Origin of the sequence: Curtobacterium luteum (genome assembly GCF_014646995.1) — a bacterium.
Classification (GTDB): Bacteria; Actinomycetota; Actinomycetes; order Actinomycetales; family Microbacteriaceae; genus Curtobacterium; species Curtobacterium luteum.
This window is the reverse complement of record NZ_BMOI01000003.1, coordinates 191173-245107: the sequence shown is the minus strand read 5'-3', so window position 1 is coordinate 245107 and position 53935 is coordinate 191173. Positions and strand designations below refer to the sequence as shown.

Annotated in this window: 57 protein-coding genes (1 of these 57 cut by a window edge); 37 read left to right on the top strand and 20 right to left on the bottom strand. The window is 70.2% G+C overall.

Features of this window, described 5'->3' with window-relative positions; translation table 11 throughout:
• The first annotated feature begins 164 nt into the window (after positions 1 to 164).
• The 7 genes from IEY20_RS05910 to IEY20_RS05880 all read left to right on the top strand — a co-directional run bounded on the left by IEY20_RS05910 (position 165) and on the right by IEY20_RS05880 (position 7625).
• Positions 165 to 368, top strand: coding sequence for a hypothetical protein (locus tag IEY20_RS05910; RefSeq protein ID WP_175328409.1), 204 nt, complete (start codon positions 165 to 167; stop codon positions 366 to 368).
• 231 nt (positions 369 to 599) lie between these two features.
• Positions 600 to 866, top strand: coding sequence for a hypothetical protein (locus tag IEY20_RS05905; protein WP_175328408.1), 267 nt, complete (start codon positions 600 to 602; stop codon positions 864 to 866).
• A 291-nt stretch (positions 867 to 1157) separates the two neighbouring features.
• Positions 1158 to 2822, top strand: coding sequence for an Eco57I restriction-modification methylase domain-containing protein (locus IEY20_RS05900; protein WP_229727896.1), 1665 nt, complete (start codon positions 1158 to 1160; stop codon positions 2820 to 2822).
• Complete coding sequence (locus tag IEY20_RS17040) at positions 2809 to 3540, top strand: hypothetical protein (RefSeq protein ID WP_229727894.1); 732 nt, start codon at positions 2809 to 2811, stop codon at positions 3538 to 3540. The genes IEY20_RS05900 and IEY20_RS17040 overlap by 14 nt, the downstream gene beginning before the upstream one ends.
• Before the next feature lie 211 nt (positions 3541 to 3751).
• Entirely contained in the window at positions 3752 to 4105 is a 354-nt protein-coding gene (locus IEY20_RS05890; RefSeq protein ID WP_175328407.1) for a hypothetical protein, read from the top strand.
• 303 nt (positions 4106 to 4408) lie between these two features.
• The gene (locus IEY20_RS05885) at positions 4409 to 6916 is read left to right on the top strand and encodes a tetratricopeptide repeat protein (protein ID WP_188888957.1); all 2508 of its coding nucleotides are present in this window, start codon (positions 4409 to 4411) and stop codon (positions 6914 to 6916) included.
• A gap of 448 nt (positions 6917 to 7364) precedes the next feature.
• Entirely contained in the window at positions 7365 to 7625 is a 261-nt protein-coding gene (locus IEY20_RS05880; protein WP_175328405.1) for a hypothetical protein, read from the top strand.
• A gap of 34 nt (positions 7626 to 7659) precedes the next feature.
• Here the strand turns inward: IEY20_RS05880 and IEY20_RS05875 are convergent, their stop codons facing one another.
• Entirely contained in the window at positions 7660 to 8160 is a 501-nt protein-coding gene (locus IEY20_RS05875; protein WP_229727893.1) for a DUF4396 domain-containing protein, read from the bottom strand.
• A gap of 204 nt (positions 8161 to 8364) precedes the next feature.
• Here IEY20_RS05875 and IEY20_RS05870 point away from each other — a divergent pair, with 204 nt between their 5' ends.
• From IEY20_RS05870 to IEY20_RS05855, 4 genes are all read left to right on the top strand, one after another.
• Positions 8365 to 8820, top strand: a complete 456-nt coding sequence (locus IEY20_RS05870; RefSeq protein ID WP_188888955.1) for a hypothetical protein — start codon at positions 8365 to 8367, stop codon at positions 8818 to 8820.
• A gap of 109 nt (positions 8821 to 8929) precedes the next feature.
• Positions 8930 to 9526: a DUF305 domain-containing protein gene (locus IEY20_RS05865; protein ID WP_175328403.1), complete on the top strand. Its 597-nt coding sequence runs from the start codon at positions 8930 to 8932 to the stop codon at positions 9524 to 9526.
• Between the two features lie 378 nt (positions 9527 to 9904).
• Positions 9905 to 10618, top strand: coding sequence for a M23 family metallopeptidase (locus IEY20_RS05860; RefSeq protein WP_175328402.1), 714 nt, complete (start codon positions 9905 to 9907; stop codon positions 10616 to 10618).
• Positions 10619 to 10700: 82 nt separating this feature from the next.
• The gene (locus tag IEY20_RS05855; protein WP_204620677.1) at positions 10701 to 11882 is read left to right on the top strand and encodes an IS30 family transposase; all 1182 of its coding nucleotides are present in this window, start codon (positions 10701 to 10703) and stop codon (positions 11880 to 11882) included.
• A gap of 1031 nt (positions 11883 to 12913) precedes the next feature.
• Here the strand turns inward: IEY20_RS05855 and IEY20_RS05850 are convergent.
• Both IEY20_RS05850 and IEY20_RS05845 read right to left on the bottom strand, forming a co-directional pair.
• On the bottom strand, positions 12914 to 13747 hold the full coding sequence (locus tag IEY20_RS05850) for a DeoR/GlpR family DNA-binding transcription regulator (protein WP_083882048.1): 834 nt from the start codon (positions 13745 to 13747) through the stop codon (positions 12914 to 12916).
• Entirely contained in the window at positions 13656 to 14759 is a 1104-nt protein-coding gene (locus IEY20_RS05845; RefSeq protein WP_187289809.1) for a ribokinase, read from the bottom strand. Before IEY20_RS05845 ends, IEY20_RS05850 begins: the two co-directional genes overlap by 92 nt.
• Between IEY20_RS05845 and IEY20_RS05840 the strand changes: the two genes are divergently transcribed.
• The 7 genes from IEY20_RS05840 to IEY20_RS05810 all read left to right on the top strand — a co-directional run bounded on the left by IEY20_RS05840 (position 14758) and on the right by IEY20_RS05810 (position 21228).
• Positions 14758 to 15717 carry a sugar phosphate isomerase/epimerase family protein gene (locus tag IEY20_RS05840; RefSeq protein ID WP_022903851.1) on the top strand — a complete coding sequence of 320 codons (960 nt, stop codon included), beginning with the start codon at positions 14758 to 14760 and terminating at the stop codon, positions 15715 to 15717. The genes IEY20_RS05845 and IEY20_RS05840 overlap by 2 nt on opposite strands.
• Positions 15718 to 15797: 80 nt before the next feature.
• The gene (locus tag IEY20_RS05835) at positions 15798 to 17063 is read left to right on the top strand and encodes an MFS transporter (RefSeq protein WP_204620595.1); all 1266 of its coding nucleotides are present in this window, start codon (positions 15798 to 15800) and stop codon (positions 17061 to 17063) included.
• Between the two features lie 62 nt (positions 17064 to 17125).
• A complete protein-coding gene (locus IEY20_RS05830; protein ID WP_175328399.1) occupies positions 17126 to 18166 on the top strand; it encodes an ABC transporter substrate-binding protein in 1041 nt (346 codons plus the stop codon).
• Positions 18163 to 19161, top strand: a complete 999-nt coding sequence (locus tag IEY20_RS05825; RefSeq protein WP_175328398.1) for an ATP-binding cassette domain-containing protein — start codon at positions 18163 to 18165, stop codon at positions 19159 to 19161. Before IEY20_RS05830 ends, IEY20_RS05825 begins: the two co-directional genes overlap by 4 nt.
• Positions 19158 to 19718: an ATP-binding cassette domain-containing protein gene (locus IEY20_RS05820; protein ID WP_175328397.1), complete on the top strand. Its 561-nt coding sequence runs from the start codon at positions 19158 to 19160 to the stop codon at positions 19716 to 19718. Before IEY20_RS05825 ends, IEY20_RS05820 begins: the two co-directional genes overlap by 4 nt.
• A 10-nt stretch (positions 19719 to 19728) precedes the next feature.
• Positions 19729 to 20778: an ABC transporter permease gene (locus IEY20_RS05815; protein WP_022903845.1), complete on the top strand. Its 1050-nt coding sequence runs from the start codon at positions 19729 to 19731 to the stop codon at positions 20776 to 20778.
• Positions 20779 to 20781: 3 nt separating this feature from the next.
• Positions 20782 to 21228, top strand: a complete 447-nt coding sequence (locus IEY20_RS05810; protein ID WP_022903844.1) for an RbsD/FucU family protein — start codon at positions 20782 to 20784, stop codon at positions 21226 to 21228.
• 276 nt (positions 21229 to 21504) lie between these two features.
• Here IEY20_RS05810 and IEY20_RS05805 read toward each other — a convergent pair whose 3' ends face one another.
• Positions 21505 to 22161, bottom strand: coding sequence for a helix-turn-helix domain-containing protein (locus IEY20_RS05805; RefSeq protein WP_175328396.1), 657 nt, complete (start codon positions 22159 to 22161; stop codon positions 21505 to 21507).
• Between the two features lie 144 nt (positions 22162 to 22305).
• Between IEY20_RS05805 and IEY20_RS05800 the strand changes: the two genes are divergently transcribed.
• From IEY20_RS05800 to IEY20_RS05770, 7 genes are all read left to right on the top strand, one after another.
• Complete coding sequence (locus tag IEY20_RS05800) at positions 22306 to 23724, top strand: uracil-xanthine permease family protein (protein WP_175328395.1); 1419 nt, start codon at positions 22306 to 22308, stop codon at positions 23722 to 23724.
• The gene (locus IEY20_RS05795; protein ID WP_022903840.1) at positions 23721 to 24437 is read left to right on the top strand and encodes a cysteine hydrolase family protein; all 717 of its coding nucleotides are present in this window, start codon (positions 23721 to 23723) and stop codon (positions 24435 to 24437) included. Before IEY20_RS05800 ends, IEY20_RS05795 begins: the two co-directional genes overlap by 4 nt.
• The gene (locus tag IEY20_RS05790; RefSeq protein WP_308424189.1) at positions 24392 to 25729 is read left to right on the top strand and encodes an MFS transporter; all 1338 of its coding nucleotides are present in this window, start codon (positions 24392 to 24394) and stop codon (positions 25727 to 25729) included. Before IEY20_RS05795 ends, IEY20_RS05790 begins: the two co-directional genes overlap by 46 nt.
• A 70-nt stretch (positions 25730 to 25799) precedes the next feature.
• Positions 25800 to 26168: a hypothetical protein gene (locus IEY20_RS05785; protein ID WP_175328393.1), complete on the top strand. Its 369-nt coding sequence runs from the start codon at positions 25800 to 25802 to the stop codon at positions 26166 to 26168.
• Positions 26169 to 26402: 234 nt separating this feature from the next.
• Positions 26403 to 26591, top strand: a complete 189-nt coding sequence (locus tag IEY20_RS05780; protein WP_175328392.1) for a hypothetical protein — start codon at positions 26403 to 26405, stop codon at positions 26589 to 26591.
• 85 nt (positions 26592 to 26676) lie between these two features.
• Positions 26677 to 27984 carry a PQQ-dependent sugar dehydrogenase gene (locus tag IEY20_RS05775; RefSeq protein WP_175328391.1) on the top strand — a complete coding sequence of 436 codons (1308 nt, stop codon included), beginning with the start codon at positions 26677 to 26679 and terminating at the stop codon, positions 27982 to 27984.
• A 395-nt stretch (positions 27985 to 28379) separates the two neighbouring features.
• On the top strand, positions 28380 to 28985 hold the full coding sequence (locus IEY20_RS05770; protein WP_175328390.1) for a GNAT family N-acetyltransferase: 606 nt from the start codon (positions 28380 to 28382) through the stop codon (positions 28983 to 28985).
• 13 nt (positions 28986 to 28998) lie between these two features.
• On the opposite strand, the gene IEY20_RS05765 is transcribed toward IEY20_RS05770, so the two are convergent.
• Positions 28999 to 29361, bottom strand: coding sequence for a hypothetical protein (locus tag IEY20_RS05765; RefSeq protein ID WP_175328389.1), 363 nt, complete (start codon positions 29359 to 29361; stop codon positions 28999 to 29001).
• Between the two features lie 189 nt (positions 29362 to 29550).
• On the opposite strand from IEY20_RS05765, the gene IEY20_RS05760 reads away from it, so the two are divergent.
• Entirely contained in the window at positions 29551 to 29976 is a 426-nt protein-coding gene (locus IEY20_RS05760; protein ID WP_175328388.1) for a hypothetical protein, read from the top strand.
• A 40-nt stretch (positions 29977 to 30016) separates the two neighbouring features.
• Here the strand turns inward: IEY20_RS05760 and IEY20_RS05755 are convergent, their stop codons facing one another.
• Positions 30017 to 30688 (bottom strand): hypothetical protein, encoded by a 672-nt coding sequence (locus tag IEY20_RS05755; RefSeq protein WP_175328387.1) that lies wholly within the window; start codon positions 30686 to 30688, stop codon positions 30017 to 30019.
• A gap of 149 nt (positions 30689 to 30837) precedes the next feature.
• Between IEY20_RS05755 and IEY20_RS05750 the strand changes: the two genes are divergently transcribed.
• The 7 genes from IEY20_RS05750 (at position 30838) to IEY20_RS05720 (ending at position 37003) form a co-directional block, all read left to right on the top strand.
• A complete protein-coding gene (locus IEY20_RS05750; protein WP_175328386.1) occupies positions 30838 to 31782 on the top strand; it encodes a type II CAAX endopeptidase family protein in 945 nt (314 codons plus the stop codon).
• Complete coding sequence (locus IEY20_RS05745; protein ID WP_175328385.1) at positions 31769 to 33058, top strand: sensor histidine kinase; 1290 nt, start codon at positions 31769 to 31771, stop codon at positions 33056 to 33058. Before IEY20_RS05750 ends, IEY20_RS05745 begins: the two co-directional genes overlap by 14 nt.
• Positions 33055 to 33741: a response regulator gene (locus tag IEY20_RS05740; RefSeq protein WP_175328384.1), complete on the top strand. Its 687-nt coding sequence runs from the start codon at positions 33055 to 33057 to the stop codon at positions 33739 to 33741. The genes IEY20_RS05745 and IEY20_RS05740 overlap by 4 nt, the downstream gene beginning before the upstream one ends.
• Positions 33742 to 33796: 55 nt before the next feature.
• Positions 33797 to 34825, top strand: a complete 1029-nt coding sequence (locus tag IEY20_RS05735) for a matrixin family metalloprotease (RefSeq protein WP_175328383.1) — start codon at positions 33797 to 33799, stop codon at positions 34823 to 34825.
• A gap of 71 nt (positions 34826 to 34896) precedes the next feature.
• Entirely contained in the window at positions 34897 to 35745 is an 849-nt protein-coding gene (locus IEY20_RS05730; protein WP_175328382.1) for a glycosyltransferase family 2 protein, read from the top strand.
• Between the two features lie 97 nt (positions 35746 to 35842).
• A complete protein-coding gene (locus IEY20_RS05725) occupies positions 35843 to 36538 on the top strand; it encodes a helix-turn-helix transcriptional regulator (protein WP_022903824.1) in 696 nt (231 codons plus the stop codon).
• A 66-nt stretch (positions 36539 to 36604) separates the two neighbouring features.
• Entirely contained in the window at positions 36605 to 37003 is a 399-nt protein-coding gene (locus tag IEY20_RS05720) for a VOC family protein (protein WP_022903823.1), read from the top strand.
• Between the two features lie 58 nt (positions 37004 to 37061).
• On the opposite strand, the gene IEY20_RS05715 is transcribed toward IEY20_RS05720, so the two are convergent.
• Together IEY20_RS05715 and IEY20_RS05710 are read right to left on the bottom strand one after the other, a co-directional pair.
• Complete coding sequence (locus tag IEY20_RS05715; protein ID WP_022903822.1) at positions 37062 to 37712, bottom strand: NAD(P)H-binding protein; 651 nt, start codon at positions 37710 to 37712, stop codon at positions 37062 to 37064.
• A 34-nt stretch (positions 37713 to 37746) separates the two neighbouring features.
• Entirely contained in the window at positions 37747 to 38205 is a 459-nt protein-coding gene (locus tag IEY20_RS05710) for an SRPBCC family protein (RefSeq protein ID WP_175328381.1), read from the bottom strand.
• Between the two features lie 107 nt (positions 38206 to 38312).
• Here IEY20_RS05710 and IEY20_RS05705 point away from each other — a divergent pair, with 107 nt between their 5' ends.
• Positions 38313 to 38801: a DUF4126 family protein gene (locus tag IEY20_RS05705; protein WP_022903820.1), complete on the top strand. Its 489-nt coding sequence runs from the start codon at positions 38313 to 38315 to the stop codon at positions 38799 to 38801.
• A 142-nt stretch (positions 38802 to 38943) separates the two neighbouring features.
• Here IEY20_RS05705 and IEY20_RS05700 read toward each other — a convergent pair whose 3' ends face one another.
• Positions 38944 to 40392: an MDR family MFS transporter gene (locus IEY20_RS05700; protein WP_175328380.1), complete on the bottom strand. Its 1449-nt coding sequence runs from the start codon at positions 40390 to 40392 to the stop codon at positions 38944 to 38946.
• Positions 40393 to 40459: 67 nt separating this feature from the next.
• Here IEY20_RS05700 and IEY20_RS05695 point away from each other — a divergent pair, with 67 nt between their 5' ends.
• The gene (locus tag IEY20_RS05695) at positions 40460 to 41431 is read left to right on the top strand and encodes an NAD-dependent epimerase/dehydratase family protein (RefSeq protein ID WP_175328379.1); all 972 of its coding nucleotides are present in this window, start codon (positions 40460 to 40462) and stop codon (positions 41429 to 41431) included.
• A 119-nt stretch (positions 41432 to 41550) separates the two neighbouring features.
• Here the strand turns inward: IEY20_RS05695 and IEY20_RS05690 are convergent, their stop codons facing one another.
• Positions 41551 to 42678 (bottom strand): PQQ-dependent sugar dehydrogenase, encoded by a 1128-nt coding sequence (locus IEY20_RS05690; RefSeq protein WP_175328378.1) that lies wholly within the window; start codon positions 42676 to 42678, stop codon positions 41551 to 41553.
• A gap of 251 nt (positions 42679 to 42929) precedes the next feature.
• Here IEY20_RS05690 and IEY20_RS05685 point away from each other — a divergent pair, with 251 nt between their 5' ends.
• Entirely contained in the window at positions 42930 to 43595 is a 666-nt protein-coding gene (locus IEY20_RS05685; protein ID WP_175328377.1) for an SDR family NAD(P)-dependent oxidoreductase, read from the top strand.
• Between the two features lie 31 nt (positions 43596 to 43626).
• On the opposite strand, the gene IEY20_RS05680 is transcribed toward IEY20_RS05685, so the two are convergent.
• The 6 genes from IEY20_RS05680 to IEY20_RS05655 form a co-directional block, all read right to left on the bottom strand.
• A complete protein-coding gene (locus IEY20_RS05680; RefSeq protein WP_175328376.1) occupies positions 43627 to 43863 on the bottom strand; it encodes a hypothetical protein in 237 nt (78 codons plus the stop codon).
• Positions 43860 to 44450 carry an ArsR/SmtB family transcription factor gene (locus IEY20_RS05675; RefSeq protein ID WP_175328375.1) on the bottom strand — a complete coding sequence of 197 codons (591 nt, stop codon included), beginning with the start codon at positions 44448 to 44450 and terminating at the stop codon, positions 43860 to 43862. Before IEY20_RS05675 ends, IEY20_RS05680 begins: the two co-directional genes overlap by 4 nt.
• A gap of 73 nt (positions 44451 to 44523) precedes the next feature.
• Positions 44524 to 45258, bottom strand: coding sequence for an SGNH/GDSL hydrolase family protein (locus IEY20_RS05670; RefSeq protein WP_175328374.1), 735 nt, complete (start codon positions 45256 to 45258; stop codon positions 44524 to 44526).
• 142 nt (positions 45259 to 45400) lie between these two features.
• Complete coding sequence (locus IEY20_RS05665) at positions 45401 to 48187, bottom strand: ABC transporter permease (protein ID WP_175328373.1); 2787 nt, start codon at positions 48185 to 48187, stop codon at positions 45401 to 45403.
• Positions 48184 to 48915, bottom strand: a complete 732-nt coding sequence (locus IEY20_RS05660) for an ABC transporter ATP-binding protein (RefSeq protein WP_175328372.1) — start codon at positions 48913 to 48915, stop codon at positions 48184 to 48186. Before IEY20_RS05660 ends, IEY20_RS05665 begins: the two co-directional genes overlap by 4 nt.
• Positions 48912 to 49484, bottom strand: a complete 573-nt coding sequence (locus tag IEY20_RS05655) for a PadR family transcriptional regulator (RefSeq protein WP_022903812.1) — start codon at positions 49482 to 49484, stop codon at positions 48912 to 48914. Before IEY20_RS05655 ends, IEY20_RS05660 begins: the two co-directional genes overlap by 4 nt.
• A gap of 143 nt (positions 49485 to 49627) precedes the next feature.
• On the opposite strand from IEY20_RS05655, the gene IEY20_RS05650 reads away from it, so the two are divergent.
• Positions 49628 to 50551: an endonuclease/exonuclease/phosphatase family protein gene (locus IEY20_RS05650; RefSeq protein WP_175328371.1), complete on the top strand. Its 924-nt coding sequence runs from the start codon at positions 49628 to 49630 to the stop codon at positions 50549 to 50551.
• Between the two features lie 87 nt (positions 50552 to 50638).
• On the opposite strand, the gene IEY20_RS05645 is transcribed toward IEY20_RS05650, so the two are convergent.
• The 4 genes from IEY20_RS05645 to IEY20_RS05630 form a co-directional block, all read right to left on the bottom strand.
• A complete protein-coding gene (locus IEY20_RS05645; RefSeq protein ID WP_175328370.1) occupies positions 50639 to 51517 on the bottom strand; it encodes an aldo/keto reductase in 879 nt (292 codons plus the stop codon).
• A gap of 61 nt (positions 51518 to 51578) precedes the next feature.
• Positions 51579 to 52169, bottom strand: coding sequence for a YdeI/OmpD-associated family protein (locus IEY20_RS05640; protein WP_175328369.1), 591 nt, complete (start codon positions 52167 to 52169; stop codon positions 51579 to 51581).
• A gap of 63 nt (positions 52170 to 52232) precedes the next feature.
• Positions 52233 to 53834 (bottom strand): FAD-binding oxidoreductase, encoded by a 1602-nt coding sequence (locus tag IEY20_RS05635; RefSeq protein WP_175328368.1) that lies wholly within the window; start codon positions 53832 to 53834, stop codon positions 52233 to 52235.
• A gap of 42 nt (positions 53835 to 53876) precedes the next feature.
• A protein-coding gene (locus IEY20_RS05630) for an acyl-CoA thioesterase (protein WP_175328367.1) crosses the window boundary here: on the bottom strand, positions 53877 to 53935 show its 3' portion. It continues 484 nt past the right edge of the window; 59 of the gene's 543 nt are visible here — the last part of the coding sequence; its start codon lies off the right edge, out of view — the gene reads right to left on this strand; the stop codon is at positions 53877 to 53879.

The window sequence follows — 53935 nt, the reverse complement described above, 5'->3', positions numbered from 1 at the left end:
AGTACGAAGCAATCATCAACCCACAGGTCGCACTCGCGGCCTAAATCAACGAGTCAACCGAACCTGCAGCAGTCCCGATCTCGCAAGACGGTCCGTTCAACGAGCACCTCATCCGCGACCATGGGGCGCAGTACCTTGCACTCGGCGCCGGCAGCGTTGCAGCGTTGTTCTGGCGATCCCAGCCGCTGTACCGCGTCCTCGGCATCGCGTGGGGCAGCTTTGGGCTGCTCCACTTCGCCTACCACGCGACCCACCTCGGGCACATGAGTGCGCGAGATGGCATAGCCCAATTGATTGTTCTGACCGTCGCGGCGCTTCTCGGAATCGCGATCGCCATTCCGGCACGCTCGAAAGTATCGGCAGGCTGAGGTTGCGGCAGCGGCGCGGCGGTCACTTCCCATCAGGCGACGGGATACGGATGGGCCGCACCGCCATTGTTGCAAATCCGCTGTCTAGTTCTGGGACGCGCTGCCAGAGCGGGTCCCCGGCGGTTCCGAATCGCGCCGAGTAGGCGGCGCCGATGGGCTGCACCATCATTTTGAGGGAGACCGCCGTGAGCCGGTGCCTCGGCCCAGCTGGCTCTATGACAGAGTTGAGGGATGCTAGCCCCAAGGGACATCGAGTTGCGATCCAAGCTCGGCGAACTGGAAGGAGCGCTCCGGAGCGCTGGCCAGAGTGAGTTGGAAGCCAAGGTGAGTGAACTCTGGGATCGCGTTTACGATGACACGGACTACGTCGTGCTCGGGGATGCTCTCTCGCTTGCTCAGCAGGTCCTAGAGCTTTCGAAGAACGCTCGTGAGTGGAGGAACCTGGCGCGCTGCGCCGGCATCGTGCAGACCGAAGTTCGGTACGCCTTCGCAAACTGATCCGCGTGACTGCAGTCGACATCTTCGTTCGCGCCTCCAAGCGCCTGCAGGCCATCAATGCCGCTCCTTCGGGTCGAGGACTCGGCGCGGGGTGGATGAGAAGCACGAGGCGACGCGGAGCCTCACCGTGAACGAGCTCGATGGCGCCATGCCGATCCCGGGGTTGAGCTCTCGCCGGTCTCTTGAAGGAGCGACCAGGTGGTCGTCGCGCCCCTGATGGATCGCGGCGAGCGCTCGTCGGGACGCGGTGTGCCGTTAGGAGATGTCGTTGGGCCACGAGATGATGTCTGGGTGCATCCGAACCTCGCTGTCGTACAGGACACGGCGGAGCTCCGAAAGGCGCGCGGCGCGTTCTTCACTCCCGAGCCGGTCGCGTCGTTCGTCACGAGCTGGGCCCTCCGCGACGCAGCTGACACGGTGCTCGAGCCGTCGTGCGGGGAGGCAGCGTTCCTGGAACATGCTGTCTCCCGGTTACGAGAACTGAGCGGCGACCCGAATCTCGTCCCCTCAGTTGACGGGGTGGAGATCCACGGACCCAGCGCTCACGAAGCTGAGCGCATTGTTGCCGCTTCGGGTGGTGAAGCGAACGTCATTGTGTCGGACTTCTTCCTCGTCGAACCGAGCGCCAAGTACGCCGCGGTGATCGGGAATCCGCCGTACATCCGCTACCAAGACTTCACGGGTGAGGCTCGGCTGCGGAGCCGGACTGCCGCGCTCCAGGCAGGCGTGAACATGTCGGGCCTCGCCTCGTCGTGGGCGGCGTTTACGGTGCATAGTGCGCTGATGTTGCGCAAGGGCGGCCGGATGGGACTGGTCGTCCCGGCCGAGCTCCTCAGCGTCAACTATGCCGCGGAGGTTCGGCGCTTCCTGCTCAGCAGGTTCAAGCGCATCGACCTTGTGCTCTTCACCGAGCGGGTGTTCGCCGAGGCGCAGGAAGAGGTGGTCTTGCTCCTCGCTGATGGCTACGACGAGGGTCGCGCCGATCACATGAGCATCTACCAGGCGCAGAACGCTGCGGCGCTCAACGAGACGATGGCGGCAACCACCTGGAAGCCAACCGACCCGTCTGACAAGTGGACCCCGTCACTGCTCAGCAGTGACGCGCTTCGTGCTTACAACGCCCTCTTGGAGGCGTCGTTCACTCCGTTGGAGACGTGGGGGGACACGACCCTCGGCATGGTGACCGGGAACAACCGCTACTTCGCGCTCTCGCCGGCACGTGTGAAGGAGCTCGGGATCGCGTCGAAGGACCTGATCCGGCTGTCGCCTCCCGGGAGCAGCCATCTTCGAGGGTTGACGTTCACGGAGCACGCGTGGCGGACGCTAGGCCAGCGCGGGAGTGCGACCTACCTCTTCCGTCCAAAGGGGCAGCTCGACGATGCTGCAGCTGCCTACATCGACGCGGGCGAGGTCGCGGGAGTGGACCAGGCCTACAAGTGCCGGGTCCGCAACACTTGGTGGCAAGTGCCGCTCGTCAAGCCGGCAGACCTGTTCCTGACCTACATGAATGCTGACACCCCGCGGATAACGACCAACGCCGTCGGTGCGCTGCACCTGAATAGCGTCCACGGGATCTATCTGAAACCAGAACACCGCGAACTCGGCCGCGCATCGTTGCCATTGGCGGCGCTGACCTCAATGACGCTCGTCGGCGCCGAGACCGTCGGCCGGTCCTACGGCGGCGGAATGCTCAAACTTGAGCCACGCGAGGCGGATCGCCTTCCGGTGCCTAGTCCGGCGGTCGTCGCCGCAGCCCGTGACGCCCTCGTCGCGCTTCGCCCGCAGCTGGCATCGCGTCTGCGGGCAGGCAAGCTGGTAGAGGCAGCCAAGCTCGTTGACGACGTTCTTCTCGTCGGCGAACTCGGCATCGCACGATCCGAAGTGAAGTCGCTGCGAGACGCCTACGCCGAGCTGTCGGCTCGACGGACCGCTCGGGGGCGTCGTGTCGAGATTTGAAGACCGGCTCCTCGCCGCGGTCACAGCAACCGGACCGAAGCCAACGGACGATCAGCTGCAGAGCGTAAAGAAAAACTGGAACCAGCGGCTCTCAGACAACCTCGCGCAGGCCATCGGCGCGGAATTGCGCGATCGCGGTATGGATACCGCGCTGCCAGCCGAGCCCGGCGAGGTCGGCGTCACCGGCGCCGAGCGACGTCTCGCCGGCGGCATCGGGGCAAAAAAAGTCGACGTCACATGGGCGACCGAAGAGAGCGGCCTGATTTTCGCCGTATCCGTAAAGTCAATAATGTTCAGGGATGGCTCAAGCAACAACTTCCAGAAGAACCTCACCAACAGGCGAGGAGATTTGCTTGTTGAGTCGGTAACGCTCCACCGGCGCTTCCCATACGCCGTCCTCTCGGCTTTTTTCTTCATCGATGCGGCCGCGGAACATGACGGAACTCCACGACGCAAGAGCACGTTCGAGAACGCCTTCCCCAGGCTCCGGCTCTTCACCCGGCGCCCCGACCCCTCCGGACGAGAAGAGCAGTACGAACGGTTCTACCTGATCCTCCTCGACGCGAACTCTTTCGCACCGTCGATCCGAGCCTTCGAGGTGCACGACAGCGAGACGGAGGTCAACTTGGAGTTCGCGCTCGACGACATGATTGAACTCATCGGTGAGCGGAACTTCGACCTCTATGACGGCACGGACGGAGTGATCAAGAAGCTCTGACCGCCGAGATCGATCGGCTGAGGAGTGGCACGCTAATCACAGCATCACGCACGAAACTTGCGTACAGCGAGCACGGGGGAGAACAGGGCTCATCGCGAAGAACACCGCATCTCGAAACGGAAGCAGGAGTCGGACGCGGGGTCGTCGGAGTCTCGCCATCACGAGGCGTTTGACTTCCGCTGGTTACAGCCTCATCGCACTCATTGCGCTCGTGGTCTACTTCGGCACCGACCTACCGGTATCCGCAAGTGAAACCTGTGGAGTGATCGGGATCGCAATCGCCGGCGTTTCGCTTTCAGCGTTCGCACAAGGCACGCTCGAGATCACCGGAGGTTCGCTTGCGTTGGGAAGTACCATTCTTGCATTTGTCTTCGCGGATGACCCGCGATGGATGTCACAGGCGGTCATCGTGGTGACCGCAATTGCGGTCATGTCGCCGCTCATCGTCTGGGCACCGCGCAGCGCGCGAGCGCGCACGCATCTCGAGAACTGGGCCCCCTCCCTGATCACAGTCTGGCTGGTCGTGCTCCTGACGTTGCTGGGCGGCTACCCGCCGTTTCGCTGAGACTGTGACGCCCGCGAGCTGATCCGGCGAGACCTGAACCTGTCTGTGGGGCAGACGCGGTCGAACGAAGCACGACTCATGATGCGGTTCCGGTGCAAGCGGACCGAGGCCTAACGAAACTCGCGGCCTTCGTGTGGCGGGTCTTGGCGCTACCGCGAGTCTCGCCGCGGGTGACTTCACGTGCGGCCACCTCACGTCGCGTGCGGTTGATGCACGCCACTGACGCCTCGATTCGAACTGGACCCTGCCGGGGTCGACAAGTCCGTTTTTCGGTCGCCGAAGCCTGATCTGTGAGCTAGTATCATGAACATTGGAGACAATAGTTGGGTCGGAGGCAAAGTGTCGAAAAGGTTCTTTATCTCGCATGCCTCTCCCGAGAAGCATGTCGCGCTCGAGCTGAAAGCCAAGCTCGACGGGGATGCATGGGTTGATCTTCACGAGATAGACCTCGGTGATCTCCTGTTGGAAGAGATCAGCTCCGGTAGCGAAGAAGCGACAGATTTTGTCCTACTCTGGAGCGCAACATCGGCCGCATCCAGGTGGGTGAGCTTTGAACTGCACATGGCCTTCATTCGCTGGCTCGAGGATAATGCTGTCGCCATTCGGATCATCTGCCTAGATGATACAAAAGTGCCACTATATCTTCGTCCGTTCCTGCAGGCTCGCGGAAAACGGTCAGCCGAGGAGATCGCGGCGGTCCTAATGGGCACCGTTCCACCCAAGACAGCTCGGCGAGTATTCTTCAACCGTAACACGGAGATTGGCCGAATTGAAGAGGCTCTTTACAGTCCCGATCGCGCCGCTGCGTTCATTTGTGGTATGCCCGGCAGTGGTAAGCGATCCCTCGCCAGAGAGGCCTTGAGTCGCTTAACGGTCGGAAGTGGCACCATTCGACGCGTTTCAGTGACAGCCGGCACAGCGGAGCCCGAGCTGAACCTGCTCGTGACAAGCGCTTTGGGCCTCCCTCCTGCGGCGGAGAATACGAGCCCCGAAGACGTAATGAAGGCTACCGACGATCTCATGGGTTCCTTCATGGACGAAGGTGGCATCTGGGTTTTTGAGGACGTCGAACACTGGTTGGAGGAGGATGGGGTGCCGGGCAGAATTCTCGCCAACCTGCTCGCCACTATCACAAGGGCGTCGGACTGGGTGAGTCGGCTGGTTATCTTCACCACTCGTAGGCGACCGACGCTGCATGACCTGGAGGATTCTGTTGACGCCTTCTTCCTTACCGGATTGGCTAAGCAGCACGCCATTCCGTTGCTTCGAGCTCAGGGTGCTGTAGGTGAGGAGAGCGAGCTGGGAGTCGTCGCAGAGGAGCTGGACGGGCACCCGCTCGCACTCGAAGTGGTGGCGCCGCGGCTGCCCCTTCCAGCCGCGGCATTGCGCGAGCAGCGCCATACCATCGCGACCGACCTTGTCGATCCAAACGCGGTGAGTGCGACCGCGTGGCGTCTGCTGGAGGCGCTCGCGCTCGTCGATGGCCCGGTCCCGGCAGAGGATTTGGCCTCGTTCTTGAGGCTCTCAGCAGACGATATGCAGGACGCGATCGCCCAGGCGGTTCAATACTCACTGGTCGCCAACAGTGATGAGGGAACTCTTGCGCTTCATCCCCTGCTCAGGGACTACTTCCTTCGCTCATTCCGAAAGCAAGAAAATCACGTTGGCCTGACGTCCGAACTGGCCGATCTGATGAAGCGGCGTCTAGATAGGGTGGCTCCAGGCGAGGCGGGATATGTTCCGACTCTACTCGCTACGGTTAAATTATTGGGCCTTGCCGGGCGCTTTGACGAAGCACGGAGCTTGAGGACGGGACTCATCGGAACGCTATATCAAACGGCCGTGGAGCTGTATCAGGAGAAGCGGTACGAAGAGGCATTACTCTACATCGACGAGGCGATCACGGGCGCTGAGGAGTCAGATCTAGCGTTGCGCCAGTTGCAGATGAAGACCCTTGCCTACCTCGGGAACCTTAAAGATGCGCGGTCGATCGGCGATGATCTCGTGCGTATGTACCCCCAGAATGCGGCAGTCCTCCGGGACCGTGGTCGTGTCGAGTTCATCGCTAGGAACTGGGGCGCAGCTATCAGCTACTTTCAGCGGGCAATCCCGTTCCGACACAACCCTGCTCAGCTGTGGTCCGACATAGCGCAGGCTCGGATGCGAATGAGCGACTGGAACGGTGCGGCTGTTGCGGCCCAAGCATCGATTGCGAAGGGCGGAGACACCCCGTGGACTCTCGCTCTGTATTCGGAGGCGTTGGAGCATCTTCAGCAGCTCTCCGAAGCTGAGGAGGTGATGACCAGGGCGGTCACCCGTGAACCGAACAACCCGGCTTATCGCCATCGTCTTGGCCGTATAGCGCTGCAGACTGGTCACCGGCAGTCGGCGATAGAGCAGTTCAAACGAAGTGTTGAACTCGATTCATCCTTCGTCCAGTCCTGGTTGTCGCTTGCGAGCGCATTGGCGGACGACGGCGATCTTGAAGGAGCACAGCGCGCACTTGCGGTCGGTAGGGATCAACCGGGTTCACCTGCTGCTGTCGCCCAGAATGTTCAAGCCAAGATTCATCTTGTGATGGGGGACCTGGAGGCCGCGCAGCAATCTATAGACTCGGCGCTAGAAGGTCGACGCGACGGACAAAATCTCGCTTTGGCGGTGCGCATCTGTATCGCGCGCGCAGAGTCCGGACTGATTTCTACAGGCCAAGCACGGGCCCGCATACGAGCTCTGGCGTTGGAGCTGGACGCGCTCAAGCAACTCCGATTCGTCCTCGACTACAGCCGAGAGTTCCCCAAGTATTTCGATTGAGAATGCTTCACCGTCGTGTCTCTAGCCCGGGGCACGGTTCATCGGTGAGCGTGTGCGCTGCAGCCTTAAGCCCCTCGTGCTGTGCGGCGCGGCGTCGGTCCGGGCGGCTGCTCATATGGTCGTGGTGAGGATCTACCCGACCCGGAGGTGGGTTCAAAGCTGAGAACGAGTGCGCCATTGTTTGGAGGACAAGTCCTGGAGTTCCGCAGGACAACGGCGATCCATGTCGCCCTGACCAGGGGTTTACTGCAGGCGACATGAAAGTCTGCAATAAGGCGGCGACAGGGAACCTGCAATCGCCTGAATCGCGCGGCGGGATGCGACACTTTAAGACGGCACTCACATCTGTGTTGTCGTCCGCCAGCTAACTTGTCCTACTGCCACGTAGCGTGTCCTGAAATACGGAGTTGGACAGGGTGTTTGGCAGCGCGGACAGCCACGTCGACTAGTGATGGTCCTCGCCGGCTATGCCGTCGAACTGCTGTTCACCCCGCTGGGCCTCGTCCCTACGAATCGGCATCTGAGCATCGTGGCGACCTCGATCAGCTGGAACTACACCACCTGGCTCAACATCGTGTTCCTGCTGATCGCGGCGTTCCTGCTGGCCGTGTTCATCCGCAGCGGCTCCTGGTCGATGCTGCGGATGATGAAGGGCGCACCCTACGACGGCGGCCACGACCACCCCGCACACGAACACTCCCACGCCTGACCGCGCGCCGCGATCGAGTTGACTAGCGGACCGGTCAGTGGTGGCCGTGGACGACGGCGTGCCCGAGGCCGCGGCTGATCATCCACCGGTTCACGGGCGTGGTGATCACGAATGCGATCGCGAGGGAGAACAGCAGCGCCGTCCAGAACAGCCAGTCGCTGAGCTGCGCGTCCATCGCGCCGGGGATCGCAACGATGACGGTGTTGTCGATCAGCTCCATGACCGCGATCGACACGGTGTCCGCGGCGAGAGCGACCTTGAACGCAGCGCCGAGGCTCAGACCCGACTTGATGACGCCGCGCATGGTGAGGGCGTAGCCGAAGATGAACGCGAGGACGATTGACAGGACGATCGTGCCGGCGTTGTGGAAGCCGGCGGCGGTGCCGATGACCATGCCGAGGACTTCACCGATTGCGCAGCCGGTGAGGCAGTGCAGCGTCGCTTGCGCAGCCATCGACCACGTCGTCGTCCCGTGCCCGCCGCTGTGGCCGGCGTGCTCGTGTCCGCTCATCTGGTGGTGGTCGCGCGTGTCCATGCTGCTCCGATCTGGCGCGGTCGACGCCAACAGTTCACATATACCCCTAGGGGGTACCATGCGTTGTAACGCGAAACTCCGCGCGATGTTCCCGGTTCGGCCGGTCGCGGCGGGTTCGGTGTGAATCCGGACACCAGGTTGCCGCCGCCCGCGCGGGTACCGCACCATAGAAGCGCTCACTCCACCCGTTTGCTCGAAAGACTGATGCTCACCACCACCACCTCACCGCGTCGCCGGCTGCTGTTGCAGGCAACGGCGACGCTGGCGTTGCTGCTGCTGGTCGGGTTCACGGTCCTGATGCACACGATGGCCGGGCACACCGCCGGCCACGAGCACTCGATGGCGACTCCCGCGATCACCGCCGAGCACGGCCACGGCGCGGCCGCCCGTCACGGCGAGCACGTAGCTCCTGCGACTGCGGTGCTGACGGTCCTCACCGACGCGGGCTGCGACAGTGGCCTGTGTGCGCTGATGTGCTCGTTGATGGGGATGGCGTGCGCGCTGACGATCGTGCTGTTCACGTGGGCGCTGCTGCGTGCACGGACCGGCGGCATCCTCGCCCTGCTCGCGCGGCTGCTCGCGCTGGCTGACCGGCTGCCGCGCCGCATCGCGGCACCGAGACCGCCGTCACTGACGGCGTTGCAGATCATCCGCATCTGATCCGCCCCCAAGCGGGATCCCACCCCCGATGGGTCGCCTCCGCATGCCCAGATCCGGGAGGCGTCCGCCTGGCCGGAACACCTGACGCATTCACGGGAACGGAAAGATCATGCACACCACCACCACGCGTACGCTCGCGATCGCTGCCGCACTGACCCTCGGCCTCACCCTCGCCGGCTGCTCCACCAGCAATAGCGGCTCCGACACGGGCTCCTCGTCCTCGTCGACGGCGGCTGCATCGGCGCACAACGACCAGGATGTGATGTTCGCGCAGATGATGCTGCCGCACCACAAGCAAGCGGTCGAGATGAGCGACATGCTCCTGGCCAAGGGCTCCGGCGTCGACATCGACGTCGCCAGCCTCGCGAAGCAGATCAAGGCCGCGCAGTCCCCGGAGATTAAGCAGCTCACCAGCTGGCTCAAGGGTTGGGGCGAGCCGGTCGAGTCGGAGCACTCCGGGATGGGGCACTCCATGTCCGGGATGATGTCCGACTCCGACATGAGCGACCTCGACCAGGCGTCCGCGAAGGACGCCGGGAAGCTCTACCTCGAGCAGATGGTCCAGCACCACAAGGGCGCCGTCGACATGGCCAAGACCGAAGTCGACAAGGGCAAGAACACCGACGCCGTCGCGATGGCGAAGTCGATCGTGTCGAGCCAGACCGAGCAGATCACCCAGATGCAGGACATGCTCGCGTCCCTCTAAACCCCGGCGTGGGTCGCGGCAGGCTCCCCCCTTCCTGCCGCGGCCCACGACCGGCCACACCTTCTCCCCCTGCTCGACTCGCGTTCGGGCACCCCACGTTTCGGCCCGACGGCCCGCCCCTCCTGGAGCCTGCCCGTGCCTCAGCAGCACCCCCAGACCCCCACGATTCCCGCACCTCGGACGCGCCGCGAAGCCCTCGCCGCCGAACGCGCCGCCGCAGTCCCGACCGCCAGCCGCACCCGAACCACGACGACCACTGCCGCTGCCCGGCTGGCGCTGCGGCCACTGCCGACCGTCGCGGCTGTACCCCTAACACCGGCCCGCTCACTGCGGTCGCGCGTTCTCGCCGCGGTCCCAATCACTGGTGCCGCGGCCGCGATGGCGCTGTTCACCGCTGCCGCAGCGCTGCCCGCGCAGGCCACGACCGGCCCCGCAGCAGTCGTGCCCGGCGTCGCTCCTGCCACCACCGGGCAGAGCTTCACCGCGTCCGGGCTGGCTCTCGCGGTCGACCGCGACGGGTACACGATCACCAAGCCGACCCCGAAGCCCGTCATCACCAAGACAGCACCCGCCTCACGGGCCGCGTCAACCGGGGGCGCACCGGCCTCGACGAAACAGAGCGTTCCCACGACCACGGGCGGCACGATCGTGAACACCGGAACCGGCGACATTCGCTGGCCCATCGCCGGAACCATCACCGTCAGCTCACCGTTCGGTCCGCGAAGCGCCCCGTGCGCGACCTGCTCGTCCATCCACCAGGGCGCGGACCTCACCCCCGGCGCCGGCACCCCCATCGGAGCTGTCGCTGCCGGCACTGTCCGAGTGTCGACAACGCACCCCGAGTACGGGCAGTACGTCATCATCGACCACCAGATCGACGGTCGCCTCGTGTCCACCCTGTACGCGCACATGATCTTCGGCTCCTCGCCGCTCCGACCAGGCGACACCGTCGCCGTCGGGCAGCTCGTCGGCCTCGTCGGCAACACCGGAGCGAGCACCGGCGCGCACCTGCACCTGCAGGTCATGCCCGGCGGCACCACAACCATCGACCCGATCCCGTGGCTCACCGCCAACGCCGGACGAACGCTATAGCACCTGGCCCCAGTGATGTCCGGCCAGCCATCCTTGGGTTCAGCCGGTCGTTGCAACAGCACCGTGAATCGGAGTGTTGCAGATGGGATCGAGGCTGGAGCACCGTGCCCGGGAAGCTAAGTTCTGGGAGCTACTCGGACAGGGCATGAGCAGGCCTGCTGCTTGCGATGCTGTCGGCGTGCATCCGCGTCAGGGCTACCGATGGTTCAAGGCCGCTCGAGGGAAGAACCCGTTCGAGCGCGCGTCTCGTTCGGGCCGGTACTTGAGCGAGGAGGACCGGCTCAGGATCGCTGACCTTCGCCTCGGTGGCGCAGGGGTCCGCCGGATCGCGGCTGAGCTGGGTCGGGCGCCGTCGACCATCAGCAGGGAGCTCACCCGGAACAGCTCAAGGGGCGGCGCTTACCGTCCCTACGCCGCCCAACAGCGGTGCCGGGAGCGAGCACGGCGACCCAAGCCCCGGAAGCTGGACCGGGTCGAGCTGGCCCTGCAGGTGGAGTTGCGGTTGGTGCGGAACTGGTCCCCGGAGCAGATCCGTGATGACCTGGCCCGGACGTTCCCTGACCGGCCGGAGATGCACGTGTCGCACGAGACGATCTACCAGTCCCTCTTCGTCCAGGGCCGCGGCCACCTGCGCGCTGACCTCCACAAACACCTCCGCACCGGCCGCGCCATCCGCCGACACCGGGGCGAGCCGCGGCGGGCGTCGTGGTCGAAGATCCGCGACATGATCCTCATCAGTGAACGCCCCGCCGAGGTCGACGACCGGGCTGTTCCCGGGCACTGGGAAGGGGACCTGATCGTCGGTATCAACGCCAGGAGCGCGATCGGCACCCTCGTCGAACGCACCACCCGCTACGTGATGCTCCTGCACCTGCCGAACGGGCACAGCGCCGACGCCGTCCGTGACGCGATGATCCCGACCATCCAGACCCTCCCCGAGCACCTGCGCCGCTCGTTGACGTGGGATCAGGGCACCGAGCTTGCCCGGCACAAGGACATCACCCTCGCCACCGACTTGGCGATCTACTTCTGCGACCCCCACAAGCCCTGGCAGCGCGGCTCGAACGAGAACACCAACGGCTTGCTCCGGCAGTACTTCCCGAAGTCCACCGACCTCAGCGTCCACAGCCCGGAACGGCTCCTCGAAGTCGCCGCCGAACTCAACGGACGGCCTCGCAAGACCCTCGACTACCGCACGCCAGCCGAGGCATTTGAACAGCTACTGTCGGACCCGACACAACCACCCGTTGCAACGACCCCTTGAAACCGCCATCGGTTATCGGACACCTAGTCGTGCCAAGGCAGCGTAGCTTCGGCTCATGTTCGCAGCAGGAGCAGAGGGTTGGTGGTGGGGCCTGCTCATCCTGCCGGTCGTCGTAGCAATCGGCTTCTACCGGGATCGCCGCAACCGGCGGAAGTGACCGCTGGCCGATCGTCCATCGAGACTCGGCTTACATCAGGACAAGCAATCTGGCAGTAGCACCGGACACCGACCCCGTGGCGGGAGCGTCGCCGCGCCAGCCCCGGACAGGCTGGCCGGCGGCCGACATGTGTCGTGAACGGAAGCCGGTCGGCCACCGGGACCTTCGGTCACGTCGCGGGTGCGGTGGGTCTGACGCCCTCGTTCGTCTTCGGGTGGACACGGGAGGGTCTGCGCCGCGGGCGGGTCCGGCGCGCGGCGCGCCCCCGCACCGTCGATCGCTGCGGTGACGTAGCCAGTCGGCTACGAGGTCGCCCCCGACGAGGCCCGCCGGCTTGCCGAAGTCGTCCTGCATGTGCGGCTGCTGCACGTGGCGCGCGTTGTCCGGCCCGACCTCGGGCGAAGCCGTACACGGCCACCGGGGTGGTCGAGGCCAGGACGTCGGCGGGGCGCTGGCCGTCGGAGACGGTGTCTTCGGTGGTGCTCCCGGCGACTGCCTCCTTCGTGTCGAAGTGACTCGGTACGTGTGCTCCGGACCACTGACAACGCGAGGAACGCCGAACGCTCCTCTGGATGTTCGGAATGCCCCGATGCACGTCCGAAAGAACCATCCGCCGTTCGGTTCTGGTGCTCGTGGTCGAGGTGATGCGCCTCGGCTCCTGACGACTGGGGACGTCGTCGTCCTCGCCTCCGGTGCCGCCCGCTCGCTCTCGAGCGCGCCGGGCGTCGCGGTCCACTCGTGCGACGTTGCTGCTGCCGAGGGTGCCAGGCGCCGCGGTGACGTCCTCCGTCTGGGCGAGGGGGAAGACCGGGCGCAGCAGCTCCGCTTCGGGCGGCGGCAGGTCCTCGGTCGGTGTGCCGCCGCGTCGGTGAGGTCAGGAAGACGTGCTGCTCGTCAGTGCGATCACGGCCGCACCGGCGTGCTGCAGGACATCGTCATCCGCGTCCGTGATCACGGTGCAATCGGCAAGCGTGAACGCGTGACAGAGAGACACCTGGTTGAACTTGCTGCTGTCCGCAAGCACGTAGGTGTGCTTGCTGTGCGCCTGCACGATGCGCTTCTTGTTCGCCTCGCGTATGTCGAACGTAGTCACCCCGGCGGCCGCGTCGATACCGGTCACGCCGATGAACGCCTTGTCGAAGTACAGGTCAGCGAGTTCCCGATCGGTGATCGGACCGGCCACGGAGCCGATCACGGGCAACACGTCCCCACCGAGAGCCGTGACGGTGACACCCGGCGACAGCGGCAGGTTCAGCGCATGCGTGTTCGACGTGATCACGTGCACTCGCGAACCACGGAGCGCCCGCATGAGCTCGGTCGCGGTCGTGCCCGAGTCCACGTAGACGGTGTCACCGTCGGAGACGAGCGCGGCGGCGGCTTCGGCGATCGCGGTCTTCTGTGCGCGGTTGATCAAGGACTTCGTCGCGACCGGCACCTCGCTCGCAGCGTCCTCCAGCCGGATCGCGCCCCCGCGCAAGCTCACGATCCTGCCCGTGTCCTCGAGGGCCTTGATGTCCCGGCGTACCGTCGACGGCGACGCGCCCGTGACGTCGATCAACGCCTCGATCGTCACCGGATCACCGGCGGCGGCCTGTTCGAGGATCAGCTGGTGTCGCTCAAAGGACTTCACTGGTGAGCACCTCGCGAGTTGGCATGCTGGACTGCGCACCGACACCCTCGACCGTGATCGACGCCACACGGGTCGCATCGACCGCGGCAGCTACGGGGTCGGACCCGTTGACGAGCGCATCGGCGAACGCACCGATGAACGAGTCACCGGCGCCGGTCGAGTCTACGGCGTGCGTGGGGACGGCCTCGATGAACTGGACACTGGTGCCGTCGGCGACGTAGCACCCACGGCTCCCGAGTGTGAGGACCACACCCCGGCAGAAGCGCTGCAGGTCGACCACCGCACGCCGCATGGCCGTGTCGTCGCGAACGTCGCCGAGGTCACGACCGAGGTAAGCACTTGCCTCGTCCTCGTTCACCACGAACCACGTGCACCGGCGCGTCACACGCTCGGCGACAGGCCGAGCGGGAGCGGCGTTGAACACGACCGGTACGGCAGCGGCTGCCGCCAGCTCGACGGTCCGTTCGTTCGCCTCGGCAGGGATCTCGTTCTGGATCACGACCACGCCGGCGTCCTGGAACAGCTGCGCGTTCTCATCGATCCAGCCTCGGTCGACTGCCCCGTTCGCACCCTCGACGATGGTGGCGTACACGTCGCCCTCGCCCACCACGTGGACGATGCCCAACCCGCTGGACTCTTCGGTCGGCCGCATGTGGCAGTCCACGCCCTGGCTCCGCAGGTTGTCGAGACACTGTCGGCCCAGACCATCAGCACCGCAGGCGCCGATGAACCGGACCGTCGCCCCGAGTCGCGCAGCCTGGACAGCCTGATTCGCACCCTTCCCTCCGAACGCCCCCTTCGCCCCGGCCGCAGCGAAGGTCTCGCCGCGGCGGGGGAGTCGGTCCTGGGTGACGATGTAGTCGTAATTGACGCTCCCGACGACCAAGACATCCGTGCCTGCCATGGGGACCTCCACCTCGTTGTGCTCGCTCATGCTCCAGCGCGGAGCGGTCGTGCGGCAAGCGGATCCCTGACCGCGTTGCCCGACAGGGAGTGAGCCTACGAAGATCTGACGTTCGTTGTCAAAGTTGAAGACGCAAAAAGAAAAAACTTGACCAAAGTTGTCAGACCGAGCTAGCTTCGCCGTCATGAAGTTCGCAACGCGCCTCAACTCCTTCGTCAGCGGCGGCGATGTCCCCGCTGCTCTCCGCCGCATCGCCGCGACCGAGGGCGTCGACTACGTCGACCTCAACTACCCCGAGCACTTCGAGAGCGTCGAGCCTGCGGCCATGAAGGCGCTCCTGGACGAACTCGGCTTGACGCTGAACGGCAACGCCACGCGCTTCCGCAAGCAGTTCGTCGCCGGTGAGTTCAGCAACCCGGACGAAACGGTCCGTCGAGCGGCGATCGACCTGGCGAAGGACGCGATCGACGCCGCCGCGACCTGCGGCAGCGACCTGCTCACCGTCTGGCTCGGATTCGACGGCTACGACTTCACGTTCCAGAAGGACTACGCGGCTGACCTGCAGCGCATCGTGTCCGCTTTCCAGGAACTGGCCGACCACCGCCCGGACTTCCGGATCAGCATCGAGTACAAGCCGTACGAGGAGCGTGTGCACTCGATGATCAACAGCTTCGGCCAGACGCTGGACGTCATCACCCGCATCGACCGCCCGAACCTTGGGGCGACCCTCGACTTCGCGCACATGCTGATGGCTGGCGACCAGCCTGCGTTCGGGGCGTCGCTGCTCCTCGAGCAGGGCAAGCTCTTCGGGATCCACCTCAACGACGGCAACAACGCGCACGACGACGGTCTCATGATCGGGTCCATCCACCCGTTCGAGACCATGGAGATGATCTACTTCCTCCTCCGCCACGAGTGGGACGGGGTCATCTACTTCGACACCTTCCCGATCCGCGAGGACGCGCAGGACGAGGCGGAGACCAACCGCGCCACCGTCGAGCTCTTCTTCGAGAAGGTCAAGGCCGTCGGTGTCGACCGCATCACCGAGGTCATCCGCTCGCAGGACGGCATCGCAGCGCAGCGACTGCGCAACGAACTCCTCGGCATCGGCTCGTCGAAGTACCAGGGCGAACTCGCCGTCTGACCATGATCCCGGCCGGCGCGCACTCCCGCGCCGGTCGGCCTCGCCTCTCCTCCCGATGGTGTGAACAGAAAGGCTCCCTCGTGAACCGCGTCCTCGACCGCATAGGACTGCCCCGAAACCTCGTCTGGGGCTACATCGGACTCGTCCTCTTCATGGTGGGTGACGGCGTCGAGCAAGGATGGATCTCGCCGTGGCTCGTCTCACGCGGCGTCACCGTCCCCGACACCGCCGCCCTGATCACGGTCTACGGAGTGACCGTCGCGATCGCGGCTTGGTTCTCGGGCGTCCTCGTGCAGACCATGGGGCCGCGCAAGGTCATGCTCCTCGCCCTCGCCGCGTTCTTGATCGGCAGCGTCGGGTTCATCGGGTTCGGCGTCACCACGCTCAACTGGCCGGTGATGCTCGTCTTCTACGCGATCCGCGGGCTGGGCTACCCACTGTTCGCGTACTCGTTCCTGACCTGGATCAACTACAGCGCCCCGCTGGAACGCCGTGGCCTCGCTGCCGGCTGGTTCTGGTTCATGTTCTCGCTCGGCCTCAGCGTCATCGGGCCGTTCTACTCGTCACTCGCCTTGCCCGCACTCGGGCACATCGCGGTGCTCTGGACCGGCCTGGCCTTCGTCATCGTCGGAGCACTCGTCGCGACGATCGCCAACCGGGCAACCGTCCCGTCAGAGGAGATCCATCCGTTCAGCGCGCGCGAGCTGTCGAAGGCGGTCACCCTGATCGGACGACCGACGATCTCGATCGGTCTCCTCGTGAAGACGATCAACGGGTTGGCGCAGTACGGCCTGCCGGTCTTCATGCCGATCTACCTCGCGTCCTTCGGCTACACGACCACACAGTGGCTGCAGATGTGGTCGCTCGTGTTCACCGTCGCGATCTTCGCCAACCTGTTCTTCGGCTACGTCGGCGACAAGATCGGTTGGCGACGCACGATCGGCTGGGTCGGCGGAGTGGCCTACTCCGTCGTGCTCGTCGCGGTGTTCCTCGCGCCGCACCTCATCGGCCACAACGTGGCCCTGATGACGATCGTGCTCTGCCTGTGCGGCGTGACGATGGCCGGCTTCGTGCCGCTGTCCGCACTCTTCCCGCTGCTCGCGCCGGACAACAAGGGCGCAGCCATGTCCGTCCTCAACCTCGGAGCCGGACTCTCCGCGTTCGTCGCACCAGCCCTCGCCGGTCTCTTCTTCGGATGGTTGGGCGCAGGCGGCGTCCTCGGCATCTACGCCGGGTTCTACCTCCTCAGCGCGATCCTCACCCCCTTCCTCAAGACCCCCGGCGAGAAGGCGTCACCCGACGCTGCTCCCGCGATCCGTGACGAACCCGTCCCCGTCAACAACTGAACTCCCTCCCACACCCACCCCGCGGCACCAGCGTGTGCGGCGCCTCCCAGAAGGTCAACGCAATGGCGCGAACCAGAACCGTGTTCTCCCTCTCCCTCGTCGTGGCGATCGCACTCGTCTCAGTGGTCGGCGGCGTCGTCGGCGGACGAGCCACCGTCTCGAACGCCGACGCGCGTAGCTCCGGATCCGCAGGTGCGGCCGCCGGAGTGAAGGTCGACGTGATCATCCGGGCAACCGACTCCGAGTACTGGCAGACCCTCCTCGCCGGTGCGGAAGCAGCAGCCAAGGACTACGGAGTCGACGTCAACACCTTCGGTCCGACATCGGAGACCGACATCGCCGGCCAGGTGCAGCTCGTCGAGAACTCCGTGGCGCGCGGAGCGGATGCGATCGTCGTCGCACCCAGCTCGGGCGAGGCCCTGAACGCGTCCGTCAACGCAGCCCGGAAAGCCGGCATCAAGGTGATCACCGCCGACACCCGCGTCACCGCCGACGTCGACGGCCACATCGGAACCAACAACGAACTCGCCGGAACCTCCGCTGGCGAGAAGATGTGCAAGCTCCTGACCGCCCAGGGGACGACCACCGGCAAGGTCCTCGTCGAAGCGCCGATCGCCGGCATCGAGGCGAACCAGCAGCGCGACGCAGGATTCCGGTCCGGTCTCGCCGAGGACTGCCCGAAGATCGACGCGAGCCTGCAGAACTACAACAACAACGACATCAGCACGGCCGCGTCGCAGGTGAACGACGCCATCTCTGCCCACTCGGACCTGGTGGGTGTCTTCGCGGACAACAACAGCTCCGGCGTCGGAGCGGCAACGGCGATCAAGGACAACAAGGCAGCGGACACCATCCCGGTGGTCGCCTTCGACTCCGACCCGGCCGAGAACGCCGCGCTCGAGGCCGGCACGATCGACGCCCTCGTGGTCCAGAACCCCTGGTTCCTCGGGTACCAGGGCGTCGTCGAAGCGGCCATGGCCTCCCAGGGACGCATCCCGCCGGCAGTCCTCGATCCCGGAGTCGCCGTGGTCGACCGCGACAACATGAACGACGCCGCGATCAAGACCCTGCTCAAGCCGCAGACCGCCGAGGTCGACAAGTGACGATCGTCGAGCCCGACGGGGCCGCAGTCCTGGAACTCATCGACGTCTCCAAGGCGTTCGGCACGGTCCAGGCCCTCAGCGGGGTGTCCCTGAAGCTCGTCGCCGGCCAGGTGCACTGCCTGGCAGGTGAGAACGGCGCCGGGAAGTCCACCTTGATCAAGATCCTCACGGGCGCGCTGCACCGTGACTCGGGACGACTCGAGATCGACTCCGAACCCGTGACCACCGCGACACCGTCGGTGCTGCGGGCCGCGGGGGTGCAGGCCGTGTACCAGGAGCTCAGTCTGTTGCCGCACCTCTCGGTCGCCGAGAACGTGTTCATGGGCAGACTCCCCTCCAGGTCAGGACTCGTCCGTGCCGGCGAGCTCCGCGACCGGTGCCGAGTCGCGCTCGACGACCTCGGCCTCGTCGAAGTCGATCCTTCGGCGACGGTGGAGCACCTGCCCGCGGCGACGAAACAGCTGGTCGAGGTCGCCAAGGTCGCGACCGCCGATCGAGTCAAGGTCATCGTCTTCGACGAGCCCACGACAGCGTTGACCGAAGCGGAATCGGATCGGCTCCTCGAGCAGATCCGACGGTTCAGAGCAGCAGGCGTCGCGATCCTCTACATCACGCACCGACTCGAGGAGATGTTCGCCATCGGAGACTGGGTCACCGTGCTCCGCGACGGGGAACTCTCGCAGAGTGGGCCCCTCTCCGACTACACCGAGGACACCCTCATCACCGCGATGGTCGGCAGGGACGTGACTGCGCTCTACCCGGACGAGGAGCGCGAGGAACGCTCCGAGCGCCTCACCGTCACCGGTCTCCGGCGAACGCCGGACAGCCCACCGATCGATCTCGTCGCCCGGGGTGGCGAGATCCTCGGCATCGGCGGCCTCCTCGGCTCGGGGCGCAGCGAGCTGCTCCTGAACATCTTCGGGTCGGACCCGATCACGGCGGGCGAGATCCGGGTCGACGGGCGGGTCGTCCGGCCGGACGGCCCCGGACCATGATGGACGCCGGTGTTGCGCTCCTCACCGAGGACCGGAAGGTCCTCGGACTCCTCCCCGAACTCTCGATCAGGGAGAACGTGACGATCGCGAGCCTCCGGACCGGTTCGCGGAAGGGGCTCCTGCCCCGGAGGTCACAGATCAGCGAGGCTGATGCACTCCTCGACAGCCTCCGGATCCGAGCCGGCTCGTACGACCAGCCCGTGTCCTCCCTCTCCGGCGGTAACCAGCAGAAAGTCCTCCTCGCCCGGTGGTTGCTCACCAAACCCAAGGTGATCATGTTCGACGAACCCACGAAGGGCATCGACATCGGCGCGAAGGGTGAGCTGTACGACGTCATCAACGGCCTCGCCCGGCAGGGTCTCGCAGTCGTGGTCGTCTCCTCCTACCTCCCCGAGCTCCTCGGTCTCGCCGACCGCGTCGTCGTGCTCCGCGAGGACGCCATCGCCGGTGAACTGCCCCGCGGGGCATCCGAGGAAGACGTCCTCCAGCTCGCCAGCGGTGTCACGCCGTCCCCCCGCAACGACCGATCCGACAACGCCGTCGGACAGAACACCTAGGGAGAAGCCCATGCCGAAACTCCTCTGGCGCGAAGCCATCGAGACGACCACCATCCGCACGGTCCGGGACAGTGGCACCCCCTTCACCGCGAGGATCAGCCCGAAGCCGAGGGTCGCCACGCTCGGGAGCATCGCCGGCCGCGAGAGCGGCGTCCTCGTCGTCCTGCTCGTCGTCTTCGGCGCGCTGACCCTGCTCAGCGACGACTTCCTCACCGCGAACAACCTGGCGAACCTCGCGCGACAGGTCTCGATCTACGGCATCATCGCGATCGGGCAGCTCCTCGTGATCCTCACCGGCGGGATCGACCTGTCGACGGGATCGATCCTCGGCCTGTCCGGCGCGGTCACCGCACAGCTGATCGTCGACGGCGTCCCGGTCGTCCCCGCGATCGCGCTCGGACTCCTCATCGGCGCCGCCCTCGGCCTCTTCACCGGGTTCGTCGTCACGCGCTTCAAGCTGCCACCGTTCATCGCGACCCTCGGCATGCTCGGCATCGCCCGCGGCATCGTCCTCGTCATCACCAACGCCAACACCGTCCAGGGGCTGCCCGACGGGTTCCAACAGCTCGCCAACGGCACGGTGTTCGGCGTCCCCAACCTGCTCATCCTCTTCGCCCTGGTCGCCGCGGCCGCCGCGTTCGTGCTCAGGCGGACGGTGTTCGGGCGCTACGTCTACGCCGTCGGGTCGAACGCGGAAGCTGCACGTCTCGCCGGCGTTCCCGTCAAACTCGTGACGGTCTCCGTCTACGTCATCGCCGGCCTGCTGTCCGCCGTCGGTGGCATCCTGCTCACCTCACGTCTCGGTGCCGGTGTGCCGACGGCTGGCACGGGTTTCGAGCTGCAGGCGATCGCTGCGTGCGTCATCGGCGGTGCCAGCTTGTCCGGGGCTCGCGGGAGCGCGATCGGTGCTGCCTGCGGGGCGCTGCTCATCGGCGTGCTCAACAACGGCGGCAACCTCCTCGCCGTGAACGCGTTCTCCCTGCAGATCGCGATCGGCGCGCTCATCCTCGTCGCGGTGGCCTTCGACCAGCTCAACAACCGTGCCGCTGCGAAGGAGTGACCGATGCTGAAGGGCATCGACCCGGTCCTGAACGCCGAGGTGCTGAGCGTCCTGATGGCGATGGGCCACGGCGACGAGGTGCTGGTCTGCGACGTCAACCACCCAGCAGCGTCCATCGCCGCACACACCGTCCACGGCAGCGTCGTCCACATCGCGGGATGCGGTATCGAGCGTGCGACGACCGCCATCCTCTCCCTGCTCCCACTGGACACGTTCGTCGATGCGCCGATCCGGCGTATGCAGGTCGTCGGGGCACCGGATCGGCTCGTCGACGCGCACCACGTGATGCAACGGGTCGCTGACGAGGCTGCCGGCGGGTCGGTGACCATGGAAGCGCTCGCACGGTTCGACTTCTACGAAGCCGCGCGCGGAGCGTACGCCGTCATCCGGACATCCGACCCCGGCCCCTACGGCTGTTTCCTCCTCCGCAAAGGGGTCATCGACGCATGAACAGGCACCATCGAGACGCATGAACAGGCACCATCGAGATGCAGGCGCTGGGGACCGCCGTCGGTTCGGTTGATTCGTTCGTCCCGGCCGTGAGTGCGACCTGTGGGTTGCTGGTCGGTTCGTACTCGACGGGCGTCGGCTTCCCGAGGCCGCGTCGTCGACGACTGCGGCGGTCGGTGCCCTCGAGCCAGTGCACGATCGCGTTGCGGACGTCGACCATCCGCCCCTCAGGGCAGCGCGTCACCCGACAGTGGTCGGCAGGCGGCCCGCGGCGCGTCAGAGCCGGCGCAGGTTGATCCACACCGCCCGCGCCGGCCGGTCGGACACGTTGCTCACGAGGTGCGCCCGCCGAGCACTGAACTGTGCGACGTCGCCCGCTGCGGCCGAGAAGATCTCGCCCCCGAGCTGCAGTTCGAGCTCTCCCTCGAGCACGACCCCGATCTCGTCACCCGGGTGCTGGGACGGCGTTCGGGCGTGGGAGGTGTGCGGATCGAAGTCGTCGACGTAGACCTCGATCCCGAGGTCCGCACGGTAGGCGGCGGTCCGTCGGTTCAGGCCTCCGTCGGTGACGTCGCGGATCTGGTCGCGGAACTCGACGATCGGCGAGTCATCCGCCCCGCTCTGTGCGAAGAGTGTCGTGATCTGGACCCCGAGCGCTCGTGCGATGGCGTGCAGGGTCCCGAGTGACGCGGTGGTCCGACCCCGCTCGACGGTGCTCAGCATCGACAGGGACAGCGACGTGCGTTCGGCGAGGTCCTGGAGTGTGAGCTCGTTCTTCAGGCGCAGGGCCCGGATCCGCTCCCCGATGCCGGCGACGACGGCGTCGAGGTCCTCCCCGGTCGGAGTCGACGGCGTCCACGACGTCGATGCCGGAGCGACAGCATCGTCACTGCTCGCGGACGCGTCCGGACTCGTCGGTGTCGATGCCTGCATGCGTCCATCTTCGTCGGCGTTCCACGCCCGCGGGAACCGGTGCGCCAGTGTTCACACAAGGAAACACGGCTGCAACAATGCGAATGTAACTTTTCGCATCAGAGTGAAACGTCCTGCTCGACCCCGACACGCAGAGGACTCCTGATGACCACGCACGCTGCCCCGCCTGCTCCGCCCGCCGACGCACCCGCGCCCTCCGTTCTCTCGGTGGGGTTCGGCGAGCGTCTCCCAGCCGGCCGCACGGCCCTCTTCGCGGTCCAGCACCTGTTGGCGCTCACCGGCATCTGGGTCTTCCCGAACGTCATCGGCAGCGCACTGAAGCTGTCCTCCGACGAGGTCGCGCTGATGATCCAGGCGTGCTTCCTGCTCACGGGCGTCGTGACGATCCTCCAGTCGAGCCGCGTGTTGAAGCTCCCGATCGTGCAGGGCCCGACCGCCGCCTTCATGGTCGCGATCATCTCGTCGGGCGCCACCTACGGTCTCGGGACGGCCTTCGGCTCGATGGCGGTCGCCGGTCTGGTCTTCATGCTCCTGACGATCCCGCTCAAGCGCTTCGGGCTCTTCGGACGCGTCAGTGCGTTCGTGTCCTCGCCGATCGTCCTCGGCACGCTCTTCGTCATCATCGGAGCACAGCTCGCGTCCATCGGGGCCGGCGGATGGTTCGGCACGGCCGGGTCGCCGTCCTACGGCCTGCTCGCGCTCGTCGTGACCATCGCCACCGGGCTCATCGTCCTGCTCTGCCTGGTCCTCGGCACCGGGATCCTCAAGCGTGGGGCGGTCTTCTGGGGGATCGTCGGCGGCAGCGTGGTGGCACTCCTGGTCGGCCAGTGGTCGTTCCCCGACCTCACCGCGGCTCCCCTGCTCGGCGCGCCCCACCTGCTGCCGTACGGCTTCGGCGTCTCGCTGCCGGTCGTGGTCCTCATGCTCGTCGCGTTCCTCCAGGCCGGCACGGAGTCCATGGGCATGTACACGATGATCGCCAGCTGGGGCGGCGAGACCGTCGACACCGCCCGGGTGAACCGCGGCCTGTTCGCCGAGTTCGCCGGCACAGTGCTCGGAGCGCTCTTCGGCGGCATCGGCACGACGTCCTACCCGGAGAACGCGGGCATCGTCCGGGTCTCCGGCATCGGCAGCCGCTTCGTCACGATGACCGCCGGCGGGATCGCCGTCGCCCTGGCCTTCTTCCCCCCGGTGAGCCTGTTCCTCGCGGGGATCTCCGGACCGGTCCTGTCCGCCGCCACGACGATCCTGTTCGGGGTCATCGCGGTGAGCGGGATCCAGATGCTCGCCGCGGTGCGCTGGGACGACCTGAACCTCGCCGTCGGCGCCACCGCGTTCATCGTCGCCCTCGGCGCGCAGTTCATCCCGACCGCGATCTCATCGGCGCTCCCGTCGTCGGTCGCGACCGTCGTGACGAGCCCGATGATGATAGGCATGTTCCTGCTGCTCGGCCTGCACGGGGCGGTCAACCACGGCCTCCGACCACTCCTCGCCCGTCGGGGCCAGCCGCGCCGCGTCGTCGCCCCGCTCGTCCCCCACACCGAAGGGAACCCCTCCGCATGACCACGATCACCGTCCACGGCACCGAGCGCACGGCCGACCCGCAGGGGTCGCTCCGCGACTGGTTCGACCCGACCCACACCGCGATCGTGTCGATCGACATGCACGAGGGACACCTGTCCGAGGACCCGGCCTGCCCGTGCCCGGCTCCGCGCGGGCGCGAGATCGTCGGTCCGATCGACGACTTCCACCGTGCGGCCCGCGCGCTGGGGATCCCGGTCGTGCACGTCCGGTCCGAGCTCCGCGCCTCCGGCATCGACGACGTCCGGGGCACGTCCGACAGCGCGTGGCGGACGACGTTCCCGCAGCACGTCGGACCCATCCCGGGCGCCGCGGAGCACGCGCTCGCCGGCAGCCGGTGGACCCGCTTCGTGACCGAGGTCGAACCGCAGGACGAGATCGTCACCGGGAAGAAGCGGCTCTCCGCGTTCTACCCGACCGACCTCGACTTCCTGCTCCGGCAGATGGGCGTCCGTGCGGTGGTGCTCGACGGCATCATGGCCGACTGCTGCGTGCTCAACAGCGCCTTCGACGCCTCCAACCTGGGGTACCGGGTGTCCGTGCCGTCCGACCTGGTGCGCGGCACCGACGAGGGCCTCGAGCGTGCTGCGCTGTCGATGGTGTCGCTGCACCTCGGCGTGGTGACCGCATCGGCCGAGCTGCTCGCCGCGTGGGCGTCCGCCGCGGTGCGCAGCCCGGGGCACCTGACCGCGTGACGGCGACCGAGGAACGGGGGGTCCGACCGGCCACGGGGCGTCCCGTCCGCGGGTCGTCGCCCGTCCCCGCCGCGGTCGTCACGGTCGGCACGATGGCGCTGGCGACCGTGCCCACACCGCTGTACCCGGCCTACGCACGGACCTTCGGCATCGACGAGACCGGCACCACCGTGCTGTTCGCGGTCTTCGCGCTCGGGGCCGTCGCCGGGCTGTCGATCGTGCGGACGCGGCGCTGCGCGCACTGGGCGGTCCGGGACCGCATCGTCACCGCAGCACTGCTCGGTGCCGCGGCGGCGGTGGTGCTCGCCGTCGTCCCCGGGCTGGTCGCCTTCGCCCTGGGTCGTCTGCTGAGCGGCCTCGGTGTGGGGATCGCCGCCGCGAGCGCGGTGACCTTCGTCACCGACCGCGCCCGCGCCGGTGGACGGAACGTCCGGTTCTGGGACGCCGTGACGCCGGGGCTCGCGATGACCGGCTTGTCGCTCGGGCCCGCCGCCGCGGGCCTGGTGGTCGGGACCGGTGCGCTCCCGCGGTGGGGACTGTACGTCGCGATCGCAACCGTCCTGATGACGAGCGCTGCCCTGCTCGCACACCGCGCCTCCCGTCCGGTCGCGCCGCAAGCGACCAACGACGGGCCACAAGCGACCAACGACGGGCCACAAGCGACCAACATCGAGCAACAGCCAGCGGCCGGACCGGACGTCCGCCCACGCACCGCACGGTGGCCCGACCGCCTCGGCGCGTGCACCGCGTTCGCCGTCACCGGCTGTTTCGGCGCACTGACACCGCACCTGCTCTCGGGAGGTCACCACCAGCCGAGCGCCACCGCGGTCGGGGTCGTCGCAGCACTGCCGTTCCTCGCCGGAGCGATCGGCGCCACCGTGCTGGCCGGGCGAGGCCGGTGGGCGTTCCCGCTCGTGGTGACCGGACTCGTCCTGGTGGCGGTGGCCACCCGGGCGTTCCCCGGGACCGTCCTCGGCACGGTCGGGTTCGCGGTCGGAGCCGCGATCGCCGGTGCGGGTGCCGGCATCCTGTTCAGCCGCTCGCTCGGCTCCGCACTGCGGAACGCGCCACCGGAGCACCGGGCTGTCGCCGCGTCCGACACCTTCACCTCCGCGTACGTCGGCCTGGCGGTGCCGGTCGTCGCCCTCGGGACGCTGCTCGGTGTCGTGCAGCCGTCCGTCGTGATCGTCGCGTTCACCGCCGTCCTCGCGGTCGTCGGGACGGTCCTGACGCTGCGGCCCGGTTCGCACCTCCGGGACGCGGCGGTCCGGCAGCGCACGTCAGCGCTGTGACGCCACCCGGTCCGGCCCGCCGCGTGGCACCCTGGTGACACCCGCCGGACGAACCACTCGAGGAGCCCCGATGGCGTCCCCCACCCGACGGGCACCGCTGAGCGAGCGCGCTGCCCTGTGGAACCTCACCCTGATCTGGGTCCTCACCGTCGTCGGACTGCTCGCGGCGATCGGGTGCGCCGGCTACGTCTTCAACGAGAACCTCGTCGCGTACAACACGTGTGCTGCCCGCTCGGCGAGCTGCAGTGATGCCGGCTGGTTCACCAGCATGGGCGTCACGCTCGTCGGGGGTTTCGGAGCGGTCCTCACCGGGGGTGCGGCCGGCGTGCGCGTCCACCACCGCTCCAGCGGCGTCTGGTGGCCGCTCGCAGGACTGGGTGTGGTCCTGCTCTCGACGGCTGTCGCCGTCGTGCTCCTCAAGGCCCTGACCGGGACGTAGGTCGTCGGGCAGCGGCGAGCGTCCCTCGCGACCCACCACCGGACGGGAGGCACGGCACCAGCCCGCCCGGTGCCTCCAGTCTGACCCGTGCCCGGCCGGGCACCCGACCAGCGCGACGGTACACACGCACCAGCCGACGAGCCTGAGTGCCGTCCAGGAGCCGCAGGCACGATGAACTTCCACGACCAGCGGTGGTGCACCGGAGCACCGGCCGCCGAAGCACAAGGAGGACCCATGTCGGACACCAGCAACGCGCAGGACGACAGCTCCCTCGACGTCCCCACGAACGACGAGGACGGCGCGCCCAAGCCCGGCGGCCTCGGCGACGACTCGACCATCCCGAACCACCCGGAGGGCGTCGCCGCCGGCTTCTCGGAGACCGACTCGCACTTCAACCACGAAGAGGACCCGGAGCACGACTGACCCGACGGCTGTCCGACGCCATCCGGACTGCGCACCCTGCCGGATCGTCGTGACGGACCCCGGGAGCGAGGCCTAGCCTCACCCTGTGTCGACCGTGACGAAGCGCCTCGTCGGTGCTGCTGCATCGGTGTTCCTCGTCTGCGGGATCGCGGCGTGCACCGGCGGCGCGACGGTCGAGGGCGACCCGACCACGGGGAACCCGTCGGCCGGGTTGCACACGGCGCGCCTGTCGGTCGCGAACGGCGCCGAGGCGGGCAAGGCCGCCGGACGGTCCCTCCGTGTCCCGACGGGCTGGCGCGCGGAGGTCTGGGCCGATGCTCCCGGCGCACGCATGGCGGCCTGGTTGCCCGACGGCAGCATGCTCCTGACGACGGGTGACCGGGGGACGCTCCTCCGCCTCGAGCCCCGAGCGGACGGCCGCGCCCCGGCGGTCGAGGAGCTCGCGACCGGGCTCGACGACCCCCAGGGCATCGCCGTGACCGAGCAGGACGGTGCGACCGTCGTCGTCCTCGGCGAGGGCCCCCGCATCGACACCTGGCACTACCGGGACGGCAGGCTCTCCGACCGTTCGGTGCTCGTGGACGACCTGCCGACGGGTGGGCACGGCGGGAAGTTCGTCGCCGTGCACGACGGCTTGGTCGCGTACGACATCGGCTCCGCGTCGAACAGCGACGGCTCGGACCGACGCGACCACCCGGACCGCGCGGTCATCCGGCAGGTCCGGCTCGACGGCAGCGACGACACCCTGCTCGCGACGGGCGTCCGCAACGGGGAAGGGCTCGGCTACGCCCCGGACGGGACCCTGTTCGCGGCGGTGAACCAGGCGGACAACCAGCCGTACCCGTTCCGGGACGACACCGGGCAGTACGGGAAGCGCGTGCAGTCCTACGTGGACGAGCACCCGAACGACCAGGTCACCCGGATCACGCGCGGCACCGAGCTCGGGTGGCCGTTCTGTCAGCCGGACTCGCGAGGGAAGCCGGACCTGCTCGACCTCGGGTACGTCGACGATCCGACGAACAACCCGGACGGGACGGCCCTCGACTGCTCGACGGTGTCCCGCACGATGGTCGGCCTGCCGGCGCACAGTGCCCCGATCGGTTTCGTGTTCACGCACGGGAGCGCGCTGCCCGCCGCGTTCGACGAGGGCGCCCTCATCACGACGCACGGCTCGTGGAACCGCGAGCCGCCGCGTCCGCCGTCGGTGTCGTACAGCGCGTGGGACGCCGACGCCCGGACCCTCGGGCAGCCGCGGACGATCGTCGAGGGGTTCCAGGACGCGGACGGCTCGCGCTGGGGGCGTTCGGTGGACGCGGTCCCCGGCCCGGACGGCTCGCTGTACGTGACGGACGACACGGCGGGGCTCGTCTACCGGCTCACGCCGCCCGCGTGAAGCGGACGCCCCACCATCGCGATGCGGACGTCCCGGTGGGCGGCGCGCGCGGAGCGCGCCGGCGGTGATGTGCGGCGCAGGTCGGACGCGCTGACGGGTGTCGCGGTGACCGGCGGCGGCCGGGAGTCGCGGGGCGGCGCCGCAACGCGCCTCCAGGCCGGTGCTCGGTCGCGGCCGCGCCGCGCTCGCGATGTCCCGGTTCCGGACGGGCGCCGTCGGTCGGGGTCATCATCGGGGGATGGACTGTCGAAGGCATCGCAGCACGGCGCCGCTCGGGATCATGCTCTCGGTCGTCGCCGACGCAGCCGACCGCGATCGACGGGTCGTCCGGGACCGGCTCGACCGGACGTCCGGTCGGGTGCGGGGCGCATCGCCCGCGGAGGATCGGGACGTCCATGACCGATGACCTCGCGACGACCACCGCCGCCCTCGTGGTCCGGCCCCTCGACGCCGCCACGTGGGACGCCTTCGCGGAGCTGTGTGCGTCGAGCGACGGCTACCCGAGCGGCTGCTGGTGCATCGGCTTCCACGATGAGGGCACCACGCGGGACGCTGCCTGCAACCGGGAACGGAAGCGGGACCGGGTGCTCGCCGGCACGACCCACGCAGCGCTCGTCCTCGTGGGCGACCGGTGCGTGGGCTGGTGCCAGTTCGGCCCCGTGTCCGAGGTCGTCCGCATCAAGAACCGCCGCCAGTACGAGTCCTCCCAGGACGGACCGCTGCCGGACTGGCGCATCGGCTGCAACTACGTCCGCGCCGGACACCGTCGTCAGGGCGTCGCGACGGCCGCACTCCACGGAGCCCTGCGGATGATCGCCGAGGCAGGGGGTGGACGGGTCGAGGGGTACCCCGAGCCGGCCGGTGCCGTGCCCGCAGGCTTCCTCTTCCACGGCGTGCTCTCGACGTTCGAGCGTGCCGGCTTCGTCCGCGACCGACCGATCGGCAAGCACCGGTGGGTCGTCACGAAGACGGTCGAGCCCACAGGTCCTCCCACGGGCTAGGGGCGCGTGTCGCTCAGGGGCGCTCGTCGACGAGGGCGACGAACCGGCTCCCGATCCCCTCGACCTCGTGCCGGGTGAACCCCGCGGGCGGCTCGGGTGCCTGGTAGGTCGCGTGGTAGTCGCACATCAGGTGGTCCCAGTCGGGCCACCACTTCTTCGGTCGGGCCTCCTCCGAGTACCCGCAGACGACGCACTCGAGCCGCTGCCAGACCTTCTTCGTGCCCGTGCGGTTCGCGCGCGACTGCACGAGCCAGGCCGGCGGGTCCTGCTCGATCGCGTCGAGCTCGGCCTCGCTGAGCCGCGCCGGCAGCCCGTGACGGGTCGCCATCTCGAGCGGGATGTCGAGCCGGACGGCGGCCTCACGTCGGGAGAGCATCGGTCCAGGATAGGCCGGGCGGGCCGTGCGACCGCGCCACTGCCCGGCACCCGCCGAGCACCCGCACGACCGCGTCGCCGCCCGGCACCCGCCGAGCTCCAGCCCGCGCCGCGCCGGGGTCGCCTGTCGGCGGACGACTGCGGATGCCGCACGTAGGGGAGCCGCCGCTCCCCGTGGCACGATGACGAGGTGCCCGGAGCTGAACACGATGCGCTGATCGCCGCCGCTGAGTCGGTACCGACCCCGACGTGGAGCGACCGGGCCCTGCTCGCTTGCCTCCGGAAGCTGCGCGACGGCGGTCCCACCGAGTGGCGGTCGATCACGGTCCACGACGGGTGGCCGCTGCGGGACACCGACGGCTTCTGCGTCGTCTACTCCTGGCCCGGACTCGGCCCCGTCGGACTCCGGGCTGCCCTCGAGGGGAGCCGCGACGCCCCGCTCTGGGCGGACGGCGTGTACTCGGAGCCCTTCGCCGGCGGCGAGCCCACGCCGGAACAGTTCGGGTGGGAGATCGCCGACTTCGGCGTGGCAGAACCACTCGGCACGAGGGCCGGCCGGCTCGTCCACGACGATGCCGGCATCGGCTGGTGGGGCGTCGCACCGCTGCCCGTCTGAGCGTTCGTCGCAGCGCACACAGACTGCGGCCACCGCCCGATCAGGTGATGACGACCTGCGCGTTGACCAGGATCTCGTGGAGGTCGTCGCGCAGCACGTCGCGGGACGGCACGACGATCTCCACCGTCAGCGCCACACCCGGGCGGGCGAAGGCACGGGCCACGGTCGCGGTCCACTCCCCGTCGGCCTGCCCGGCGATCGACAGGAACTGCGCGGTACCCCCACCGGCGGTGGGCAGGAGCTGTTCCTCGAGACCCTCGACCGGTGCGCCGGCCGCACGGAACAGCTGCTCGGTCGCGGCGCGGTCGTCCATCGTCGGGTCGAGGCCGGTGACCCGCTGCTGCGTGACCGTCGCCACGGCGCCGTCCGAGCGGGTGTACTCGGTCGAGCCGGCGCTCGGGTCGGAGCGGGTCAGCTCCCAGTTCTGCAGGGAGGACACCGAGACGCCGAACGCGGGCAGGCGGGTGGGCGAGAGCTGCGCGCCGTCCTCGAAGGTGAGGTCCTCGGGCTGCGCTCCGGCCGCGGTGCCGCCCACTCCGTCGGACGCGTCCGCCTCCGCCGTCGGAGTGGGCGTCGGCGTCGGCTCCGGTGCAGCCGTGCGCGACGCAGCCGTCGCGTCACGCGGGCCGGTGTCTGCGGTGCTGCACCCGGTCAGCGCGAGTGCGCCGACGACGAGCACCGCGCCGATGGTGGTCGTCCTGGACATGGTCATGGTGTGTTCCCCCTGGTCCCCGCCGTGCGCCCCTCGCTCGGGCGGGTCGTCCACGAGCATACGGTCCGCCTCCTCCGAAGGATGCACGTCCCGGAGGAGCGTCCTCCCGCCGGTCGTCCCGCGCTCGCCGCGTTCCTAGCGTCGAGGACATGACGAACCACCTCCACACCGGCGCGGACCAGCCGGGCATCCGGGGCATGATCGCCCGCAACCCCCTCCGCGCGTTCTTCGTGCTCGCCCTCGGCCTCAGCTGGGCCGCGTGGGTGCCGTACATCCTGTCGCCGCACGGCCTCGGCCTCTGGGACCTGCACTTCCCCGAGCTCCTCGGCACCGCGCAGTTCACGGGCGTGCTGCCCGGGGCGCTGCTCGGACCGCTCGGCAGCGCCTTCCTCGTCACCGCGGTCACCGACGGCCGCCCGGGTCTCCGGCGCTGGGTCGGCCGACTGTGGCGGTGGCGTGTCTCGTGGCGCTGGTACGCCCTGGCGCTCGTCGGGGTGCCGGCGGTCATCGTGGTCTCCGGCCTGCCGCTGTCCGGCGGGCAGGTCCAGGCACCGAGCGCCGCAGCGCTGCTCATGCTCGTCCCGGGGCTGGTCGTGCAGGTGTTCACCACGGGGCTGTCCGAGGAGCCCGGCTGGCGGGACTTCGCGCTCCCCCGACTCCAGGACCGCTTCGGCCCGCTCGGTGCCGCCGGGATCCTCGGCCCGCTGTGGGCGCTGTGGCACGTGCCGCTCTACCTCAGCGACTGGGGTGGTTGGCCGGACGCCCACTGGACCGAGCCGCTCGTCTTCGCCGCCTTCACGATCACGTTCAACGTGGTGATGGTGTGGGCGTTCAACCGCACCGGCGAGAGCCTCCCGCTGGTCCTGCTCCTGCACGTCGGCGTGAACAACACCATCTCGACGCTCTGGGCGGACATGTACCCGGGCATGACGGCGGGCACGATGATGCTCGGGCTCACCGCGACCTCGACCGTGGCCGCTGCCGTGCTGCTCGTCGCCACCCGGGGCCGACTCGGGTACGCCAGCACGGGTGCGCCGACGCTGCCGGTGCCCACCGCCCCCGCCCTCGTAGGATCGAACGATGGCACGCGCTGACGCCCGCACCGACCTCGTCGTGGCCGCGGGGACGGCGATCGTCTCCGTCGGGCTCCTCAGCGGCCTGCCGAGTCTCGACGCCCTCGACCGTCTCGACGGGTCCGGCTCGTCCGTGGCGGTCGCCGCCGGGACCCCGTCGGTCGGCAGCGCCGCCTGGGTGACCCTGGTGATCTCGCTGCTCGTCGCGTCCGCACTGCTGCTCGTCGCACGCAGCGCGCCGCGGACGACCGTGCTCGGCACCGGGATCATCGCGGCCGCGGCGGCCTCCACGCCGAGCGGTGCCTACAGCCTCGTGCTGCTGCCCGTCGCCGTGGTGGTCGTCCTGCTCGGCTCCCGCGAGCCGCTCACCCGGAGTTGGCCGGCCATCGTCGGTACTGCGGTGCTGGTCGTGGCCGGGACCGCGGTCAACGACGCCGTCCTGTCCGGTGGCATGCGCTCGCAGCCGACCGAGCTCCTCGCCGCCTCCGTCGGCGCTGGCATCCTGCAGGCGGTCGGCGCGGTCGGTCTCCCACTGCTCGTCGCGCTGCTCATCCGCTCCCGGCGCGACGTCCGCGCGGCCCGCACGGCCGAGGCGTCCGCGGTGGACCGGGAGCAGGACGCCCGCGTCGAGGCGGCGATCGGCCGGGAACGTGCCGCGATGGCCCGGGAGCTGCACGACATCGCCGCGCACCACCTCTCCGGGATCGCCCTGATGTCGGCGGCCATCGACCGGCAGATCGACACGGATCCGAGCAGGGCCCACGAGGGCGTGCGGCAGGTCCGGGAGCAGAGCACCGCGGTGCTGGAGGACCTCCGCCGCCTGGTGGGACTCCTCCGCGAGAACGGACCGGCGGAGCGCGCGGTCGAGACGATCGCGGGCATCGTCGACCTGGTCGAGCGGTCGCGTGTGCGGATGCCGGTCGAGCTCGAGGTCCTCGCGTCCGGCGATCGCCCCCTCGCGGACGGCGTCGGACCCCTCGCGCAGCTCGCCGCCTACCGTGCGGTGCAGGAATCGCTGGCGAACGCGGTGCTCCACGCCCCGGGCGCCCCGTGCACCGTCACCGTCGACGACCGCGCTGCGGAGCAGCTCGTGGTGCGTGTCGCGAACGGCGCGCCGACGCTGCCCGGCAGCGGCGGGGCCGCCGCCGGCGGCAACGGACTGCGTGGGATGCGTGAGCGGGCAGACCTGGTCGGGGCGCGCCTCCAGGCCGGTCCGCAGGACGGAGGCGGTTGGCTCGTGGAGCTGACGCTCGGCCGGGAGGCACCGCTCACGCCCGCCACGGAGGTGCGGCCGTGATCCGGGTCCTGGTGGCGGACGACCAGCCGCTCGTCCGTGCCGGCGTGACGGCCCTGCTCGACGCGGAGCCCGACCTCGAGGTGGTCGCGGTCGCCGCTGACGGCGGCGAAGCACTCGAGGCCGCCCGACGGACCCGTCCGGACGTCGCGTGCCTCGACGTCCGGATGCCGGTCCGGAACGGCATCGAGGTCGCCCGCGAGCTCTGCGCACCGGGGGCCGATCCGGAGATGCCGGTGCTCATGCTGACGACGTTCGACCTCGACGACTACGTGTTCGGCGCCCTCGAGGCGGGTGCGTCCGGGTTCCTCCTCAAGGACGCCGACCCCGACACCATCACCGGGGCGGTCCGGCAGGTGGCGGCGGGGAACGGCACCCTCGACCAGGCCCTCACCCGTCGGGTACTGCGGGAGTTCGTGTCCCGCCGGAGCCTCCAGCCCGTGACGGGCGCCCGCGCCGACGGGCTGCTCACCGCCCGCGAGCGTGACGTGCTGCTGCTCCTCGCCCAGGGGATGTCGAACGAGGACATCGCTGCCGCGCTCGTCGTGGAGGTGTCGACGGTGAAGTCGCACCTCGCACGGATGCTGCCGAAGCTCGGGGTGCGGTCGCGGCTGCAGGCGGTGGTCTGGGCGTACCAGAACCGCGTGGTCGCGGTGCCGGGTGCGGAGGACGGCCGTCCCGCCTAGCATTGGCGCGACCAGGACGGCGGAGGACAGGGCCTCGGCCGGGGGAGGCACGACCATGCCCGTTCGAACCATGCCGTGGACGTCCGCGGCCACCGCGGCCGCCGCACTCGCCGCCGCGCTCGTCGGGGCCGGGGTGGTGTCCGCGTCGCCGGCCGTCGCAGCCACGTCGCCGACGGCAGGCGCGTCGTGTCCGTCGGGCACGCTCAGCCTCCGCACGCTCGAGTCCGGGTGCACCACGTCGACCGGCACCGTCCGGCTCGCCGACGGCCGCACGTTCGCCGTCCCCGCACGCGGTGAGTCCGTCGCAGCACTGAGCGTCGCGGCCGCGGGTGCCGAGGAGCTGCCCGAGGTCGTCGTGACGAACACCGGGAACTCCGGCGTCGCGGTCCGGGTCGGCGAGGCGTGGCAGGGCTCGCCGTCGGCCGTCCGGCAGGCGGAACGCTCGACCCTCGGGACCGCGGACACCGCGCACACCGCGGACACCGGCGCGGCGACGGTGCGTCCGAGCGCGGCCTCGACGAAGTGCACGAGCAAGGCCAACACGCAGAACGACTACCGGTGGTCGAGCACCGTGCAGTGGTACTACAACCCGAGCGGGACGCGCACGACCTACGGCGACGACGCACTCCGGTCCGCCGCGGACGCCTGGACCGGGACCATCACGTCGTGCGGCACCACCGTGACGTCCTCGGCGCGGGAGAGCTTCGTCCGCGAGGCCACGCAGGCGCCCGACTTGACGAAGGACGGCGGGTGCGCGACGAACAACGGGTACAGCGTCATGGGCTGGGGTGCGCTCCCGGCCGGCACGCTCGGCGTGACGTGCGTCTGGTACGACCAGAACGGTGTCGCACGCGAGGCCGACCAGCGGTACGCGACGCGGTACTCGTGGTCGTCCACCGCCACGTGCTCGGGCAGCCGGTACGACATGCAGGCCGTCGCGACGCACGAGTGGGGCCACCTGTACGGCCTCGGCCACGTGGCGAGCGGCACCGGCCAGGTGATGGAGCCGTCCGGCGGCACCTGCGCGACCGGATCGCGGACGCTCGGGCTCGGCGACATGACGGGCATCGCGGCGAAGTACTGAGCGGTCGGGCGCGGCCGCGCTCCCCGGCCCTCCGGCTCGGCCGCCCAGACCCGCCCTGGTTCGCTGGACGCATGGCAGCGCTCCCGACCGTCACGGTCGTCGTCCCCGTGCTCGACGACGCCGAGCAGCTGCGCACGTGCCTCGCCGCGATCGCGCGGCAGACCCGGTCGGCGGAGGAGGTGGTCGTGGTCGACAACGGGAGCTCCGACGACAGTGTCCGCGTCGCGCTCGACGCCCGAGCCCGGGTCGTGCGCGAGGCGTTCCCGGGCATCGCGGCCGCCGCGAGCACGGGCTACGACGCGGCGACCGGGGACGTGATCGCCCGGATCGACTCGGACACGGTCGTGCCCGAGGACTGGCTCGGACGCGCACTCCCCTGGTTCGCCGACCCGCTCGTGACGGCCGTGGCCGGCCCCGGGGCGTTCCGGGGGCTCGGTCCCGTCGCCTCGGCGTTCTGGCGGACCGCCTACATGCGCGCGTACTTCGTGCTCATGGCCGGAGCGCTCGGACGACCGCCGCTGTTCGGCTCGAACGCGCTGTTCCGACGGACCGCCTGGCTCGCCGTCCGGCACCGCGTGCACCGCCACGACCCGTTGGTCCACGACGACGTCGACCTCTCGCTGCAGTTCGACCCGCGCTGGCGGACCGTGCTCGACCGGGCGCTCGTCGTCTCGGTGTCGGGCGACCCGGTCCGGGACCGGAGCGGGATGCTCCGGCGGGTCCAGAGGGCTGTGCACACCTTCGCGGTGTCGTGGCGCCGTGCCGTGCCGCCCGCCCGGCTGCTGCGGCGGTTCCGGCACGAGACCCGCCCGGTGCCGACGGGTGGGACGCCCACCGGGGCGGCGGTGACCGCTCCGGTCCGCGCTGACGGTCCCGCCCCGGCAGAGGCGTCCGTGGCCGGACCTACGATCGTGGGATGACCCCTCGCCGCACGGTCGCGACCGTGGCCACCGCGTTTCGACCGGGAGGCCCGTGGAGGGGCCGCACCGTGCCTCCCGTCCGGCGTCTGGTCACCCCGTGAACCGCACCGACCGGCTCTACGCACTGGTCGAAGCGCTCCGAGCGGTCGCGCCGCGACCGCTCAGCGCCCGACGCCTCGCCGAGCGGTTCGAGGTGAGCGTGCGCACGATCGAACGCGACCTCTCGGCGTTGCAGCAGGCCGGGGTGCCGATCTGGGCCGAGCCGGGGCGGACGGGCGGGTACTGCCTGGACCGGGAGCACACCCTGGCGCCGCTCGGTCTGACCGCGGACGAGGCGCTCGCGGTCACGGTCGGACTCGGCGCGCTCGCGAACGGACCCTTCCGCGACGCCGCTGCGCGTGCCCTCGGCAAGGTGCACGCGGCGACCCGGGACGAGCGGCTGGCGGAGTCGCTCGCCGTCGCTCGTCGGATCGCGTTCCTCGAACCCGACGACGAGGATGCTCCCGCAGACGTCGTGGCCGCTGCGCTGCGCGACGGGCAGGTCCTCCGACTCCGCTACCGCGACCGCGACGGCGAGCCGAGCGACCGCGAGGTCGAGCCCCTCGGGTACGTCGTCCGCGACGGCGTCTGGTACCTCGTCGCCTGGTGTCGTCTCCGCCGAGCGGTCCGGGCGTTCCGCACGGGACGGATCGTGACGCTCGAACCGACCGGCGAGCACGCACCGCTCCGGCCGTTCCGCGCCGCGGACCTCGACATCCCGTACGGCACCACGCGGCACGTGGTCGAGGACTGACCGCCTCCGTCACCTCGGCGGGATCACCGACAGGACGGTGTCGCGGACGCGCTGCACACTGCCCGCATGGCATTCGCTTCGATCCGCATCATCACCGACGACCTCGACCGGCTCGTCACCTTCTACGAGCACGTGACCGGCACCTCGGCACACCGTCCGGCGCCGGTGTTCGCCGAGTTCCGCGGCGGGGAGCACGGCCCCACGCTCGCGATCGGCTCCACCGCCACCGTGGCGGTGCTCGGCGACCGGGCTCCGCGCCCGAGCAGCAACGACTCGGTGCTCGTCGAGTTCGAGGTGGCCGACGTGGACGCCGAGTTCGCGCGACTGCGTGACGTGCTCCACGACGTCGTCCTCGAGCCGACGACGATGCCGTGGGGGAACCGCTCGACGCTGTTCCGCGACCCCGACGGCACCGTCGTCAACCTGTTCAGCCGACCGACGGGCGGCTGGACAGCGGGCGGCTGACCGGCAGACCGCGACCGACTGGTGGGGGCCGGCCGGACGCGGTCCGGCCGGCTGTGGCTCACTCCGCCGCGGCCCGGAGGAACGCGGCGATCTCCGTGGAGCCGCCGTTGAACCGCACCGTGTGACCAGCGGTCCCGGGGTCCTCGACGACGTCCGCGACCACGTGCGCGACGTCGCCGCGCGGCACCTCGGACGACGAGCCGTCCCAGTCGACGCGACCGGTCGGCTCGTCGTCGGTGAGGGTGCTCGGCGCGACCACGGTCCAGGCGAGCCCGGAGTCGCGGAGCACGGCGTCCGCGACGTACTTCGACTGCGCGTACGCGAAGAAGTCGTCGTCCTGCGGCACGCCGTGGTCGAGGACCGAGCCGGACCACGACACCATGACGTAGCGGTCGACGCCGGCACGAGCCGCTGCCTGCACGGTCAGCACCGCGGCGTCCCGGTCGATGGCCCACGTCCGGTCCACGGACCCGCCACCGGCGCCTGCCGACCACACCACGACGTCGTGCCCGCGGACGAGGTCGGTGAAGGACTCGAGGGTCTGCTCCTGGATGTCCGCGACGCGGGGCTCGCCCCCGTGTGCCCGGACGTCGTCCGACTGGTCGGGGTCCCGGATGACGGACGTGACGGTGTGGCCGCGGTCGCTGAGGATCTTCGTCGCGAGGAGCGCGACCTTCCCGTGACCGCCGAAGAGGATGACGTTGCTCATCGGTCGCACGGTACCCGGAGCCGATCCGAGCGACTCAGCCGCGCTCCACGGTGGCCTTGAGCTGCCGGAGGCCCTTCTCGAAGTCCGGCCCGACGAGCTTCTCGAGCGGGAAGATCCGGGTCATGAAGGTCCGCGGGCTCTCCATCCGCCAGACGACGTCGGTGCCGGGGCCGGTGCCGGTGCCGCTCGGCGTGAGGTCGAACCGGATGACGTTGCTCGACCGGAACGGCTTCGTGAAGTCGAGCGCGATGCCCACGCCTGAGGGGTCGACCTCCGTGACCCGCATGGTCCCGGCACCGGCCTTCCGGTTCCCCGACCAGGCGTACGTCGCGCCGACCGAGCCCGGGTCGCCCGTGTACTCCCGGTGGAGGTCGGGATCCGCGCCCTCCCACGGCGACCACGACCGCCAGCGCGTGAGGTCCGCGAGGTGCGGCAGGACGGCGGCCGGCGGTGCCTCGACGTGCACACGACGTTCCACGGTGATCGTGCTCATGCGCCGATGGTAGGACCAGAACGGCTCCCAGCACAGGGTGCGTAGCGTCTCCGACGGACCACGGCGCGGTCAGCCAGGTGACGCGTCAGCCAGGTGAGGAGACACCGATGAGCACCGACCACGAACAGAACACCCTCGTCCGCACGCTCGCCCTCGGCGTCCTGAGCGGCGGCCGCAGCGCCACCCCCCTCGCGGTGCTCGCGCTGAACCACGACAACAAGGAGCTCTCCGGCGCGTGGCAGGACTGGAAGGTCTTCGCGACGCCGCTCGGCCGCGGACTGCTCGTCGCCGGTGCGGTCGGCGAGCTCATCGGCGACAAGCTCCCGTCGACGCCGAGCCGCATCGCGTTCCCGGCGATCCTCGGCCGCGTCGCCTCGGGCGCGCTCGCGGGGGCCGCGCTCGGTACGACCGGGCGTCGGAACCTCGTGGTCGAGGGCGCGATCCTCGGCGCGGTCGGCGCCGTGGTCGGCAGCGTCGTCGGCTGGGCCGCCCGCAAGGCCGTCGGCGGGGTCACGCACCTGCCCGACCCGGTGGTGGCGCTCGCCGAGGACGCCGCGGTGATCGCCGGCTCCGTGAAGGCCGTCACCGCCGACTGACGCGCGCCGCTCGCGGCGGCGCCGCGCCGACGCGCGCCGGGCCGACGACCCGAGTCTCGTGGTGAGCGACGCTCCTCGTGCCCGGGAACACGAGAGGTGTCGCTGTGCGCGAGTCTCGTGATCCCGCGGCAGTGAAACCGTCTCAGGCGGTTGCCGCCTCCGCAGCAGCGGGCGCTTCCGCGCGGCGCCGGTGTGCAGGCATGAACGACACCGCGACGAGCAGCACCAGCGCGATGACCGCGATCGACACGAACACGAGGTGCATCGCGGTCATCAGCCCGGGACCCTCCGGCGAGCCCGAGGCGCCGAGTCGCACGTGCGCGTTGACGACGGCACCGAACACCGCCACCCCGATCGCCGAACCCATGGACCGCGCGAACATGTTCGTGCCCGTCACCGCGCCACGCTCGTCGTGCGCTGCCGAGGACTGTGCCGCGATGAGGGTCGGGACGGCCGTGAGTCCCATGCCCGCGCCGACCACGAAGCAGAACACCGCGACCCACCACACGGACGACCCTGAGCCGAGGGTGATCGTCAGTGCAGCGCCGAGCATCACCAGCGTGGAGCCGATGAGCGCCGTCACCCGGAAGCCCCACCGCAGGTAGAACCGGCCGGCCTGCGAGGCGGAGATCGGCCAGCCGAGCGTGAGCGCCGCCAGCGCGAAGCCGGCGACCAGCGCGGAGGTGCCGAGGACGTCCTGCGCGTAGATCGGGACGTACGTCGACAGCCCCATGACGATCACGCCGATGACGAGCGACGCGACCGTCGAGGCAGCGACGACCCGGCGCCGGAGGAGGGCCAGCGAGAAGATCGGGTGCGCTGTCCGCAACTCGACGACGAGGAAGGCCGTGAGGAAGAGGGCCGCCGCGACGAAGATGCCGATCGAGGCACCCGAGCCCCAGGCCCACGTCGTCCCGCCCTCGAGGAGACCCAGCAGCAGCGCGGTCGTGCCGAGCGTCAGCAGTACCGCGCCCGGGAGGTCGATGCGTTGACGCGGCCCGTCAGCAGACCGCTGCTCGGTGTATGCCCGGACGAGCATGAACCCCGCGACCAGCGCCAACGGGATGTTGATCCAGAAGATCCAGCGCCACGCGCCGAGCTCGCTGAACACCCCACCGAGCGTCGGCCCGACCACCGAGGCGACGCCCCACACCGACGCGAGGTACCCCTGCGTCTTCGCTCGCTCCTCGAGTGTGTAGATGTCGCTCGTGATCGTCATCGAGATCGGCAGCACCGCCCCGGCACCGAGCCCCTGCACGACCCGGCCGGCGATGAGCACGGGCATCGACCACGCCGCACCGCAGAGCACCGACCCGAGCAGGAACAGGCCGATCCCGACGAGGAGCAGGCGCTTCCGGCCGAGCACGTCCGCGAGCCGTCCGTAGATCGGCACGGAGACCGCCTGCGCGAGGAGGTACACCGAGAACAGCCAGGGCAGCTGCTGGAAGTGGCCGAGGTCACGAGCGATGGACGTCGAGGCCGTGGCGATGATCGTCGAGTCGAGGGCGACCAGCGCGGTCGCGAGCATGAGGGAGAGCAGGATCGGCCCGCGCTCGGAGCGCAGGCCCACACCACCGGATCGTGCAGCCATGCGGGCAGCAAGTCCGTTCCGCGACGGAACATTCCACGGCCGCCGCCGTCGGCCTAGCCTGGCCGGCATGCGCATCGTCGTCATCGGGGCCACCGGCCACATCGGCACGTTCCTCGTCCCCCGCCTCGTCCGGGCCGGCCACGACGTCGTGGTCATCAGCCGGGGCACCCGTTCCGCCTACGCCGACGCTCCGGAATGGGCCCGGGTGGAGCGGATCACGGCCGACCGCGAGCAGGAGGACCGTGACGGCACGTTCGGCGCGCGCATCGCCGGGCTGCGGCCGGACGCCGTCATCGACCTCGTCTGCTTCACGATCGACTCCGCTCGCGCGCTGCTCGACGCACTCCGCGGGTCGGACACGCACCTCGTTCACTGCGGGTCGATCTGGCGGGCCGGGGTGTCCCACGTCCTCCCGATCACCGAGGAGGTCGCGACCCCGCCGTTCGGTGAGTACGGCACGCAGAAGGACGCCATCGCGCGGCTGTACAAGGAGGAAACCGCCTCGGGCGGTGTCGCAACGACCTCCCTCCACCCCGGCCACATCAGCGGTCCCGGTTGGGTGCCCATCGGTCCGCTCGGCAACCTGGACACCACGGTCATCACGAAGCTCTCCGCGGGCGCGGCGATCGAGGTGCCGGGTCTGGGCGCCGAGTCGATGGCCCACGTGCACGCCGACGACGTCGCGCAGGCGTTCCAGCTCGCGGTCGAGCACCGCGCAGAGGCCGTGGGCGAGGACTTCTTCGTCACGGCCGACACGGCCCTCACCGTGCGCGGGTACGCGCACCTGGTCGCCTCGTGGTTCGGCCAGGAGGCCCGGCTCGAGTCCGTCACGTGGGACCGGTTCCGCGAGACCACGGCTGGCGAGGACGCGGACGCGAGCTGGGAGCACCTGTCGCGATCGCAGGTGTTCAGCACCGACAAGCCGCGGCGGCTGCTCGGGTACGCGCCGGCGTACACGGCGTCCGAGACGGTGCTCGACGCCGTGCGGTGGCTCGTGGACAACGGCGAGGTCGAGGTGGCGCGGCCGCTCGCTGGCTGACGGCTCGCGACCGTCGCCCTGCGAGACCCGGGCCGGCGGACAGTTCCGCGGCCTGCAGCGCGGACCGTGTCCGCCGGGCCGGGTCTCGGGACGCGGCACCGCGGGGCGATCGGACGTGCTCAGCGGCTCGCGAGCGGGACGGACACGATGCGGTCGTCGTCCGCCTGCGGGGTCCCCCGGCCATCCGTGTTGTTCGTGACGAACCAGAGCGCGCCGTCGGGCCCGGCGAGGACCGTCCGGATCCGACCGAAGTCACCGGCGAACCACGTCGTCGACCGCGACGGGTCGGCGGCCGGGACCGCCCGGACCGAGGCCCCCCGGAGGTTCGCGACGAACACGGTGTCCCCGATGACGGCGAGGCCGCTCGGGGAGGCATCGCTCGTCGCCCACTGCTGCACCGGGTCCACGAAGCCGGCGGCCGTCCCGCCGGTGCCTTCGACCTCCGGCCAGCCGTAGTTCGCGCCCTCCTCGACGACGTTGAGTTCGTCCCACGTGTTCTGCCCGAACTCCGCGGCGAACATCGTGCCGTCCTCCGCCCAGCCCCTGCCCTGCACGTTCCGGTGCCCGAGGCTCCACACGAGCGAGTCGGGGAACGGGTTGCCGGCCGGGACGCTCCCGTCCGCGGTCATCCGGAGGATCTTGCCCGCGAGCGAGTCCCGGTCCTGCGCGTCGGGTCCGTCGCCGGCGTCGCCGACGCTCGCGTAGAGCATGCCGTCCGGTCCGAACGCGATGCGCCCGCCGTTGTGGATGCCGCTCGACGGCAGTCCGTCGAGGATCGTCGTCGCCTCGCCCAGGCCGTACGACCCGACGCTGCCGGTGAGCTCGAAGCGCTGGATGCGGTTGCCGTCCGCGGCGGTCGAGTACACGTAGAGACCGCCGTCGTGGAGTGCGAGGCCGAGCAGGCCACCCTCGCCGGCGGGGGTGACTCCCGGGATGGTCCCCACCGTGCGGGTCGTGCCGTCCGCGGCCAGCTCGATCACCCGTGCCGAGTCGCGCTCGCTCACGAGGGCGGCGGCGCCGTCACCCGTCCGGACCACCGACCACGGCGCGTCCAGGCCGGTGACGACGTCGGAGGGCTCGCCGTCGGGTGCCAGCGACTCGACCTCCGCTGTGGCGGAGGGCGCCGGTCCCGCGGTCTCCGTCCGCGGCAGGGTCCGGACTCCTCCGTCGGTGCACGCCGCGAGGACGAGGGCGGTGACCGCGGCTGCGCCGAGTGCGGACGAGATGCGGCGGGTGGTCGTGTGCACGGCGTGCCTCCCCGGGGTTCGTGCCCTGATTGCACACGCTCCGGTCGGGAGGAGCCTGTACGGGCGCTCAGCGCGACCACCGGACCGACGGGAGGCACGGGGCGGCGCCGCCACGCGCCTCCCGTCCGAGAGGGGGTACGACAGTGCCCGCCACGGGCCCACTCCCGCTGGTTCAGTGGACGTCGGCGGGACCGGACGGTCCCGCGGTCGGGCCCCGTGCCCGGACACCGTCGTCCTGGAAGGACCACACCATGACCACCATCGCCATCGTCGGCGCCGGCAAGGGCCTCGGCATCGAGACCGCCGCCCGCTTCGCCCGCGAGGGGTTCTCCGTCGCGCTCGTCTCGCGCAACCAGGACCGGCTCGACTCCCTCGCCGCCGAGCTCCGCGAGCAGGGCCACACCGCAGCCGGATTCGCGGCGAACGTCCGCGACGGCGACTCGCTCCGTGCCGCGCTCGAGCGTGCCACCGAACAGCTCGGTCCGATCGAGGTCCTGCAGTACAGCCCGCTGCCCGCGAAGGAGTACATGCGCCCGGTGCTCGAGACGACCGCCGAGGACCTCGTCGGCCCGATCGAGTTCTCGGTGTACGGCTCGGTCAACGCCGTCCGGCAGGTCCTCCCGGGCATGCGGGCGCTGGGACGCGGCACGATCCTCTTCGTCAACGGTGCCAGCGCGGTCCGACCAGGCGCCCGGGTGACCGGCACGTCGGTCGCGTTCGCCGGGGAGAGCGCCTACGCGCAGCTCCTGCACGACGCCGTCAAGGAGGAGAACGTGCACGTCGCGCAGCTCATCATCCCGTTCGGGATCGACGACGGCCAGGAGGACCACTCGGGCGCCGCGATCGCCGAGCGTCTCTGGAGCCTGCACAGCGAGCGCGGGGAGTTCCGGACGTACGCGGAGGCGCTGCCCGAGTAGGTCTGGGCCGACCGTCCGGTCCGACGGTCGTTCAGCGGACGCGGGGGAAGCCGGCGGACAGCGTCTCGGCGTGCCGTTCGCGTGCCGCCAGCGCCGTCCGGGCCTCGTGCGCGAGCCGCGCGACGGTCCGCTCGGCGGTGCCCTCGGCGATGGTGGTCGGGAGCACGCGGGCCGCTCGTCGTTCGCTCCAGCGGAGCAGCGCGACGCCGGTGGCGTGGGCGGCGCGCTCGAGCGGGCCGGCCTGGGTCAGGTGGAGTGCGGCGTTCATCGTGATCCCTTGGTGTCGTCGTCGAGGACGGGGACGGCGGCGAAGCGGACGAACACACGACCGGTGTCGGCTTCGTCGGCGTCGGGGTCGCGTCGCCGTCGGAAGGCCGTCATGAGCTCGAGCGTCGCCTCGGTGAGCTCCTGCAGCTCGGCCGGGGTCAGGCGCATGACGATGGTGGACAGGGTCGCGGCGTCCCGCCAGGGTCCGAGGGACCGTTCGTCACGGGCGATGAACTCGCGGATCATCTGCTCGGCGTGGTCGTTCGAGCCCGAGGCCACGAGGCGTGCGGCGGCCAGGGCGGCCGGCGACTGCGGACCGTCCGAGCCGCCGCTGTACAGGGTCGCGGGGGTGCGACGCCACCAGCGCTCGCGACCGTTGCCGCGGCCCTCGACCTCCTCGATGAAGCCGTGCTTCTCGAGCTGCCGGAGGTGGTAGCTCGTCGAGCCGGACGATTCGCCGACGCGGTCCGCCAGGGTCGTGGCCGTGGCGGGGCCGTGCGTCGCGAGCTCGTTGAGGAGCTGCGCCCGGAGCGGGTGGGACAGCGCCTTCATCTCCGGGAGGTCGAGAACGCGGGAGTCGGATGCCATGCCCTGATCGTACGACCGCAAACGGAGCTTTGCAACATGTTCTTTGCAGAGCTTCCTCTGCGGTTGCCGCGGCTCAGCGGGCGGCGGCCTCGATCGCGTTCGCCATGGCCTTCGCCACGGTCAGGTTGGCCTCTGCCGACGGGTGGATGCCGTCCGGGGTGGTGCCCCGCTCGTACGCGCCGTCGGGCAGCCGGATCGCCGTGAACGGGTCGACGTAGGACCACCCGTGCTGCTGGGCGTCCGCGCGGAGGGCTCGACTGAGGACGCGCTGCCCCGTGCGACGGTCGGCGCCCCACAGACTGGTGGTGTGGTCGGACGGCGGACCGGCGACGACGAGCACGTGGTGGGCGTCGGCCTTGGTCACGAGTGCGTCCACGTTCGCGATGGTCCGGCGGGTGGGCACGGCCTGGTTGACGTCGTTTGTCCCGAGTTCGACGACGAGCACGTCCGCGTCCGGTACCGGGCTGATCTCGTGCAGTACCTGGTCCGAGCGGTAGCCGCTGTGGGCGTACCCACCGACCGCCCGCAGCTCCGGATCGCCCTCGAGGACGTGCAGCCACGAGTCCGGCCGCGCCGTGATCGAGTCACCGGCGTACGCGAACGTCACGGCGTCCGCGTCGTCGGTGGTGTCGAGGGCCCCGCGCACGAACTGGTCGGGTGTCCGACGCAGCGCCGCCTCCTGCCGGAGGGTGACGGACTCGTCGGCCGACGCGGTGTGCGCCGTCGCGACGACGACGGCTCCGGTGCCGACGAGGGCGGCGGAGGCGATGATGCTCATGAGGACCACGAGGTGGCTGGTGCGGGACACGACTCCAGGTATCCCGCGGATGGCTCTTCGGAACCAGACCCCAGACCTGGGGAACCGTCGTCGCTGCTGTGGCTTCTCCCACCCGTTCCCGGGCGCGCCCCAGCGTGGGGTGGGCCTTCCGGTCTGCGGAGTCCGGCCCCCGTCAGTGCGCACGGCGCAGGGCGAGGCGTCGGCTGCGGCCCGCGGTCAGCCACGTCCCGAACGTCACGACGACGGGCAGCCCGATCGCGAGGAGCGCCAAGACGGGCCAGTCGGCGACGAACGGCATGTGGCTCGTGCCGGCCGGACCCGCGTCGAAGCGCAGGGTGAGCGCCCGGATCGGCAGGAGCCCGAGCACGGTGCCGACGACCGCCCCGACGGTGGTCAGGATCGCAGCCTGCCACGCCGTGGTCCGCCGCCGCAGCCGTGGGGCGGCACCGATCGCGTCGAGCACCTCGTCGTCCCGTCGCCCGTCGGCCCGGGCCAGGCCGATCGCCACCGCGGTCGCGCCGATCGTCACGGCCGCCGCGAGTGCGAGCGCCAGTGCCCGGACCGGGGCACTCGCATCGACTGGGCCGGACTCGTAGAAGAAGGTCGGCGCCGAGGCCTGCGCGCGCGCCGAGCCGCCGTAGCTCTGCCACGCCGACGCGAGCTCGCCGAACTGCTCGGGTGAGACCTCGCCGTCGAGCCGGGTCACGAGGATGCCGTCCACGGCGGGTACCCGGTAGCGCTCGGCGGTCGCCTTCGTCATGAAGACCCCGATCTGGATCGGCGGGTCCTGCTCGTCGAGGACCGCGGGGATCGTGGTCGTCGCGTCCGGGTGCTCCGGGTCGGGCGAGGTCGCGTCCTCCCAGCTGCGGTGGTGGAACGTGTCGAGCCGGACCGCGCCGTCGTGGACGTACTCGGGCCAGAGTGACACGGCCCTGCCGTCGGCGAGTGCGTCGCGGACCTCGGCGGACGGCCGGTGTCCGCTGAGCACGGCGTAGTCGTCGACCGTGCCCGTGAGGACGTGTTGGCTGCCGCCGGGCTCGAGCCACGACCCGCAGAACTCGTCTCCGCAGCCGGTCGGGCGCTCCCAGAGGTGCAACTGGGTCAGGGTGCTCGGTTCCTCGGTCGGCTGCTCGTCGACGGTGCCGAGCACGCGGATGCGGTCGTGGTCGAACACTCGCGCGCTGACCTCGGCCGCCCGCGCCGTCACCGCCGCGTCGTAGCCCTGCGGGAACGACCGGCTGTCGAGCCGCTGGATGTCCGCGGTGGCCACCCCGACGGCGGACTTGTACTCGTAGTCGCGGACGTACTGAGCGTGCTGCGACGCGTTCGACGTGATCACCACGGAGGCGACGAACACGACGCTCATCACGCTCGCGAGCACCGGCACCGTGCGGACCGGGTTACGGCGGGCGTCACGGCCAGCCATCCGCGCCGCGAGCCCGAACCGGCTCGACACGCGGGCGACGAGGGCGAGCACCCACGGCGAGCAGATCGCGACGCCGAGTTGGACGAGGCACGGCCCGATCGCGACGCCGGCGCCGACGACCCACGCCCAGTGGTCCCGCTGCCCGCTCTGCTCCGGTCGGTCGTTCAGGACCAGGACACCGATGCCGCACGCGAGGGTCATGACGGCCCCGACGACGATGAGGAGTGGTCCCCACGCACGACGACGGCGGGTCGCCGCCCGGCTCGGCGTCTCCGGGCGGAGCGACCCGCGGAGACCGGCCAGCACGTTCACCCGGGTGGCGGCGCGGGCCGCGGTGAGGGAGGACAGGACTCCGGCGAGGACACCGGCGACGGCGATGCAGAGGAGCATCACCCCGGGGACGTGCAACCCGGGGAAGGCGTTCACGTTCCCGTCGTCGAGCAGGTGGAACGCGAGCGCGCCGATCCCGATGCCGAGCCCCGTCCCGAGGACCGCCCCGGCCGTCCCGAGCACGAGTCCGGATCCGGCGACGACCGACCGCACGACCCCGCGCTCCGCGCCGACGCTCGTCAAGATCGCGTACGAGCGGGCATCGGCGCGGGTACCGACGAGGAACGCCGCACCGGCGAGCAGGCCGACCTCGAACAGGGCGAACACCCCGACGAGTCCGAGTCCGGCGACGTACCACCCGAGGCTCTGCGGACCCGAGAAGCCGTCGACCCGCTCGTCCGGCGGATCGAGCACCACCGGACGCGACTGCACGACGATGCCGTGGTCGTTCAGCCGCTTGATCTCCGACCAGGTCGGGGCGACCGTCGGCAGGTACACCGTGACCGCACCCGCGTCGGATCGGCCGGTCGAGATCGGAGCGGCGTCCGCGGCGATGCTCCTCCACGGCAGGTAGACCGCCGACTCGTCTGGGTCCTGGCCGAGGTCCCGCATCGTCCCGGTGATCGTGAACCGCTTCGTCACCGGGTCGGTCACGTCGAGCGTGTCACCGATGTGGAGCCCGGTCTTCGCGAGCATCGCCGGCGTCATCATCGCCTGGTCGCGTGCCGTCGGAGCCGTGCCGTCGAGGACGTGCCAGCGTCCGTCGAGCACCGGGTCCCAGGTTTCGCCGAGGGTCGCGGTGGTGCCGATCGGGCCGTGCGCTCCGCGCAGCACGACGTCGGTGGTCGTCACCGGGATCGAGATCGCACCCTTCGGCACGTACTCCGTGACGTCGGCGTAGGGGGTGTCGTCGTCGGCGTTCGCCGCAGGGCTGTCCTCCTCGGTCTGGATGTTCGTCCAGTGCACGGGGTCCTGCCGCATGCCGCGGGCATCCGGCTGCTGTGTCGTCATCTGCGCCTGGGCGTGCCCGAGGTCGTACCGGAGCTGCTCGGCCGTCGTCGCCTGCGTCGAGGCGAACAGCACCGAGACCCCGGCGAAGCCCATGGTCGGAAGACCGATCAACGCGACGACGAGCGCCGCGCGTCCGGTCTTCGCGAACGCCATCCGTCGGCCCAGCCGGAGTGCCGGCCGGAGCCGGATCACGACCGCGTCCGGTCCGCGAGGGCCATCTCGACGCCGGAGTACACCGTCTCGTCGACGACCCGGCCGTCACGCAGGAACACGATGCGGTCCGCCCAGGCCGCGTGCCGGGCGTCGTGGGTGACGAGCAGCGCACCGGCCCCTGAGTCGACGTGCCGACGGAGCATGCGGAGCACCACCTCCCCGGTCTGGGAGTCGAGCGCACCGGTCGGTTCGTCCGCGAGCGCGAGCCGGCGCTCCCCGACCACACCGCGCGCGATCGCGACCCGCTGCTGCTGGCCTCCGGAGAGGTCGTCGGGGAACGCGTCGGAACGGTGCCCGAGCTCGACGTTGTCGAGGGCGAGCTGCGCCGCCCGGCGAGCCCGGCTCGACTTCCACCCGTCGAGCTCGAGCGGCAGCGCCACGTTCTCGATCGCCGTGAGGGACGGGATCAGGTTGAAGTCCTGGAACACGAAGCCGACCAGCCGCCGTCGGAGCGCCGCGAGGTCCTTCGCCGGGCGGTCCGCGACCCACTCGCCGTCGATGCGGACCTCGCCGCTCGTCGGCGGGAGCAGGGTCCCCGCGCAGGCGAGCAGCGTCGACTTGCCCGAGCCGGAGGTGCCCATGACGGCCACCATCTCGCCGCGGCGGATCGTCAGGTCGACACCGGCGAGGGCGGTCACGGCCCTCGAACCGCTGCCGTACTGGACGCTGACGGCGTCGAGCTCCAGCAGCGGAGCAGCGGCGGTCACCGGGCGCTCCGGACGATCTCGTCGGCGGACGTGGCCGCGGCCGTGCGGTGTTCATCCGGTCGGTACCGGGTGACGCTCGACTCCACGTGGTCCAACCACCGCACCTCGGCCTCGGCCTGGAACACCATCGACTCGAGCACGAGCGACCACGCGAGGTCCTCGGCCGGGTCCGCGGTCCGCTTCAGTCGTGTGAGGTCCTGGAGGTTCCGGACGGCCGCGCCGCGCTGCACCTGCACGAGCCGCTGGACGTCCACACCGGGCACCGTCACGGCGAGCGCGAACTTGATCGCGAGCTCGTCGCGGCCGCGCTTCGCGGGTACCGGCTCGCTGAACCACCGGGCCACCTCCTCGCGGCCCGCGTCCGTCGCCGTGTAGACGACGTGCCCGTCGTCGTCGGCGTCGCCGCGGGCCACGAGCCCGTCGCGCTCGAGCCGGTCGAGCGTCGTGTAGACCTGGCCGATGTTGAGCGGCCAGCTCCCACCCGTACGGTGCTCGAACTCCCCCCGGAGCTGGTACCCGTACCCGGGGCCTCCCACCAGCAGCGCGAGCACGCCCATCCGAACGCTCATGACATCCCCCTCGTCCCGGCCCGACACCCGGGCATACCGAGTATGCCCATACCCGGTATGCATCCGCAAGTGCCGTCCCGGCGCTGAGCCGACGCCCACGGGGCACCCCGGTGGCTGTCAGAAGGGCTGCCTACCCTCGAGCCGTGCCCCTCCGCTCCAGCCGACGGAACCCCGGCCGCTCCCTCGTCATCGCCGTCGTCGGGGCCGCGCTCGTCGCCGGGGTCGTCGTCCTCCTCGCCCCGAGCGTGCTCGACGTGCTCGGCAGCCCGGGCTCGGCGATCGGCTCGCTGCTGCCGTGGATGGGCGTGCTGCTCGTCCCGGTGGCCGGGCTGGCCATCGGCACCCGCTCGTGGCGACTCGCCGCGCTCTCGGTCGCGTACGCCGCGGCCTGGGCGGTCGCCGTGCTGCCGGGGGTCCTCGCGCCCGCCGCCACCGGCACACCGCAGCTCTCGGTCGTCACGCAGAACGTCGAGGCCACCAACGAGGACCCGACGGCGACGGCCCGGGCGATCGCCGACCGGCACCCGGACGTCATCGCGCTCGAGGAGCTCACCGCCGACTCCGGTGCCGAGGTGCAGACGGCGCTCGCCGCGGCGTACCCGCACCACTACCGGGTCGGGTCGGTCGGCGTGTGGAGCCGGTCGACGCTGAGCGACGGGGAGCCGCTCACGCTCGGCCTCGGGTGGGCGCGGTCGCTGCGCGTGACCGTCGCCACCGACGTCGGGGACGTGCGGCTGTACGTCGTGCACGTCGACTCACTGCGGCTGCGCACCGAGGACGCCCGCCCGACGATGCTCCGTGCCCTGGCGGGCGAGGTCCGGGACGACGACGCCGAACGGCTCGTCGTCGCCGGCGACTTCAACGGCGGCGCCGCCGATCCGCTCATGGCACCGATCCGCGCGGAGCTGTCGGAGGGCGGCGGGCTCGGCTTCACCTGGCCGGCACAGATGCCCGTCGCGCGGATCGACCACGTGTTCGTCCGCGGTCTCGCCACCGTCTCGACCGAGGTGCTGCCCGCGAACGGCAGCGACCACCGCGCGGTGCTCGCGCAGCTGCGCGCCGGCTGACGTCGCGACGGACGGGAGGCGCGGTGCCAGCCGGCACCGCGCCTCCCGTCCGGTCCTGGTCGCGTCAGCGACCCGTGCCCGGCGGCCTCAGCTGCCGAGGCCGGAGAGCTCCTCGAACTCCTCGTCGGTCAGCTCGATCACCGCGCCCTGCAGGTTGTCCTCGAGGTGGTCGACGCTCGACGTGCCCGGGATCGGGAGCATGACGGGGGAGCGCTTCAGCAGCCAGGCGAGTGCGAGCTGTGCCGGCGTCGCACCCTTGCGCTCGGCGATCTCGGTCAGCGGCGAGTCGTCGCCGGTCAGGCCACCGGTCGCGAGCGGGAACCACGGGATGAAGCCGATGCCCTGCTCCTCGGACCAGTCGAGGAGTTCCTCGGCGTCGCGCTTCTGCAGGTTGTAGAGGTTCTGGACCGTGACGATCGTGGCGTGCTCCTGCGCGGCCTTCACGTCGTCGACCGAGACCTCGGACAGGCCGATGTGGCGGATCTTGCCCTCGTCCTGGAGCTTCTTCAGCTCGCCGATCTGGTCCTCGAGCGGGACCTTCGGGTCGATGCGGTGCAGCTGGAAGAGGTCGATGCGCTCGAGACCGAGGCGGCGGAGGCTCATCTCGGCCTCCTGGCGGAGGTACTCCGGGCGGCCGACCGGCGGCCACTCGTTCGGACCCGTGCGGGTCAGGCCGGCCTTCGTGGCGATGACGATGTCGTCGCCGTACGGGTGCAGGGCCTCGCGGAGCAGTTCCTCGGCGACGTATGGGCCGTAGGAGTCCGCGGTGTCGAAGAAGTCGACGCCGAGGTCGACCGCGCGCTTGAGGACGCGGATCGCTTCGTCGTGGTCCTTCGGCGGTCCCCAGACGCCGGGACCGGTGAGCTGCATCGTGCCGTAACCGAGGCGGTGGACCTCGAGGTCGCCACCGATGCGGAAGGTGCCGGAGGACGCGGCGGGACGGGTGGTGTCGGTACCAGTGGTCATGGCCGCCGTTCTACGCCGTGGACGTGACGCGTCGCTGAGCGGGTGTCCCCCGCCCGCGGTGTCAGTCGGACCTCGGCTTCCGCGGGTACGGCGTCTCGCCGCGTTCGAGTCCGCCGACGAGCTTCGCGATGCGGTTCGCCCGGGCGGTCGGACTCGGTGCGGTGGTCACCCGGTGCAGCACGGCGTAGCGGTTCGTCGCGTCGAGGTCGGCGAACAGCGCGGCGGCGGCCGGTGCGGCGTCGAGCGCTGCCCGGAGGTCGTCCGGCACCGTCGCGGTCGCGGCACCGGCGTAGGCGCGGTCCCACCGGCCGTCGCCCTTCGCCCGGTCGATCTCCGCCTGTCCCCGTGCACGCATCCGGCCCGCGGCGACGAGTTCCGCGACGAGGCCGATGTTCCGCTGGGACCACAGCGAGGCACGGCGTCGGGGCGTGAACCGCTGTCGGAACGTCGTCGCGTCGCGCCCCCGCTTCTGCCCGTCGATCCAGCCGGAGCAGAGCGCTTCGTCGAGTGCCTGGTCGTAGGTCAGGGACGTCGGCTCGGTGGTGCCCTTCTTCGCGAGGACCAGCCACACGCCGTCGGGGTCGCCCTCGTGCGCGTCGAGCCAGGTCCGCCACGCTGCGGCATCGGGCAGGACGAGGTCCTCGGTGTCCATGCGGCGATCGTAGGCCCGGGCACCGACCGGCGGTGGTGTCGACGGACCCGGGGCGGGGTGGCCTCAGACCCAGTGCGGCTGCGACAGGAGTCCGTCCGGGTCGGCCTGCTCGGCGATCCGGTGCAGGCGGGACGTGTTCACGCCGAAGTAGTCGGACGGGTCGGTGATCGCCGCGTCGCAGTAGTTCGCGTACGCGGCGCTCCCCCACGCCGGCGTCATCGCCTCCCGGAAGGCCCGGACGTAGGCGTCGAAGGGCGCCGGGTCGGAACCGTCCGCGAACACCGCCGTGTACTGCACCGTCATGAGCGCCGAGCGCCACGGGAACGCGGAGTCCGTGCGACCGACCCGGGCGACCGCACCGCCGAGGGCGTCGAGCGAGACGCCGCCCTCGAGGTTGCCGGACACGTCCCCCGCTGCCCCGGCGTGCTGCACGAGGACGTCGATCTGCGCATCCGTGAGCTTCGTCGTCCCGATCGACGACGTCGCCGCCTCCGACACCCGCTGGGGCTTCCCGGCCAGTGTCGACATGGCGGTGCCGTACGACATCTGCTCGGCGGTGTGGCGGGTCGGCCGTGCACCGGTCGCCGCGACGAACCCGTCGACCGAGGCGTCGGCGCCGGTCTTCGAGCCGGTCCACACCCCCGTCACGGTGATCGACGGCGTGGTGTGCCGCGATCCGTTCAGGAGCTTGAGCGTCGACCAGAGCTCGTCGTCGGCCGTCGGCGCCCAGTCCTGCCACGCCCGGACGACGGCAGCGGCAGCCGACCACGGGAACGCGAGTTCGAAGAGCAGGACGCCGGGAGCCGCCCGGGTGCGGAAGGTCATCGAGGTCACGACGCCGACCGTGCCGCCGCCACCGCCGCGACAGGCCCAGAACAGGTCGGGTTCGGCGGTCGCGGAGACGTCGTGCGCCGTGCCGTCCGGGGTGATGACCCGCACGCCGCTCAGCTGGTCGCAGGTCAGGCCGAACGACCGCGCGAGCACCCCGACACCGCCGCCGAGCGTCAGGCCGCCGACCCCGACCGTCGGGCAGGACCCTGCTCCGATCGCCCGCCCCTGCGCGGCGAGGGTCGCGTAGACGTTCGCCAGACGGGCACCGGGCCCGATCGTCGCCGTGCCGTCGGCGTGCACCTCGATGCCGTCGAGGTCTTGCGTGCTGATCACGAGGGACCGCGGCACGTCGGTCCCCGGGGCGCCGCCGGCGGACCACCCCGTGTAGGAGTGCCCGCCCGCGCGGAGGGCGACGGGGGTGCGGGTGTTCCGGGCGAAGGCGAGTCCGGCCTGCACGTCGGCGTCGCTCGTGGCGCGCAGGATGCCGCGGGGGTCGGCATCGTCCCACCGGGGGTTCTCGAGCACCCGGGCGCTGTCCCACCCCTGGGACCCCGGACGCAGGAGCCGTCCCGACACCGCCGCGGCGAGGGCCTGCCACGATGCCGGGCCGCCGGGCGTCGGACTCGCGGTCGGCCCCGCGCTCGCGGTCGCGCCGTTCCCGGTCGGACTGCCGGTCGGGCTCCCGCTCGGCTTCGGCGTCCCGCCCGTGCAGACCGCCAGGAGGCCCGCGAGCCCGAGGCCGACACCACCCCCGAGCAGCGCGCGCCGACTCGTCCGCGCGGGCACCCGTCCGGACCGGAGTTCCGGACGCTCCGCTCCCCCGTCAGTCGTCATCGGTCCTGTCTACGCCGTCCCGGTGCCGTGTCGGACCCGTCGTCATCGTGCGGTGCTGCTGATCCGCACAGCGTCCGCCCACACGCGCACCCAGTCCGGCA

What these genes read in the sequence shown, in the direction of transcription:
- IEY20_RS05905 (WP_175328408.1), top strand. Translation starts at nt 600, where the DNA reads ATGCTAGCCCCAAGGGACATCGAGTTGCGATCCAAGCTCGGCGAACTG.
- IEY20_RS05885 (WP_188888957.1), top strand. Translation starts at nt 4,409, where the DNA reads ATGAACATTGGAGACAATAGTTGGGTCGGAGGCAAAGTGTCGAAAAGG.
- IEY20_RS05875 (WP_229727893.1), bottom strand. Translation starts at nt 8,160, where the DNA reads ATGGACACGCGCGACCACCACCAGATGAGCGGACACGAGCACGCCGGC.
- IEY20_RS05870 (WP_188888955.1), top strand. Translation starts at nt 8,365, where the DNA reads ATGCTCACCACCACCACCTCACCGCGTCGCCGGCTGCTGTTGCAGGCA.
- IEY20_RS05865 (WP_175328403.1), top strand. Translation starts at nt 8,930, where the DNA reads ATGCACACCACCACCACGCGTACGCTCGCGATCGCTGCCGCACTGACC.
- IEY20_RS05860 (WP_175328402.1), top strand. Translation starts at nt 9,905, where the DNA reads ATGGCGCTGTTCACCGCTGCCGCAGCGCTGCCCGCGCAGGCCACGACC.
- IEY20_RS05855 (WP_204620677.1), top strand. Translation starts at nt 10,701, where the DNA reads ATGGGATCGAGGCTGGAGCACCGTGCCCGGGAAGCTAAGTTCTGGGAG.
- IEY20_RS05850 (WP_083882048.1), bottom strand. Translation starts at nt 13,747, where the DNA reads ATGCGACCCGTGTGGCGTCGATCACGGTCGAGGGTGTCGGTGCGCAGT.
- IEY20_RS05840 (WP_022903851.1), top strand. Translation starts at nt 14,758, where the DNA reads ATGAAGTTCGCAACGCGCCTCAACTCCTTCGTCAGCGGCGGCGATGTC.
- IEY20_RS05845 (WP_187289809.1), bottom strand. Translation starts at nt 14,759, where the DNA reads ATGACGGCGAAGCTAGCTCGGTCTGACAACTTTGGTCAAGTTTTTTCT.
- IEY20_RS05830 (WP_175328399.1), top strand. Translation starts at nt 17,126, where the DNA reads ATGGCGCGAACCAGAACCGTGTTCTCCCTCTCCCTCGTCGTGGCGATC.
- IEY20_RS05820 (WP_175328397.1), top strand. Translation starts at nt 19,158, where the DNA reads ATGATGGACGCCGGTGTTGCGCTCCTCACCGAGGACCGGAAGGTCCTC.
- IEY20_RS05815 (WP_022903845.1), top strand. Translation starts at nt 19,729, where the DNA reads ATGCCGAAACTCCTCTGGCGCGAAGCCATCGAGACGACCACCATCCGC.
- IEY20_RS05810 (WP_022903844.1), top strand. Translation starts at nt 20,782, where the DNA reads ATGCTGAAGGGCATCGACCCGGTCCTGAACGCCGAGGTGCTGAGCGTC.
- IEY20_RS05805 (WP_175328396.1), bottom strand. Translation starts at nt 22,161, where the DNA reads ATGCAGGCATCGACACCGACGAGTCCGGACGCGTCCGCGAGCAGTGAC.
- IEY20_RS05800 (WP_175328395.1), top strand. Translation starts at nt 22,306, where the DNA reads ATGACCACGCACGCTGCCCCGCCTGCTCCGCCCGCCGACGCACCCGCG.
- IEY20_RS05795 (WP_022903840.1), top strand. Translation starts at nt 23,721, where the DNA reads ATGACCACGATCACCGTCCACGGCACCGAGCGCACGGCCGACCCGCAG.
- IEY20_RS05785 (WP_175328393.1), top strand. Translation starts at nt 25,800, where the DNA reads ATGGCGTCCCCCACCCGACGGGCACCGCTGAGCGAGCGCGCTGCCCTG.
- IEY20_RS05780 (WP_175328392.1), top strand. Translation starts at nt 26,403, where the DNA reads ATGTCGGACACCAGCAACGCGCAGGACGACAGCTCCCTCGACGTCCCC.
- IEY20_RS05770 (WP_175328390.1), top strand. Translation starts at nt 28,380, where the DNA reads ATGACCGATGACCTCGCGACGACCACCGCCGCCCTCGTGGTCCGGCCC.
- IEY20_RS05765 (WP_175328389.1), bottom strand. Translation starts at nt 29,361, where the DNA reads ATGCTCTCCCGACGTGAGGCCGCCGTCCGGCTCGACATCCCGCTCGAG.
- IEY20_RS05755 (WP_175328387.1), bottom strand. Translation starts at nt 30,688, where the DNA reads ATGACCATGTCCAGGACGACCACCATCGGCGCGGTGCTCGTCGTCGGC.
- IEY20_RS05750 (WP_175328386.1), top strand. Translation starts at nt 30,838, where the DNA reads ATGACGAACCACCTCCACACCGGCGCGGACCAGCCGGGCATCCGGGGC.
- IEY20_RS05745 (WP_175328385.1), top strand. Translation starts at nt 31,769, where the DNA reads ATGGCACGCGCTGACGCCCGCACCGACCTCGTCGTGGCCGCGGGGACG.
- IEY20_RS05735 (WP_175328383.1), top strand. Translation starts at nt 33,797, where the DNA reads ATGCCCGTTCGAACCATGCCGTGGACGTCCGCGGCCACCGCGGCCGCC.
- IEY20_RS05730 (WP_175328382.1), top strand. Translation starts at nt 34,897, where the DNA reads ATGGCAGCGCTCCCGACCGTCACGGTCGTCGTCCCCGTGCTCGACGAC.
- IEY20_RS05720 (WP_022903823.1), top strand. Translation starts at nt 36,605, where the DNA reads ATGGCATTCGCTTCGATCCGCATCATCACCGACGACCTCGACCGGCTC.
- IEY20_RS05715 (WP_022903822.1), bottom strand. Translation starts at nt 37,712, where the DNA reads ATGAGCAACGTCATCCTCTTCGGCGGTCACGGGAAGGTCGCGCTCCTC.
- IEY20_RS05710 (WP_175328381.1), bottom strand. Translation starts at nt 38,205, where the DNA reads ATGAGCACGATCACCGTGGAACGTCGTGTGCACGTCGAGGCACCGCCG.
- IEY20_RS05705 (WP_022903820.1), top strand. Translation starts at nt 38,313, where the DNA reads ATGAGCACCGACCACGAACAGAACACCCTCGTCCGCACGCTCGCCCTC.
- IEY20_RS05700 (WP_175328380.1), bottom strand. Translation starts at nt 40,392, where the DNA reads ATGGCTGCACGATCCGGTGGTGTGGGCCTGCGCTCCGAGCGCGGGCCG.
- IEY20_RS05695 (WP_175328379.1), top strand. Translation starts at nt 40,460, where the DNA reads ATGCGCATCGTCGTCATCGGGGCCACCGGCCACATCGGCACGTTCCTC.
- IEY20_RS05685 (WP_175328377.1), top strand. Translation starts at nt 42,930, where the DNA reads ATGACCACCATCGCCATCGTCGGCGCCGGCAAGGGCCTCGGCATCGAG.
- IEY20_RS05680 (WP_175328376.1), bottom strand. Translation starts at nt 43,863, where the DNA reads ATGAACGCCGCACTCCACCTGACCCAGGCCGGCCCGCTCGAGCGCGCC.
- IEY20_RS05675 (WP_175328375.1), bottom strand. Translation starts at nt 44,450, where the DNA reads ATGGCATCCGACTCCCGCGTTCTCGACCTCCCGGAGATGAAGGCGCTG.
- IEY20_RS05655 (WP_022903812.1), bottom strand. Translation starts at nt 49,484, where the DNA reads ATGAGCGTTCGGATGGGCGTGCTCGCGCTGCTGGTGGGAGGCCCCGGG.
- IEY20_RS05645 (WP_175328370.1), bottom strand. Translation starts at nt 51,517, where the DNA reads ATGACCACTGGTACCGACACCACCCGTCCCGCCGCGTCCTCCGGCACC.
- IEY20_RS05640 (WP_175328369.1), bottom strand. Translation starts at nt 52,169, where the DNA reads ATGGACACCGAGGACCTCGTCCTGCCCGATGCCGCAGCGTGGCGGACC.
- IEY20_RS05635 (WP_175328368.1), bottom strand. Translation starts at nt 53,834, where the DNA reads ATGACGACTGACGGGGGAGCGGAGCGTCCGGAACTCCGGTCCGGACGG.